Origin of the sequence: Carboxylicivirga sediminis (assembly GCF_018156225.1) — a bacterium.
GTDB lineage: Bacteria > Bacteroidota > Bacteroidia > Bacteroidales > Marinilabiliaceae > Carboxylicivirga > Carboxylicivirga sediminis.
This window is the reverse complement of record NZ_JAGTAR010000026.1, coordinates 1-57,671: the sequence shown is the minus strand read 5'-3', so window position 1 is coordinate 57,671 and position 57,671 is coordinate 1. Positions and strand designations below refer to the sequence as shown.

59 protein-coding genes (1 of these 59 running past the window's edge) are annotated in these 57,671 nt (G+C 41.2%); 21 read left to right on the top strand and 38 right to left on the bottom strand.

Annotated elements, in window-relative coordinates; genetic code table 11:
- Nucleotides 1-380, bottom strand: the beginning of a protein-coding gene (gene dnaG, locus KDU71_RS15950; RefSeq protein ID WP_212192091.1) for a DNA primase. Its footprint begins 1,567 nt before the window's first position; only the first 380 of its 1,947 coding nucleotides appear in the window; it begins with the start codon at nucleotides 378-380; its stop codon lies beyond the left edge, outside the window.
- A 214-nt stretch (nucleotides 381-594) separates the two neighbouring features.
- On the opposite strand from dnaG, the gene KDU71_RS15945 reads away from it, so the two are divergent.
- Entirely contained in the window at nucleotides 595-1,296 is a 702-nt protein-coding gene (locus tag KDU71_RS15945) for an SIR2 family NAD-dependent protein deacylase (RefSeq protein WP_212192090.1), read from the top strand.
- Nucleotides 1,289-1,939 carry a porin family protein gene (locus KDU71_RS15940; protein WP_212192089.1) on the top strand — a complete coding sequence of 217 codons (651 nt, stop codon included), beginning with the start codon at nucleotides 1,289-1,291 and terminating at the stop codon, nucleotides 1,937-1,939. Before KDU71_RS15945 ends, KDU71_RS15940 begins: the two co-directional genes overlap by 8 nt.
- On the opposite strand, the gene KDU71_RS15935 is transcribed toward KDU71_RS15940, so the two are convergent.
- Nucleotides 1,934-2,644, bottom strand: a complete 711-nt coding sequence (locus KDU71_RS15935; protein WP_212192088.1) for a ComF family protein — start codon at nucleotides 2,642-2,644, stop codon at nucleotides 1,934-1,936. The genes KDU71_RS15940 and KDU71_RS15935 overlap by 6 nt on opposite strands.
- Before the next feature lie 147 nt (nucleotides 2,645-2,791).
- Here KDU71_RS15935 and KDU71_RS15930 point away from each other — a divergent pair, with 147 nt between their 5' ends.
- A complete protein-coding gene (locus KDU71_RS15930; RefSeq protein ID WP_212192087.1) occupies nucleotides 2,792-3,142 on the top strand; it encodes a carboxypeptidase-like regulatory domain-containing protein in 351 nt (116 codons plus the stop codon).
- Between the two features lie 72 nt (nucleotides 3,143-3,214).
- Here the strand turns inward: KDU71_RS15930 and KDU71_RS15925 are convergent, their stop codons facing one another.
- Both KDU71_RS15925 and KDU71_RS15920 read right to left on the bottom strand, forming a co-directional pair.
- On the bottom strand, nucleotides 3,215-3,670 hold the full coding sequence (locus KDU71_RS15925) for a toxin-antitoxin system YwqK family antitoxin (RefSeq protein WP_212192086.1): 456 nt from the start codon (nucleotides 3,668-3,670) through the stop codon (nucleotides 3,215-3,217).
- Nucleotides 3,671-3,851: 181 nt separating this feature from the next.
- Nucleotides 3,852-4,709 carry an MBL fold metallo-hydrolase gene (locus KDU71_RS15920; RefSeq protein WP_212192085.1) on the bottom strand — a complete coding sequence of 286 codons (858 nt, stop codon included), beginning with the start codon at nucleotides 4,707-4,709 and terminating at the stop codon, nucleotides 3,852-3,854.
- Between the two features lie 137 nt (nucleotides 4,710-4,846).
- Between KDU71_RS15920 and KDU71_RS15915 the strand changes: the two genes are divergently transcribed.
- Entirely contained in the window at nucleotides 4,847-6,202 is a 1,356-nt protein-coding gene (locus KDU71_RS15915) for a UDP-N-acetylmuramate--L-alanine ligase (RefSeq protein ID WP_212192084.1), read from the top strand.
- 26 nt (nucleotides 6,203-6,228) lie between these two features.
- Here KDU71_RS15915 and KDU71_RS15910 read toward each other — a convergent pair whose 3' ends face one another.
- From KDU71_RS15910 to KDU71_RS15825, 18 genes are all read right to left on the bottom strand, one after another.
- Nucleotides 6,229-8,832, bottom strand: a complete 2,604-nt coding sequence (locus KDU71_RS15910; RefSeq protein WP_212192083.1) for a PAS domain S-box protein — start codon at nucleotides 8,830-8,832, stop codon at nucleotides 6,229-6,231.
- Nucleotides 8,833-8,851: 19 nt separating this feature from the next.
- A complete protein-coding gene (locus KDU71_RS15905) occupies nucleotides 8,852-9,580 on the bottom strand; it encodes a hypothetical protein (RefSeq protein ID WP_212192082.1) in 729 nt (242 codons plus the stop codon).
- 93 nt (nucleotides 9,581-9,673) lie between these two features.
- Nucleotides 9,674-10,246, bottom strand: a complete 573-nt coding sequence (locus tag KDU71_RS15900; RefSeq protein ID WP_212192081.1) for a chemotaxis protein CheB — start codon at nucleotides 10,244-10,246, stop codon at nucleotides 9,674-9,676.
- A complete protein-coding gene (locus KDU71_RS15895; protein WP_212192080.1) occupies nucleotides 10,246-11,067 on the bottom strand; it encodes a CheR family methyltransferase in 822 nt (273 codons plus the stop codon). The genes KDU71_RS15900 and KDU71_RS15895 overlap by 1 nt, the downstream gene beginning before the upstream one ends.
- A gap of 1 nt (nucleotide 11,068) precedes the next feature.
- A complete protein-coding gene (locus tag KDU71_RS15890) occupies nucleotides 11,069-11,911 on the bottom strand; it encodes a CheR family methyltransferase (protein ID WP_212192079.1) in 843 nt (280 codons plus the stop codon).
- Between the two features lie 23 nt (nucleotides 11,912-11,934).
- Nucleotides 11,935-13,812: a PAS domain S-box protein gene (locus tag KDU71_RS15885; RefSeq protein WP_212192078.1), complete on the bottom strand. Its 1,878-nt coding sequence runs from the start codon at nucleotides 13,810-13,812 to the stop codon at nucleotides 11,935-11,937.
- Between the two features lie 51 nt (nucleotides 13,813-13,863).
- The gene (locus tag KDU71_RS15880) at nucleotides 13,864-14,943 is read right to left on the bottom strand and encodes a protein-glutamate methylesterase/protein-glutamine glutaminase (RefSeq protein WP_212192077.1); all 1,080 of its coding nucleotides are present in this window, start codon (nucleotides 14,941-14,943) and stop codon (nucleotides 13,864-13,866) included.
- A gap of 165 nt (nucleotides 14,944-15,108) precedes the next feature.
- The gene (locus KDU71_RS15875) at nucleotides 15,109-15,585 is read right to left on the bottom strand and encodes a chemotaxis protein CheD (RefSeq protein WP_212192076.1); all 477 of its coding nucleotides are present in this window, start codon (nucleotides 15,583-15,585) and stop codon (nucleotides 15,109-15,111) included.
- Between the two features lie 11 nt (nucleotides 15,586-15,596).
- Nucleotides 15,597-16,496 (bottom strand): sensor histidine kinase, encoded by a 900-nt coding sequence (locus tag KDU71_RS15870; RefSeq protein WP_212192075.1) that lies wholly within the window; start codon nucleotides 16,494-16,496, stop codon nucleotides 15,597-15,599.
- 26 nt (nucleotides 16,497-16,522) lie between these two features.
- Nucleotides 16,523-17,386: a CheR family methyltransferase gene (locus KDU71_RS15865; RefSeq protein ID WP_212192074.1), complete on the bottom strand. Its 864-nt coding sequence runs from the start codon at nucleotides 17,384-17,386 to the stop codon at nucleotides 16,523-16,525.
- A 10-nt stretch (nucleotides 17,387-17,396) separates the two neighbouring features.
- Complete coding sequence (locus KDU71_RS15860) at nucleotides 17,397-17,876, bottom strand: chemotaxis protein CheW (protein ID WP_212192073.1); 480 nt, start codon at nucleotides 17,874-17,876, stop codon at nucleotides 17,397-17,399.
- A 6-nt stretch (nucleotides 17,877-17,882) separates the two neighbouring features.
- Nucleotides 17,883-18,317 carry a chemotaxis protein CheW gene (locus KDU71_RS15855; RefSeq protein ID WP_212192072.1) on the bottom strand — a complete coding sequence of 145 codons (435 nt, stop codon included), beginning with the start codon at nucleotides 18,315-18,317 and terminating at the stop codon, nucleotides 17,883-17,885.
- 4 nt (nucleotides 18,318-18,321) lie between these two features.
- A complete protein-coding gene (locus KDU71_RS15850) occupies nucleotides 18,322-20,358 on the bottom strand; it encodes a chemotaxis protein CheA (protein ID WP_212192071.1) in 2,037 nt (678 codons plus the stop codon).
- A gap of 11 nt (nucleotides 20,359-20,369) precedes the next feature.
- Nucleotides 20,370-20,735: an Hpt domain-containing protein gene (locus KDU71_RS15845; RefSeq protein WP_212192070.1), complete on the bottom strand. Its 366-nt coding sequence runs from the start codon at nucleotides 20,733-20,735 to the stop codon at nucleotides 20,370-20,372.
- Nucleotide 20,736: 1 nt separating this feature from the next.
- Nucleotides 20,737-21,102: a response regulator gene (locus KDU71_RS15840; RefSeq protein ID WP_200463503.1), complete on the bottom strand. Its 366-nt coding sequence runs from the start codon at nucleotides 21,100-21,102 to the stop codon at nucleotides 20,737-20,739.
- 24 nt (nucleotides 21,103-21,126) lie between these two features.
- A complete protein-coding gene (locus tag KDU71_RS15835; RefSeq protein WP_212192069.1) occupies nucleotides 21,127-21,438 on the bottom strand; it encodes an STAS domain-containing protein in 312 nt (103 codons plus the stop codon).
- 10 nt (nucleotides 21,439-21,448) lie between these two features.
- The gene (locus KDU71_RS15830) at nucleotides 21,449-23,197 is read right to left on the bottom strand and encodes a methyl-accepting chemotaxis protein (RefSeq protein WP_212192068.1); all 1,749 of its coding nucleotides are present in this window, start codon (nucleotides 23,195-23,197) and stop codon (nucleotides 21,449-21,451) included.
- 9 nt (nucleotides 23,198-23,206) lie between these two features.
- The gene (locus KDU71_RS15825; RefSeq protein WP_212192067.1) at nucleotides 23,207-23,719 is read right to left on the bottom strand and encodes a YfiR family protein; all 513 of its coding nucleotides are present in this window, start codon (nucleotides 23,717-23,719) and stop codon (nucleotides 23,207-23,209) included.
- Between the two features lie 221 nt (nucleotides 23,720-23,940).
- Here KDU71_RS15825 and KDU71_RS15820 point away from each other — a divergent pair, with 221 nt between their 5' ends.
- From KDU71_RS15820 to KDU71_RS15795, 6 genes are all read left to right on the top strand, one after another.
- Nucleotides 23,941-24,987, top strand: coding sequence for a hypothetical protein (locus KDU71_RS15820; protein WP_212192066.1), 1,047 nt, complete (start codon nucleotides 23,941-23,943; stop codon nucleotides 24,985-24,987).
- Nucleotides 24,988-25,052: 65 nt separating this feature from the next.
- Complete coding sequence (locus KDU71_RS15815) at nucleotides 25,053-27,464, top strand: efflux RND transporter permease subunit (protein ID WP_212192065.1); 2,412 nt, start codon at nucleotides 25,053-25,055, stop codon at nucleotides 27,462-27,464.
- A 13-nt stretch (nucleotides 27,465-27,477) separates the two neighbouring features.
- The gene (locus KDU71_RS15810) at nucleotides 27,478-28,452 is read left to right on the top strand and encodes a polyprenyl synthetase family protein (RefSeq protein ID WP_212192064.1); all 975 of its coding nucleotides are present in this window, start codon (nucleotides 27,478-27,480) and stop codon (nucleotides 28,450-28,452) included.
- A 35-nt stretch (nucleotides 28,453-28,487) separates the two neighbouring features.
- Complete coding sequence (gene atpD, locus KDU71_RS15805; protein ID WP_212192063.1) at nucleotides 28,488-30,002, top strand: F0F1 ATP synthase subunit beta; 1,515 nt, start codon at nucleotides 28,488-28,490, stop codon at nucleotides 30,000-30,002.
- Nucleotides 30,002-30,253, top strand: coding sequence for an ATP synthase F1 subunit epsilon (gene atpC / locus KDU71_RS15800; RefSeq protein WP_212192062.1), 252 nt, complete (start codon nucleotides 30,002-30,004; stop codon nucleotides 30,251-30,253). The genes atpD and atpC overlap by 1 nt, the downstream gene beginning before the upstream one ends.
- A gap of 122 nt (nucleotides 30,254-30,375) precedes the next feature.
- Nucleotides 30,376-31,392: a glycosyltransferase family 9 protein gene (locus KDU71_RS15795; RefSeq protein ID WP_212192061.1), complete on the top strand. Its 1,017-nt coding sequence runs from the start codon at nucleotides 30,376-30,378 to the stop codon at nucleotides 31,390-31,392.
- On the opposite strand, the gene KDU71_RS15790 is transcribed toward KDU71_RS15795, so the two are convergent.
- From KDU71_RS15790 to metH, 3 genes are read right to left on the bottom strand one after another with little or no spacing between them, the layout of a single operon-like run.
- Nucleotides 31,393-32,007 carry an ankyrin repeat domain-containing protein gene (locus KDU71_RS15790; protein WP_212192060.1) on the bottom strand — a complete coding sequence of 205 codons (615 nt, stop codon included), beginning with the start codon at nucleotides 32,005-32,007 and terminating at the stop codon, nucleotides 31,393-31,395.
- Nucleotides 32,008-32,053: 46 nt separating this feature from the next.
- Nucleotides 32,054-33,046 carry a methylenetetrahydrofolate reductase [NAD(P)H] gene (metF, locus tag KDU71_RS15785; protein WP_244828523.1) on the bottom strand — a complete coding sequence of 331 codons (993 nt, stop codon included), beginning with the start codon at nucleotides 33,044-33,046 and terminating at the stop codon, nucleotides 32,054-32,056.
- A gap of 59 nt (nucleotides 33,047-33,105) precedes the next feature.
- Nucleotides 33,106-36,843: a methionine synthase gene (gene metH, locus KDU71_RS15780; protein ID WP_212192059.1), complete on the bottom strand. Its 3,738-nt coding sequence runs from the start codon at nucleotides 36,841-36,843 to the stop codon at nucleotides 33,106-33,108.
- A gap of 287 nt (nucleotides 36,844-37,130) precedes the next feature.
- Here metH and KDU71_RS15775 point away from each other — a divergent pair, with 287 nt between their 5' ends.
- The 3 genes from KDU71_RS15775 (at nucleotide 37,131) to arsC (ending at nucleotide 40,304) form a co-directional block, all read left to right on the top strand.
- Complete coding sequence (locus KDU71_RS15775) at nucleotides 37,131-38,588, top strand: S1 family peptidase (RefSeq protein WP_212192058.1); 1,458 nt, start codon at nucleotides 37,131-37,133, stop codon at nucleotides 38,586-38,588.
- A gap of 225 nt (nucleotides 38,589-38,813) precedes the next feature.
- A protein-coding gene (prfB, locus tag KDU71_RS15770) for a peptide chain release factor 2 (protein ID WP_212192057.1) occupies nucleotides 38,814-39,912 on the top strand; the annotation gives its coding sequence in 2 pieces (ribosomal slippage) (nucleotides 38,814-38,876 and nucleotides 38,878-39,912; 1,098 coding nt in all).
- A 50-nt stretch (nucleotides 39,913-39,962) separates the two neighbouring features.
- Nucleotides 39,963-40,304 carry an arsenate reductase (glutaredoxin) gene (gene arsC / locus KDU71_RS15765; RefSeq protein WP_212192056.1) on the top strand — a complete coding sequence of 114 codons (342 nt, stop codon included), beginning with the start codon at nucleotides 39,963-39,965 and terminating at the stop codon, nucleotides 40,302-40,304.
- A 102-nt stretch (nucleotides 40,305-40,406) separates the two neighbouring features.
- On the opposite strand, the gene KDU71_RS15760 is transcribed toward arsC, so the two are convergent.
- On the bottom strand, nucleotides 40,407-41,429 hold the full coding sequence (locus KDU71_RS15760; RefSeq protein ID WP_212192055.1) for a DUF4097 family beta strand repeat-containing protein: 1,023 nt from the start codon (nucleotides 41,427-41,429) through the stop codon (nucleotides 40,407-40,409).
- 251 nt (nucleotides 41,430-41,680) lie between these two features.
- Here KDU71_RS15760 and KDU71_RS15755 point away from each other — a divergent pair, with 251 nt between their 5' ends.
- From KDU71_RS15755 to pheS, 5 genes are all read left to right on the top strand, one after another.
- Entirely contained in the window at nucleotides 41,681-42,034 is a 354-nt protein-coding gene (locus KDU71_RS15755) for a hypothetical protein (protein WP_244828522.1), read from the top strand.
- Between the two features lie 24 nt (nucleotides 42,035-42,058).
- The gene (locus KDU71_RS15750; protein ID WP_212192054.1) at nucleotides 42,059-42,874 is read left to right on the top strand and encodes a peptidylprolyl isomerase; all 816 of its coding nucleotides are present in this window, start codon (nucleotides 42,059-42,061) and stop codon (nucleotides 42,872-42,874) included.
- Nucleotides 42,875-42,976: 102 nt separating this feature from the next.
- Nucleotides 42,977-43,780 carry a peptidylprolyl isomerase gene (locus tag KDU71_RS15745; RefSeq protein ID WP_212192053.1) on the top strand — a complete coding sequence of 268 codons (804 nt, stop codon included), beginning with the start codon at nucleotides 42,977-42,979 and terminating at the stop codon, nucleotides 43,778-43,780.
- 18 nt (nucleotides 43,781-43,798) lie between these two features.
- Entirely contained in the window at nucleotides 43,799-45,112 is a 1,314-nt protein-coding gene (locus tag KDU71_RS15740) for a peptidylprolyl isomerase (protein ID WP_212192052.1), read from the top strand.
- A gap of 160 nt (nucleotides 45,113-45,272) precedes the next feature.
- Complete coding sequence (gene pheS / locus KDU71_RS15735) at nucleotides 45,273-46,292, top strand: phenylalanine--tRNA ligase subunit alpha (RefSeq protein WP_212192051.1); 1,020 nt, start codon at nucleotides 45,273-45,275, stop codon at nucleotides 46,290-46,292.
- Nucleotides 46,293-46,396: 104 nt separating this feature from the next.
- Here the strand turns inward: pheS and KDU71_RS15730 are convergent, their stop codons facing one another.
- A complete protein-coding gene (locus KDU71_RS15730) occupies nucleotides 46,397-46,813 on the bottom strand; it encodes an OsmC family protein (RefSeq protein WP_212192050.1) in 417 nt (138 codons plus the stop codon).
- Between the two features lie 111 nt (nucleotides 46,814-46,924).
- Between KDU71_RS15730 and KDU71_RS15725 the strand changes: the two genes are divergently transcribed.
- Nucleotides 46,925-47,632, top strand: a complete 708-nt coding sequence (locus KDU71_RS15725; RefSeq protein WP_212192049.1) for a Crp/Fnr family transcriptional regulator — start codon at nucleotides 46,925-46,927, stop codon at nucleotides 47,630-47,632.
- Between the two features lie 61 nt (nucleotides 47,633-47,693).
- On the opposite strand, the gene larC is transcribed toward KDU71_RS15725, so the two are convergent.
- The 3 genes from larC to KDU71_RS15710 all read right to left on the bottom strand — a co-directional run bounded on the left by larC (nucleotide 47,694) and on the right by KDU71_RS15710 (nucleotide 49,481).
- Nucleotides 47,694-48,482 carry a nickel insertion protein gene (gene larC / locus KDU71_RS15720; RefSeq protein ID WP_212192048.1) on the bottom strand — a complete coding sequence of 263 codons (789 nt, stop codon included), beginning with the start codon at nucleotides 48,480-48,482 and terminating at the stop codon, nucleotides 47,694-47,696.
- A gap of 75 nt (nucleotides 48,483-48,557) precedes the next feature.
- A complete protein-coding gene (locus KDU71_RS15715; protein ID WP_212192047.1) occupies nucleotides 48,558-49,238 on the bottom strand; it encodes a DUF2461 domain-containing protein in 681 nt (226 codons plus the stop codon).
- A gap of 72 nt (nucleotides 49,239-49,310) precedes the next feature.
- A complete protein-coding gene (locus KDU71_RS15710) occupies nucleotides 49,311-49,481 on the bottom strand; it encodes a hypothetical protein (protein WP_212192046.1) in 171 nt (56 codons plus the stop codon).
- A gap of 551 nt (nucleotides 49,482-50,032) precedes the next feature.
- Here KDU71_RS15710 and KDU71_RS15705 point away from each other — a divergent pair.
- Both KDU71_RS15705 and KDU71_RS15700 read left to right on the top strand, forming a co-directional pair.
- Nucleotides 50,033-50,305: an endonuclease domain-containing protein gene (locus tag KDU71_RS15705; RefSeq protein ID WP_212192045.1), complete on the top strand. Its 273-nt coding sequence runs from the start codon at nucleotides 50,033-50,035 to the stop codon at nucleotides 50,303-50,305.
- A gap of 283 nt (nucleotides 50,306-50,588) precedes the next feature.
- Nucleotides 50,589-51,308, top strand: coding sequence for a 2-C-methyl-D-erythritol 4-phosphate cytidylyltransferase (locus KDU71_RS15700; RefSeq protein ID WP_212192044.1), 720 nt, complete (start codon nucleotides 50,589-50,591; stop codon nucleotides 51,306-51,308).
- Nucleotides 51,309-51,378: 70 nt separating this feature from the next.
- Here KDU71_RS15700 and KDU71_RS15695 read toward each other — a convergent pair whose 3' ends face one another.
- The 8 genes from KDU71_RS15695 to KDU71_RS15660 all read right to left on the bottom strand — a co-directional run bounded on the left by KDU71_RS15695 (nucleotide 51,379) and on the right by KDU71_RS15660 (nucleotide 56,680).
- Complete coding sequence (locus KDU71_RS15695; RefSeq protein WP_212192043.1) at nucleotides 51,379-51,801, bottom strand: hypothetical protein; 423 nt, start codon at nucleotides 51,799-51,801, stop codon at nucleotides 51,379-51,381.
- A gap of 88 nt (nucleotides 51,802-51,889) precedes the next feature.
- Entirely contained in the window at nucleotides 51,890-52,495 is a 606-nt protein-coding gene (locus tag KDU71_RS15690) for a hypothetical protein (protein WP_212192042.1), read from the bottom strand.
- Between the two features lie 164 nt (nucleotides 52,496-52,659).
- A complete protein-coding gene (locus tag KDU71_RS15685; RefSeq protein WP_212192041.1) occupies nucleotides 52,660-53,253 on the bottom strand; it encodes a hypothetical protein in 594 nt (197 codons plus the stop codon).
- Nucleotides 53,254-53,289: 36 nt separating this feature from the next.
- Nucleotides 53,290-53,859 (bottom strand): toll/interleukin-1 receptor domain-containing protein, encoded by a 570-nt coding sequence (locus tag KDU71_RS15680; RefSeq protein WP_212192040.1) that lies wholly within the window; start codon nucleotides 53,857-53,859, stop codon nucleotides 53,290-53,292.
- 6 nt (nucleotides 53,860-53,865) lie between these two features.
- A complete protein-coding gene (locus KDU71_RS15675; RefSeq protein ID WP_212192039.1) occupies nucleotides 53,866-54,363 on the bottom strand; it encodes a TIR domain-containing protein in 498 nt (165 codons plus the stop codon).
- Nucleotides 54,364-54,373: 10 nt separating this feature from the next.
- Nucleotides 54,374-54,997, bottom strand: a complete 624-nt coding sequence (locus tag KDU71_RS15670) for a hypothetical protein (RefSeq protein ID WP_212192038.1) — start codon at nucleotides 54,995-54,997, stop codon at nucleotides 54,374-54,376.
- 32 nt (nucleotides 54,998-55,029) lie between these two features.
- Nucleotides 55,030-55,629 carry a toll/interleukin-1 receptor domain-containing protein gene (locus KDU71_RS15665; protein ID WP_212192037.1) on the bottom strand — a complete coding sequence of 200 codons (600 nt, stop codon included), beginning with the start codon at nucleotides 55,627-55,629 and terminating at the stop codon, nucleotides 55,030-55,032.
- A gap of 673 nt (nucleotides 55,630-56,302) precedes the next feature.
- Nucleotides 56,303-56,680 (bottom strand): HU family DNA-binding protein, encoded by a 378-nt coding sequence (locus tag KDU71_RS15660; protein WP_244825160.1) that lies wholly within the window; start codon nucleotides 56,678-56,680, stop codon nucleotides 56,303-56,305.
- Nucleotides 56,681-57,671: the final 991 nt, after the last annotated feature.

Sequence of the window (57,671 nt, the reverse complement as noted above, 5' to 3'; positions counted from 1 at the left end):
CTGAAGAAATGCCCGGCATATTCACTCAACACCATCATACTCTCCCGCTCATTCTTTTGCTTTAACTGCTCAGGTGAGTACTCTTCTTCCTCAATCTCAATATTGAACTTTTTACCCAGGTACTTAATGGCATCAACAAATGAAAGCTGATCATGCTTCATCACAAAGTTGAGCGCATTACCCCCTTCGCCACACCCAAAGCATTTGAATATCCCCTTATGGGGTGAAACGGTAAACGATGGAGTTTTCTCATTATGAAACGGGCAATTTCCCAAGTAGTTAATTCCTCTTCTCCTTAGGGTAACGTAATCAGAAACAACCTCAACAATTTGGCTATTGGCTGTTTCCAACACTTTATCAACTGTTACCTGATCTATCATCTTCTGGAATTGTCTAATCGTTTTGAGCGGTTCACAAAGATAGAAAAATAACGCATTATTTGGTGTGATCAATGTCCAATGCAGCGACGTGATATTTTTGAATACTCGCCCAATTCTTTTACATTTATCGGTATAAAAACATCGATTGTAAGCATGCTAAAGCTGCAGCTTATTTTCTCTAACATTGTTTTAATACATACAATAACCCACGATTATGTCGAAAAAAAAGTTAGTGGTATTAACTGGTGCCGGGATTAGTGCAGAAAGTGGCCTTAAGACCTTTAGGGATAACAATGGTTTATGGGAAAACCATGATGTTACCCAGGTGGCCAGTCCTGAAGGCTGGGCAAAAGATCCACACCTGGTACTTGAATTTTATAATCAACGACGTAAGCAATTATACGAATGTCAGCCCAATGAAGGACACAACGGTCTTGTTGAATTGGAAAAGCATTTTGATGTAACAATTATTACCCAGAATATTGACGACCTGCATGAGCAGGCAGGTAGTTCAAAAGTATTACACTTACATGGTGAACTGAAGAAAGTGAGAAGTACTATTGACGAATCATTGGTATATGAACTAGATGGCTGGGAGCTTAATTGGGGTGACACTTGTGAGAAGGGATCACAATTACGGCCACATATTGTTTGGTTTGGTGAAGCAGTACCGGCTATTCAACCAGCCATAGATCTGGTTAATGAAGCCGATATATTTGTTGTGGTAGGCACCTCCTTAAACGTATATCCTGCGGCGGGTCTGCTCAACTATGTACCCGGCAAGTCGCCTGTATATATTATTGACCCACATCAGCCAGCATTTACTCCTTCTGAGAAAATTACTTTCATACAGGAAAACGCAACAACCGGTGTACCAAAACTAATAACCCTGTTAACACAAACCATACATGCGTAAACTAAACATACTCTTCTTCATCTTAATCACTAGCATTACCAGTGTTGCACAAGAATTTAGCGCTGGTCCTTTACTTGGCACATCCTTTTCTCAGGTAGATGGCGACAACTTTGGAGGCTACAATAAAGTAGGCATCAACCTGGGTGCATTTGTCAGTCGCACCATAACAGAGCATTGGGATATCCAGCTAGACATTGCCTATATGCAGAAGGGTAGCCGTGAAGCACCAAATCCTGAAAAAGGCAAGTATGACGATTACAAGATACACCTTAGCTACATTCAGTTCCCGCTGGTGGGCAGATACCAATATAAACAATTCTCAGCCGAAGGAGGGCTATCGGTAGGCACACTTTTGAGTAGTAAGGAAGAAATTGACGGAACACCCATTGGCGAACTTCCATCACACAGCGTTGTTCCCTTTCAGGATATTGAATGGGCAACTATATTTGGCTTCAACTATCATTTTACTGACAAGTTATGGGTGAATGCCCGTTGGTTCTATTCCATCAATCGCATCCGCATACCTTACGATGGTGAAATACCGGTTTACAATCCCAAACCACACTGGATTAGTCGAAAACCAGGGCAATACAACAATAACTTTGTCGTGAGTTTGTACTATAAGTTTGATAAGCTATTATAAAGCAGCACAGGCAATAGTGGCTACGCTTACCTTTACGCCTTCAATGGCTGTAAGCTGATTGATGCAGGCTTCCAGGGTTGAACCAGTTGTAATCACATCATCAACAACAAGGAGGTGTTTGTTTTTAAGTTGTTCTGCATTGGCCACATCAAAAATATCTTCCACATTTTGCCAGCGCTCAAAACGCCCTTTTTTGGTTTGTGAAGTGGTGTGTGTTTTACGGTATACATCAGAACTATTAACAGGAATACACAATACCTCAGCAAGGCCATTACAGATAACTTCGGCCTGATTAAAACCTCTTATCCGCTTTTTTCGAGGATGAAGTGGAATAGGTATTAGCTCATCAAACAAATTGGGATTGGCCTGATTAATTAATTTCCCTAATTGCTTGCCAAGTTCAACACCCAGTTTCTGATTACCCCGGTATTTCACATCGTGCAAAAGTTGTTGCACACGCTCACCTTTTCGATAGTAGAACAATGCAAACCCACATTCTACCCTGCATCGCCCCCACATCATGATTGAGACCTGATTTTCATATGGTCGTTTTTCAAAATAAGTGCGTGGCAGTCTCCTTATGCACATTTGACATATTTCTGTTTCGTTTTTAAACAAATGATTGCCGCATGAAGAACAAACTGGTGGGTAGAATAACTCTCCCAAGGCAGATAAAGCATCCTTAAGATAAGCGACAATATGCATGATATGAGGTTTTTATCGAATATATCTATTCCTGACTAAAAGGTCAAGCACATCAAGTTAACAAAGCCTTAATCATCATATAAAATGCATTTAACGATTAGATAACATTACTCCCTTAGATTTGCTAAAAAATAATTCGACACGATTATGAAAACACAAGCTATTATATTATTGACACTTTTGATGGTTGGTATTTCAAACATCACAGCAGAAGAGAAGGAAAACTCAAAAGAAGCTATAACAACATTAACTACCTCTATTTCTGGAACAATTACAGATGCTACAACAGGTGAAAGCCTTGTTGGAGTTAAGGTAGTTTTAGAAGAACTAAATACAGTTGTTTACACCGACTTCGATGGTAACTATGAATTTACAAATATTTCTGTAGGTAAATACACTGTATCAACTGACTATGTATCTTATAAAACATGCGAATCACTTTCAATTGATACTAATAAATCAAATGCACTTAACATTATCCTGAAAGCTGATTTATAGTAAGATTAACCTATAACAAAGCAATAAAGGCGACCGCTTTGGTCGCCTTTATTGCTTTATCGAAGTTTCCTTCTAATACTCTTTCTTTCCAACTACTTTTCCATTTCCATCCCAAATAGTCCAGGTACTGTCTTTTGTACCGTCGTTGTAGGACATTTCATAGCGCTTAACACCATGCTCGTCCCAAATAAACCATTTGCCATGCTTCTTCCCGGCTTTGTAGTTGGCTTCACCTGTTTTTACACCTGTTGGTTCATAAGTCAACCAGGTGCCATCCATTTGGTTATTTAAAAAAGATCGAATTTCTTTTGTTTTACCATTTTCGAAATAAATAGTCGTGAGTCCTTCTTTCACGCCATTCACCACATTCATCTCAAACTTTTTACTGCCAGAATCATAATATTCGACATAGACTCCCGAATAGAGTTTGTTATCCTGATCGTAATATTTACCGTCTTTTTCACTTAGTTGTGCATTGGTTGTCACAACCCCTAAAACCAATAGAATTACTAAAACTAACTTGTTCATAAGGCCTCCTTTTTAAACGTTTATACCAACTCCCAAAAGTCCTGTGTGTTTACTTTTTCGTATTGATATGTCACTACGAAAACCTCATTGTATTAACACAAAGTTAACATTTATATTACATTAAATAAATAATTGACCTGTATTTAAGGTGAAAGTGTTGCACAACACGTTATAGCTGCTGTTAGACACCTGAATTAAGGTTACTCCATTCATTTAGTGTGAAAAGCTTATCTACTCCAAAACCTTTAGAACCCATAGCAACAGTTGCACATTCGTTATAACAGTCATGCTCAAAAAACAGGCATATTCCCTTTTCAACGGCTTCTTTTAAAAACATTTGTTTCTCCTTAATACTTTCAATAGGCATGGTATCATAGGCAGATACCCAAGGCAGACGGATACTTGGTAAAACCGGTATTACATCGCCCATAAAAGCCACAAGGCCTTGTGGCGAATGAATAATTGGCAACATATTACCTTGTGTATGACCATTTAGTATTCGCACTTCTATGTGGTCCATTATCATAGCATCTTTTTGAACCACCTTCAGCAGGCCTGCTTCAAATATGGGCTGCATATTATCAGGAAAATAGACAACGCCTTCACGACTGTTTGGGGCAACATAATTCTGCCATTGCGCTTCTGACACCCAATGATTGGCATTATCGAATCTCACTTTAGGCTCATCTTGCTCATCATAATACACACAGCCACCACAATGATCCCAATGTAAGTGGGTTAATATGACATCTGTTATATCACTGGGTTTATAACCAGCCGAAGTTAATGAATTCAACAGGCTGGCCTCTCCGTTCAAACGATGCCAGGAGAAGAACTTGGCGCTTTGCTTGGCGCCGGCACCTGTATCAATCAGCACCTTTCGCTCACCCGTATCTACCAACAAACATCGCATGGCCAGATTACAATAATTATCCTCATCAGCCGGATACTTTTCCTCCCACATCACTTTAGGAATAACACCAAATAGTGCACCTCCATCCGCCATAAAATTACCAGTCTCTATTTTTACCAGCTTCATTGCACACATCCTCTCTTAATAATAACTACATTTACTTGTCCAAATTACCGAAGCCGCCAAAGATAAGCTTTTGTCAAATGACAAAAGGTTTTTTGCAGGTGCTAAAGGGTAAACAAAAGAGCAAAACAAAGTATTTTATGAGAGTTCATTTTATTGCCATAGGTGGTAGCGCCATGCACAATCTGGCCATCGCATTACATCAAAAAGGTTTTCAGGTATCGGGTTCTGATGATGAAATTTTTGAACCGTCCAAATCAAGACTTAAGCAACATGGCCTATTGCCTGCAAAGGAAGGGTGGTATCCTGAAGCAATTTGTTCTGACCTGGATGCCATTATTCTTGGCATGCATGCACGTAAAGACAATCCCGAATTATTAGAAGCTCAAAAGCTGGGGCTCAAAATTTATTCCTACCCAGAGTATTTGTATGAGCAAACCAATAATAAGCAACGTGTGGTGATTGGTGGCAGTCATGGTAAAACCACTACCACGGCAATGGTTATGCATGTGTTAAAGGAGCTGCAAATGGATTTTGATTACATGGTAGGCGCTCAACTGGATGGTTTTGATACCATGGTTAAATTAACTACGGAAGCCACTATTGCCATATTTGAAGGCGATGAATACTTGTCCTCACCAATTGATTTAACACCGAAATTTCACTGGTATAAACCTCACATTGCCATGCTTACAGGCATAGCATGGGATCATATGAATGTTTTTCCCACCTGGGAGAATTATATCAGTCAATTTGATAAATTTACTGAAAGTATCATTGATGAAGGCTCCCTCATTTATTTCGATGGTGATAACGAGCTGTGTAAACTGGCAACCAATCATTCTAGTAGAATCAAGGCGATTCCATACAACACCATCGCCAACACCAATGATGAAGGGCAGGCCATTGTTGAATGGGAAGGCAAGCGCTATCCTATGGAAATATTTGGCGATCACAATATGCAAAACATGAATGGTGCACGCCTGGTTTGTGAACAGCTTGGCATCGAAAATCATGCCTTTTTACAAGCCATGCAAAGCTTCAAGGGTGCAGCTAAACGTCTTCAACTCTTGGCTAAAAATGATGATACGAGCATTTACCTTGATTTTGCCCACTCACCTAGTAAACTACAGGCCACCACTAATGCCATGAAGCAACAGTTTAAAGATCGTAAACTAATTGCAGTGATGGAGCTACATACGTTTAGCAGTTTGAATAAGGATTTTCTGCCACAGTACAATAAAACAATGAATGAAGCGGATACAGCCATCGTTTATTTTAATCCGGAGGTACTCGAGCATAAAAAACTACCGGCTATCACACCAGATGAGGTGCTAGCTGCTTTTGGACGTATAGATTTATTGGTAATGACTGATTCTGAGAATCTTGTAAAATGGATTAAACAACAGGATTATGCTAACTCTAACCTATTGATAATGACATCAGGTAATTTTTCGGGTGTCGATCTTAAAACTTTGGCAACGGAGTTAATATAAGAACTCAAGAGTTGTAGCTAATCAGGCTACAACTCTATACCTATTAACAGTACATCGTCCACTTGTTTATATTCGCCCATCCAATCATAAAAATCATTGGAAAAATGGCGTTCGAAATGTGCCATTGTTTGATTCGGTTCAGCCTCCAGAGCCTCCCTGATACGTTTAGATTGATATTTACGTCCCTTCGGTCCTCCCACCTGATCAGGTAATCCATCGGAGAAGATAAAGAACTGATCACCTTTCTTGTATTGAATAATATTATTCTCAAAGTCTTTCTCCACCTTTTTCGCCAGCGGTTTTCCTCCAATGCCTTTGCGGGACCCCTTGTATATTGACAATTCACCATCACTCAGGTAATAAAGTGGATTATGCGCACCAGCAAATTGTAATTCATCCGACTCAAGATCAATCTTCACCAAAGCTAAATCCATACCATCACGGCCGTTCGAACCTTCCTGATCCTGACGCAGGGTGCGACGTACGTCGAGATGCAAGCTATCCAATAGTTCGGAAGCCGTTACACTATCACTGGCATTAACAATGTTATTCATCAAAAAGTAACCAATAAACGACAACAAAGCACCAGGCACACCATGACCCGTACAATCCACTGCTGCAATATAAAAGAAGTTATCCTTCTTAAACATCCATGGAAAATCACCACTTACCACATCTTTAGGTCGATAAAAGATAAATGAACGTGGGAAAAACTGCTGCAGCACTTTGGTATCAGGCAAAATAGCTGTCTGAATACGCTGTGCGTAGTTAATACTGTCAGAAATCTTTTTGTTTTTCTCCTTAATCTCTTGCTCAATTTTCTTGAACTCGGTCATGTCATGTGCTACAAACAAAACCGATTCCAAATCTCTGTCCTCATTGAATTCCGGAATAGCCTTTATCTCCATGATTAAGGTTTGCTCACCAGCCTGAACCTCCACCTCGGATATAACTTGCTTTTCTTCGGCTCTAATCTGCTTCAGCGAGTCCAGCATATAATCTCTGAATCGCTCATCAATATCCAATTCATTAACGCGATTTTTTACGAGTTCAGAAGCAGGCAATCCAATAAAATCGGCTACTTTAGGGTTGACATACACCAACTTTCCTCCAGTATTAATCCGGATGATCATATCTGGTGAATTCTCTGAAAGCGACTGCATCCTACTTTTCATTCGCTCTTCCTTCTCCGCACGCTTACGTTCAGTAATATCCTGGGTATTAAAAATAATACCTCTAATAGCCGGATCATGTAACAGGTTTTTACCGGTGGTTTCGAGGAATAATTTCTCCCCGCTCTTTTTTAAATAAGTATACTGCGCAGATTGCTCGCCACCCGGTGTTTCAAGCAGGTATTGAAACAGGTTATTAATGGTTTTGTAACCACGAGGTGTCATCAGTTCAGGATCCATTCCAGATACCTTATCCTCTGGCCCATAACCAAGAATGTGCTTCACCGAAGGACTCTCGAACACCAGCTCCTGTTTCTCATTATATATTGAAATAAATTCGGATGCATTGGTCAGAAGAGCTTCCAGGCGTTGCTGGGCATGCTCTACTTCCTGAATATGCCCTTCAAGTAGTTTGTTGGACTTTTCCAACTCCTCCTGTGCCTCCAGCATTTCAGCAGCATTCAATTGCAACTGCTTTTCGTTTTCCTTCAGCGTCACCGTCATCTCCTGCGATTCTTTCAGAAGTACTTCGGTTTGCTCATTAATCTTTAAGTTATAAAAAGTTCGCCCGATAACACTACTTAGCTCTTCTGCAAACTTTAACACATGTTTGGGCAGGCTTTCATGCAGATAACCAATTTCAAACACTCCCTGCAACTCCTCTTCTTGCAAAAGTGGCACAATCAGAAGGCTCTTGGGCTTTCTATCGCCTAAAAGGCCTGAAGTGATGTAGAAATAATCATCAGGTATTTCGGTACGATACACCATCTGCTTTTCATAAGCCACACTTCCCAACAAGCCTTTACCAATTGGTACCACTTGCTTTTCGAAGCGCTTTCGATTATAGGCATAGGTGGCAATATTTACCAGTTCCTTTCCCTTTAGCAGATATAAGGATCCCTGAATACCTCCTGAATAATCGATGATTCCACGAATTACATCGTCAGCCAGCATATGCACCTTGTTGTGTGTTCGCAGTATATCAGAGATCTTTTCCTTACCTTTTGAAATCCAATTATAGGCCTCCTCTTTATGTTTTGTATTTTTAAGATTGGTGCCTAAATTATAGAGTACTTCTGAAAGATGTCCGTCAACCAATTCAATTTCATCCAGTTCGCCGCGACCAATTTGTTCGGCCAGCTCCACATTTTTATCAAGTTGCTCCTTAAGCAGACGATTCTCATTCTGAAGTTTCCTTTGCTGTCCATTGTTATAATTGACGATTGACAAAATAACCACCGGTATAGAAATAACTAATAAATCAATCGCCCAAACCAATACCGAGCGATGTATGACCGCTATATTACCCATTGAAAAATGAAGGTTATTGAACGATAAAAACCCTGACCAAATGAGTAACAGTATACACAACAGCCCCATGGACAGCAGATACCAGTCGCGTTCACTTAGTACCGACATGGATAATAATTGCTTGATTTTATTGGTTATTTTAGCCATATCTATTTATTCTCTGGGTTTATTGCGCTGATTGAAATTTATTCCACACCTCAATCAGGTCATTCTTCTTAAAGGTAGCCAATTCGAGAACCAATCCTTTTTGTTCATCCTGAATTAAAGGAAGAATATAAAGATACACTGGTTGAGTACTACCTGTAGCTGAACCAACCTCCAGGTAATCAGCTGGTATATCAGCAATCTCCTTAGCTTGTTTGTCGGCGATAGCCTGTGCATGCAGTCCATCATCAGCCATTAAATCAGGTAAAATATATTCATCATCGATTCCAAATCGATTTACGGCAGCGTAACTATCATTATCTTTACAATAAGCAATGGCAGCCATCACTTCATAATGATTGACAAGCACTTTCATTAAAGCGTTGCCAGTTTGGCCATCATACCCCTTAAACACCTTCTTTAACTCTCCTATCAGCTCATTGCTATCAGCATTCACTTGCTGCTCCCTTAAATCATTTGAATTTTCATAGGACTTTAACCGGCGCCTTAACCGCTCGATTTCAGCTTGTTTTTTTACACATTCCTTATCTTCTTCAGATTTACCAACACCGCTTTTACAAGTATCAATATAGTTCTGAACGAAATAGATCATGAACAGAACAACTAAAAAAGAAAGTACTTCAAACACAATAAATGTGGCAGGCATCAGATCCATATTAAAAGCATACTTAGCTAATGAAAATCCAAAAAATAATGCTCCTAACCAGAAAATATACTTACCTCTTTTCATGTGTCTAAAATTATCTTTCAATAGCCTGATGACACTGCCATCCTTGCCATTTATGTGTTTAAAAAAGCCAAACCGGCCTCTTTGTTTATACTCTTATAACGCTAATTGGTTTAAAAATTTTACTATTCCCTCAGGTGTCAATACCTCGTTAGGCTTTATTAATCTTGCAACACTTTTGGGCATGGTATCCATTTCACAGGTTTTTGGATCCTGGATAATGGTATGACCTCGTTTATCTGCAATATCTTTCATGCCTTTCGCTCCATCTTTATTAGCTCCTGTGAGTACAATACCTATCAGCTTATTACGATAGACATAAGCAGCTGACGATAGTGTGTGATCGATGGATGGCCGACTATGATTAAGCGGTTCTTCAGTTGATAATGAAAAGGTACCATCGTATTCAATAAACATATGGTAATTGGATGGTGCTAAGTATACCTTACCACCTTTTATCGGCTCCTTATCATTAGGTTCTATCACCTCTAATTTGGATTTAAGCCTGATGCTCTCCACTAATCCAGAACGCACATGCTTGAGGCGGTGTAAGCAAATAATAACGGGCAACGGAAAGTCTTCGCGTAGTTGCGACAACAATTTTGAAACGACTGAAAAACTACCTGCCGATCCACCAATTACTACTGCTTTATATGCACCTTTTACCATTAGTCTTTTATAAACCTGAATTTTTTATAAATCTTTTCTTTTTCATCGAGGCACTCGAAACGCTCATTATAAGGTGCTGGCAACTGTTCTTTTACCCCCAGACACATTAAGCCGCCACTCACTAATACCTTATCAGCCATATCCTTAATTGTTTCGTGGTAATCACGTATGTAATACAATAAGCTGTTGCGCAGCAAGATGATATCCATTTTTTCGCCAGGAACCTTTTCAATACCACCTTTTTGAAAACTAACATTGTGCATTAAGCTGGTATCGAATAAGAAACCATTATTTCCATCAATAAAGTAGCTTTCCGGATTTTGATGCCCTTCAAAACGTTTATAGTTGTAAGCATTCACATCCATCTTTTTAACGGATAAAAAACCTTTACTTATTTGCTCGATCCTTTTATCAGAGGTACTATTAACCAAAATATGAGCATTATCGAGGCAATCAATTTCTTTGAGCAGAATCAGTAGACTAAACAGCTCCTCACCTGATGCCACGTCGGGCAACCAAATTTTAAATGAAGCGCCACAATAGTTGGCAGAAATCAGCTTCCTCAGATTGCGCCAAAATCCAGCATCCCGAAATAGCTCTGTGGTATTAACCGAGAAGAAATAGCACAACTCATCCGACATATCTCCATTTTCAAGTTGCTCAATAAGCTGAGCAGGCTTGCGAATGCCCTGTTTGTCAAAAAACATACCCAGCCTGCGCTTAAGAAACGAATGCGTCATATACCTGAATGGCAGATTAAGTTTTAGACTCAATTGCTCCGATAGCTCCCTTATTTCACTAATACTGAAATTAACTGCCATATTAATGATATTTAAAATGAAAGGAGTTGCTTTTGGTATATACGGGCCCGTTTTTATTAAACTTGGTATTATAAAAACCAGTCAGACTTTCGTGATTTCCTAGTATCATAGCACCTTTTGGGTATAATTGCTTATGGAACATCTGATATACTTTCGATTGCAGATTGGCATTAAAGTATATCAACACATTTCGGCAAAAAATTATATCAAACTTGTGATAAAAAGGCGGATTACTTTGCACCAGATCATGCTGTCTTACATCCACCTTTTCTCTCAGAAACTCTTTAACAGTAATACGGTCTGATGCCTCATCAATTTCAAAGTACTTTGAAAAGTCAATGGCCGATATACCATTAAGTGGATACTTTCGAAGTACTGCTTTGAAATCAGTCAATTGCATCTTATTAAAACCATAGCGATAACTCCCGTTTTTGCACTGCCGTACCATGTTAGCACTGATATCCGTAGCAAAAATGCGTGCTTTTTCGAGCAACCCGAGCTCATTCAACAGAATCATATTGGAATACACTTCCATACCTGAACTACAGCCTGCATGCCAGATGTTAAAGGTCTTTTTGCCTTTTAGCATTGGCAACAACTTTTCGTAGAAAGCCGGCCATAACTCCGGATCACGAAATAATTCCGTAGTATTAACGGTTATATCCTCTACCAATCGCTCAATAAAACCTTTATCATTCTGGGTTTTTTCGAGCAGTTCGTCAATGGTCAGATCATTATCCGCGATCACCTTCTGCAAACGCCTCTTGATTGAATTATCGGAATAATTACTAAAATCGTAAGGTGTATTCTCCTTCAACACTTGCAGATAATGCTTAAAATCCATTCTAATGGTTCTTTTCAGATTATCTAAAACAACTCAACTTCAACCTGCTGAATAAATGCTGTATAAGAATGATCATCTCCGTATTCAGCCTCCGATAATAGAAACAGCACTGGTTCTTCACTGCCTACCTTATTTTTGATTGGAGCCTCTCGACGTTCACCAATTATCTTGGTTTTGTCATTAGATACAAAAGCGGAGATAAACTCGTCATTGGCCACAGTTGATTCAGAAAATAACATGGCTACATGCTGCCCTAATACCTCACTTCTATCGTATCCCCATAGTTTCTCAGCAGCTGCATTAAAGAACTCTAAGATCCCTTCCTTGTTGGTAGTTATAATGGCATCTAATGCTCCCTCCAGAGTTTTCTCATTTCTAATCTTAACAGCCTCCACTTCTTTAAACTGCTCGGTCACTTCTTTTTTGGCTTCTTCAAGCATGATACCCAGCTCATCTTTACTGCGTTTCAACTCTTCCTCCATGGTTACCTGTTCAGTGATATCATTTTCTAGGCTGAGAATTTTAATAATTTCCCCTTCGTGATCAATAACTGGCGTGTAAGTGGTTAACAGATATATTTCGTCTCCCATCTTGGTACGACGACGCACACGTCCTTTAAAGTTATGACCGTTTCTCAAATCAGTCAGAATCTGATCGAGGCCTTCAGCATCGTCTTTGAAAAAGAAAATCTTGATATTTTGTCCCTCAATTTCTTCAGGATTATATCGGAAGGTTCTCAGAAAGTTCTGATTAACGTTAATCAATGTGCCATCTACTTCAAACTCTGAGCTGATAGCAGCATGATCAATGGCCTCCAAAATACCTTTCATTTCCACCTCGCGACGATCACTCTCTTCCTGTGTGGCCTGCATCTCTTCAAGGTTCTGCCTCAACTCCTCCTCCTGCTGAAGCATTCTTTCAGCCTGATTTTGTGTTTCCTTCAGCAGTTTTGTGGTGCGGATGGTATTTTGTACCGAAGAGATAGTTAGAGCAATACTTTCAGCAATCTTCTCAACAAATTCAATTTCAAACTCTGCAAAATCCTTAAACGAGGCCATCTCAATCACACCATAGATTTCGTCGTTGGTTTTGAGTGGTACAATTAATATGCTTCTTGGGTTGGCATCACCTAATCCGGAGGTAATATTCAGATAGTTATCAGGCACATCGGTCAGGTGTATCGTTTCCTTTTCCAAGGCACAACGACCAATCAGTCCATCCTCCCAATCAATGCGTTTATCGGCAAACTTTTTGCGATCATAGGCTACGCAGGCAGTCAGTTCGAAATATTTGTTGGTTGAATTGATGTTATTCAATAAATAGAATCCAGCCTGATTAATTTTCATATAATCAACCAGGTACCTGATTATATTGTAGCTTAAATCTTCAATATTATCATTTTCCTTACGCAACAACTCCCCAAAATGCGCCAGCCCCTGAGTTACCCATGTCCGTTGTTCTTCTTCAATGCGTCGCTGCTCCTCGTCCTTTTTGCTTTTAATCAGGTAATCGCGTAAGCGAAGTAATGACTGAGCCAGTTTATCTTTTCTGTCATTAAGATTCAGATCTGATTCGAAATTATCTTTACGCAGGTTATCAACAAATTCGAGCACTTTTTCACTTTTGCTGGCCTCTTGCTTGATATGCTTACGTTGCTTACGAATAAAAACAGCAAAGTTACCTGCTATCAGGTAACCGGCTAACGCAGTAATGAAGGGCAGAAACGTAATAACCCACAACCCAGGGAAGAAACTATAGAGATTATAAAAGGTAGGCTGTTGGTTAACGTGATCAAAAATGCTGTTGCTCAGAAAAACTGTAAAAAGGAATATGACCAATCCAAGCATAAAACCTCTTAAAGTATATCTGCTTCTGATATTCTTAATATTGACCTTTGCCATATGTGTAATTCTTATTTTATAGACGAGTGGTAAAAATAGTAATTATTGCTGTTATCCCAGGCGCGACAATAAATAGGCTGCCATCTTATCTAGTGGCAATACCTTGCTGGCGGCACCTAATTTAATAGCCTCTTTGGGCATACCAAACACTACCGATGAAGCCTCATCCTGAGCAATGGTATGTGCACCGGCGTCCTTGAGTTCCAACAAGCCTTTGGCTCCATCGTTACCCATTCCGGTCAATAATATTCCGGTAGCATTATTGCCGGCATAACGTGCTGCTGAGCGAAACAACACATCAACTGATGGCCTGTGACGATTGACTAATGGACCTTCTTTCACTTCTACAGTATATTCTTTGCCTACCCTTTTCAGCAGCATGTGCTTGCTACCAGGTGCAATTAACACGCGTCCCTGGTAGAGTTTATCACCATTTTCGGCTTCCTTCACCTCCAGTCCACAGATATTGTTAAGGCTATTGGCAAATGACTTGGTAAATCCTTCGGGCATATGCTGCACAATAGCAATACCCGGCACCTTAGCAGGTAATGCCTTTAAAAAGTTACGAATCGCTTCTGTACCTCCTGTGGATGCACCCAGCACAACAATCTTTTCGGTATCAATAATCTGCTTAAAACTGGCAGGTTTATCAAGTATGACATCGGCTGAGTACTTGGGCTTCACACTCACTTGTGCCACAGGCGCAGCAATGGTGCGACGCTTCAACTTTACCTGGGCAGCGGCCTTAACGGCATCGCAAAGCATTATTTTCGATTCATTAATAAACTGAGCGGCATTCATCGCCGGCTTGCCAATGATTTCGCTGGCACCATACTCCAGTGCCTTCATGGCCACTTCCGTTCCTTCAGTGGTGAGGCTGGAGATAACCACAACCGGTATAGGGTGTTGCGACATGATTTTTCGCAGGAAGGTTAATCCATCCATACGGGGCATTTCAATGTCAAGTGTTATAACATCCGGAATTTCTTTCATGATTTTTTTAACGGCAATAATTGGATCTGCCGCCGTGCCCATGACTTCAATGCCCGGATCAGATTCAAGGATGGATGACAAGCTCTGCCTGACAACCGCAGAATCATCAACTACTAGTACTCGAATCTTTTTCTTCATGCGCAAAATATTTTATCTGAGAACCCGATTCTAATCTCTTACTATCTTACAATAATCAAGACACTCTTTTGTTATTCCCAATTCATTCAACCAATTAGCTACTCAGCTAATTTGGTTGTTCAGCTTCACCTTTTTTTGTTGGCCCATGGCCTTTACAACACAGGTTTAATATACCTTTTTTTCCAGAAACTTATGCCTTACTTCTCCTGTATCGTTGAAAAAAATAATTTTCCTTCCCCTTCTTCCACCTGTACTTGATGCTACAATCGGGATTTTCTTCTCCTCAAGCATCAAACGCGCAACCCTAATATTACGCTCACCAATCATATTGGAGTTACCGGTTGCAGACTCAAGCAATTCGCCGCCTCCAAATATTTTGGCTTGTATGTTTTTTATATCGCTACCAAGATATAGCATGCGTTCCACCAGCTTATCGATAGCAATATTACCATACTTTGGCGAAGCTAAATCATTACCATTCCAGTTGGGAAGCATGTAGTGGTTCATCCCACCAATTTTCAGCTTTGGATCCCACAGGCAGATAGCAACGCAACTCCCAAGTATGGTTTTTATCACATACGGTTCTTTGCTTGCGAACAGTGAAGAGGGGTATAGAAAATGTTGCAAATATCTATTTTCCATCTAACACTGTCTTAAAAAATCTCATCATCATCATCAAAGAACACATCATTGCCATCGCCACTAAATCCTTCAACGATGTTGCGCGCTTCTGGAAGAGCAATTGAGAAGGTTGAGCCTTCTCCCTTTTGGCTCTTAATGTCAATATCTCCACCCAGCACATCTAATAATGCTTTGGTAATTGACAATCCAAGACCATGCCCGCGGTTGATTGAGTTGATACCTGAGTCAAGACGCTTGAAACGCTCGAATATAATTTTCTGATTCTTTTCTGAAATACCAGTACCAAAATCCTGCACTGAAGCATGTAAAACATCTTCATCCACCCACATTTTCAGAATCACCTGGCTATCCTTATAGCTATATTTCAGGGCATTATTCAATAGATTACTTAAAACAAGCTTCAGCTTCTCTGAATCAGTTTTAAAATAAAAATTCTTTCCAAAACCATGCTCAATATTGAATTCAATTTTAATATCGATACCCATCTTGCGCGAGATGATGTTGAACGAATCAACAACTGTTTGCACCAGGCTGCGGATATTAACTTTGGTAATGTTAGGAGCTATCTCGCCAGCTTCAATTTTGGCTGCCACAAATATATTGCGTAACTGAAAATCCAGGTTAAAAGCTTCGCTATGGATAAGCGCTACCATTGAAACAACTTTTTTCCAGTCGTTTTTTTCTACCGAAAGGATGGCTTTAGATAAACCAAGAATCGATGTAAATGGATTCACTATTTCGTTAGAAATATTTGAGATAAAGTGGCTCTTTAACGCCTCAGACTCTTTCAGCTTTTTAGTTACACTCTGAAAATCCTTTGATAATTCCTTCATCTCATTATCTAACTTTTTCCTTTCTTCAAGTCGTAACCTGAGTTCGCGTAAAAGTTGTTTGTCAGATAAATTGCTCATAATTGTTTTTTTATATTCCGGACTAGTTATATTTTTCTAAAAATTGTTGGCCTTATATGATCTAAAGGCACATTCATTCCCGATAATGACTCCGAGTGACCAATGAAAAAGATCCCTCCGGGTTTCAGGTAATTACATAGTTTCCCTATTACTCTTTCTTGTGTTGCCCTGTCAAAATAAATTAACACATTACGGCAGAAAATAACATCAAAGGTTTCATTCATGTCGTAATGACTGTCCATTAAATTAACATGCTTCAGGGCAATATTTCGTTGCAATTCTGGCTTTACCCTAACTGTTGGATTCAAGCGATCTTTGCTTTTTAAGAAATATCTTTTTTTCAATTCCAATGGAATGATGGCTATCTTATTTTCAGCGTAAACCCCTTTAGCAGCCGAGCTTAATACCTTATTTGAAATATCAGAGCCATGTATTGAAAAGTTAAAAGAAGGAGACTCACGTTTATATTCATTAAGCACTATTGAAATCGTGTATGGCTCTTCACCACTTGAACAGCCCGCGCTCCAAACTTTAAAAAATCCATTTCCACTATGCTTTGGCAGTACCTCATTTCGTAAAAAATCAAAATGAACCGGTTCGCGAAAAAAGTCTGTCTTGTTAGTCGTTACTACATTCAGAAAATTATATATCTCTTTCGCCTGCCCTTCTTTGCTGAAGAAGTATTCTTTGTATTCGGTATATGACTTCATGTTGAGTTCACGAATACGCTTTAACAGCCTTCCCTGCAGCATCACCCGCTTAACGGGCGGCATCTTAATACCATATTCGTTATAGATAAATTCGCTGAATGCCTGAAAATCCTTTTCCGAAAGCTCAGCTTTAAACGCATCCAATTCCTTCTCTTTACCTATATTTCCTACTCCAAACATCCGGTCATCTCTACTTTACAGCTTTCACTACTTCCCCAAGGTTTATTATATCTTTTTCGCTAAATATCTTATCAGCATTTAGTATCATCACCAGGTCATCGCCATTCTGATAAGAAGCTGAAATATATCCTGGCTTATAATCTGTTTCAATGGCCTTAAGTTTCGATTCATCAGTTTCGAACACATCAGACACCGCATCAACCAATACACCAATGCTCATCATCCCACTGCCATCGGCTTTGTCTATTTCTAAAACCACAATACACGACTGAGGTGTAATATTGATTTCTCCGAGGTTGAACTTAGCTGCTGCATCGATAATTGGAATGATTTGCTCACGATGGTCAGCCACTCCTTTGACATAGCTCATGCTTTCCGGAACAGACTTTGGTGCTGCATATTCCTTTATTTCAACAACCTTCTCAACGTGAACTCCAAAAATATTGTTCCCTACAGCAAAGGTTAGATAGGCATTAACTTCCTGACTCATCTATCTTTATTTTTCTATTTCCTGTACAACTTCTGATAAATCAATGATGTGAATAAACTCATCATTTTTAAATATGCTCCCGGTAAATGTATGAACCAAACCAGTATTACCGTTGATAACTGATTCTTTAAGGCTGGCTTCATCGAGGTCAAACACTTCTTTGACACCATCTACCACCAAGCCAATCAGTGAATCTGTTTTATCATCATCTGACACAACAATAATGGCAGTATCTTGTCCTATTTCAGCATTCTCAGTGCCCATCATCATTCTTAAATCGGCAATTGGTATAATGTTACCATGCAGATTAATTACTCCCAGCAGGTATTTTTTGGTATTTGGTACCCATGTTACCTTATCAAATTCAAGAATATTACGAACTTTCAGTGTATCGAACGCAAATACTTCTCCATTGATTAAAAACGAAATAATTGATGTCATTTTTTTAATTTTTGGTTCGATATTTTTTAGTGGCATTATTATGAATCAAACGATTAGTGTCGATAACCATTGCTATTGTTCCGTCGCCCATAATTGATGCACCTGAAATATTTTCCTGTTTTTTCAGGAAGCGTCCCATAGGTTTCACCACGGTTTGGAATTCACCAATCACCTGATCCACCAACAGTCCGACTCTGCGATCTTCATATTTGACCAATATCAGTTGCTCAGTACCTTTATTTACCAGTTCTGTTTCAAACGTTTCGCGCAAATCTATAAACGGATATTGCTCATTATCGATATTAACAACATGATTAAATGTTTTACCGAACGATACCGAATCAATCGCATAAATCTTTTCAATATTGGCAATAGGAATCACATACTGATTATTAAACACCCGCACCAATAAACCGTCAATAATTGATAGTGTCATTGGCAGCTCGAGCGTAAGCGTGGTCCCTTTTCCTATTTCCGAATCTAAGGAAACTTCACCACGGATTTCGCCAATTTTCTTCTTCACTACGTCCATTCCAACGCCACGACCTGACACATCGGTTACTTCGTCCTTAGTTGAAAATCCGCTCAGGAAGACCAACTCAAATATTTCTTTTCTGCTCAGTTCAGTAGAGCTATCAATAAGTCCCTTGGAAATGGCCTTGTTACGGATGAACTCCGGATCAATTCCTTTACCATCGTCCATCACTTTTACAATAACGCTGGCGCCCGAATAGTATGCTTTGAAAAGAATAGTTCCTTTAGGTGACTTTCCATTACTAATCCGCTCATCAGGCAGTTCTATGCCATGATCAACAGCATTACGAATAATATGTAACAGAGGATCGGTAAGGTGCTCAATGATATTCTTGTCAAGCTCAATATCACCACCTTCAATCACAAAGTCAATATCTTTCTGTAGCTCTTTAGACAAATCACGCACTAACCTCTGGAAGCGCATTAATTCACTTTGCAGCGGTATAAGGCTTATTGAAAAAGCATTATCGCGCAATTGACGACTGAGCTTCTGTATATTTTCGGCTAAAGCCAATACGGCTGGGTTACCATCGTTTTCGGCAAATAAGTTGAGCTGTGCCTGTATGGTTACCAATTCACTCACCAGGTTAACCAACTCATCAATCTTTGAAGAATTAACCCTGATACTTGATATTTTATGCTCTTTTAACTGTACCTTTTTCTTGCCATCCTTCTTAGTTTCACTATCACCTGCACTTACGGCCAATCCAGCTAGTTCATCTTTCACCAATGGTTTCTGATGACGAGCTGCCTCATCAATTTTATTGACCAGTTCAGTTGAAGTCAGCAAATTACCTGCACCAATTTCGTTAATAGCTATATCACACTCATCCTCAACAAAAATGAATACATCCTTAATATCATTTACAGATTCAGATGTATTTAAAACTACCTGCCATTGACAATAATTACTTATCGGATTAAAACTGCTTAATACAGGTACCTTTTCATGGTAGGCCACAACTTTGGCAGTACCCATGGCGTGCAAATCATCGAGCAGGTAAAATGGATTGGTTCCATTTCGGAGAATTTCTTCATTTGGTTTGATGTCGATCAGATAAGTCTTGGAACCGTCATCCTTAACAGCCTCTTCTTTGGCAACCGGAGTTTTAGGTACTACTGCACCTTCAAGGTTTGCTACGCGTTGAACTCGCTGAATAAAAGACTGTTGATTTTCCAGTTCTTCTTCATCATCAACATCGCCCACTTCAAGCATGTGCTTAATATGGTCAATTGATTCAAAGGTGAGTGAAATAATATCATCGGTTATCTCGAGCTTATTGTTTCTTACGAGATCAAACACCGTTTCGAGGTGATGCGTAAATTCACTTAACTGATTAAAGCCAAACATTGCTCCCCCACCTTTAAGCGTGTGCATAGCACGAAAGATCCGCTCAACTATCTCTTTGTTGCCCGTATCTTTCTCAAGAAGCAACAGCGCTTCCTCTAAGTCATGAACATTATCGTTTGACTCCTCTACGAATTTTGCTTTAAACTTGTCAATCATTGTTTACGCGTTTAACCTGTGATGGTGTTAAAATAGTCTATCAAAAGCTGTTGCTCTTCTTCTGTTTGTGGCGTGTACGACTCCTCGCTAACAAGCAGTTGCTGAATAACCGATACCGCCGTTTTGGTCTTCTCAACCATATGATTGCTCACCACCAATTTGTTATCAAGAACTTCTTTATAGGCCTGTTCCACCGGTGTTGCAATTTCGGGTAATGCTGTAAAGCCAACCATAGGGGCTGTTCCTTTGATATTGTGCATAGTTCGCACAACCATTTCAATAGCCTCTTTTGACAAGTTAACAGGCTTAGTCAGTTCTTCCTCAAGAACAGCCAGATTATCAGAAGTTTCTTTAATGAAAATATTTTTAACTCTCATCTTATCTTAAGACACGAGAAATTGCACTCAATAGCTTAGCGGGAACAAATGGTTTGATAATCCACCCGGTAGCGCCGGCCTGCTTAGCTTCCATCTTTTTTGAAGCTTGCGATTCGGTCGTTAAAAATAAGATTGGAATGTGCTTATATGCTTCAATCTCTCTTATCTTGCGAATCAGCCCAAGGCCATCGAGGTTTGGCATATGTAGGTCGGTAATTACAATATCAATTGTTCTGCCGTCCAGGAATTTTTGAGCATCTTCACCATCAACGCCCACCAATACCTCATAACCTTCATTTTGCAAGGTAAAGTTGACTACTTCGCGGATACTTTCTGAATCATCAACGATGAGAACTGTTTTAGCCATAATTATTATTCTAGTTATTATAGATTAATTAAGAACATACTGAAAACCTGAGTTCAAGATAAGCTTTTTTATATCTTCACTTAACTCAGCATTTACTTCTACTTTTTTTCCGTTGGCACTTAATGTTGCTTTTAATGCCAATAACAACTGTATAAAGGTTACATCAACACTCTCAGGATTATCTACTTCGATCTGTAAATCCTTATCGGATATTAAACCGTTTTTTACAGTTGCTGTAATTTTTTCGATGTGATTAATGATTAGCTGCCCTGAGAAGCGCATCATAGTTTTCTCAGGCAATTCATCAATTAGTACTGTATATGGTAAATTTTCCATGGTCTACACCTTAAAATTTCTCGTAATTATCCAAGTCAAAATCCTTATCGAAATTAGAGAATGGATTATCGGCCTTTTTCTGTCCATTGCCAGTTGTTGGCTTCGGTGCTGCCTTTGGCTCAGACTTAACAGCTACCTTCTCAGTAGTATTTTCCACAGGCATTTTCGCCTCTTTCTTACCTGTTTTATCGGTCGCCTTAGCAGATTTTTTATCAAGCTTGAAATAGCTAACTGCTTCATTCAGGTTATCGGCTAAATTAGCCAACAAATCAGAACTCTGTGTCAACTCATCAGATGATGATGCATTTTCCTGCGTAATCATATTGAGTTGCTGCATAGCCAGGTTAATTTGTTCAGCCCCTGTTTTTTGCTCCATACTTGCAGCAGAAATTTCTTTAATGAGCTGCGTGGTTTTTTCGATATCCGGCACCAGCGCTTTTGATTTTTCGCCAGCTTCAGTAGACACCTTCAGACCTGTAGAAACAAGCGATACGATCTCGTCAGCTGCCGTTTTACTGCGCTCGGCCAACTTACGCACCTCAGCTGCCACAACAGAGAATCCTCTTCCGTGCTCACCAGCTCTGGCTGCTTCAACAGCCGCATTCAGCGCCAGAATATTTGTTTGGAAGGCAATATCGCTGATGATGGTAATTTTCTCAGAAACATCCTTCATCACTTTGGCAGCCTGTGACGAAAGCTCATCAGCAACACTTACATCTTTAGCTGTTTCAACAGTTATCTTCTCTGTTTGAATCGCATTATCAGTATTCTGATCGATATTAGCTACCATTTCTTCAATAGAAGTTGATACTTCCTCAGCTGAAGCAGCCTGATCAGCTGAACCTTTAGACAATTGTAAAGAGCTCGACTTTAACTGAGTACTTGAAGTCACCAAATCATTGGCATTTGACTTAATGGTATTCACTGTATCTTTAAGGTTTTCAGCCATGCTAACCAAAGCTTTGGCTAAATCACCTATTTCATCATCCTGTTCAACATCAACTGTGGCAGTTAAATCGCCTTGCCCTATTGCCTGTGCAAAAGTAACACCTTTGTTAAGCGGTGTAATAATGGAGTTATATAGCATGTAAGCGGTAATGAGTGCACCAGCAATAACCAGCAAGCTCATAATAATAATAACCCACTGTAACACAGTAAAACTTCTGTTACTGCCAGATAAGGCTACATTAGTTGCCTCATCATATTTAGTTGTTAACTCACGTATTGTAGTATCAATTGACTCGCACAATGAAATAATTTCACCACCCTCCTGCACCATTGGCTCCACTTCGAACAGCACCATGGCATCCTCATAGGCCTCAAATGAGTTCAGGCTGCTCATCACGTACTGCTGCATCTGAAATAAAGAATCAACATCGTGGAAGATAGTGTTTAATGTTTCTACATCTTCCTCATTCCCTTCTTCTTCAATCCAAAGCTTGCTTAAGGCAAGTAATTCTTCTTTCAAAGCCTTGTACTCGGTGGAATGCAATTCACCTAAACGCACTTTATCAGGTGTTCCTGACTGCGTATCGATAAATACCCAGCTACGAATCAGCATCTTCGACTCATTAACAGCATCCGCCAGACTCTCAAGCTCAGTTGTTGAGGGCGAATACAGACCTGTTAATTTTCGATTTAAATTTTTACTACTTGTCAGCGTAGAATAAGTCCAGATTCCGTTAGCTATAATCAACAACAGGATGAGTCCGAACCCGGCTAACAATTTTTGGGCAATATTCAGTTTGATGTTTTTCATGATTACTTGTTATAGGCTAATTGCATTTGACATCCCTTCGAGCTTTGAGCTAATTTGTAAACCAAATTTAGCAGCATTGCCTTTATGGATCTCAAATTTAAGTTTATCATCTCTAACCACAAAGTTAATCATCGATCCCGAATTACACGCACCTTCGGCTTCGGTAATTATTAACGTACTGCCTCCATTAACTTTACTTACAATAGTTGCGGCATGCTTCGAGAAATTAACGTTAGATGAAACGTAAACCACCTGGCAATCTACAACTTCTTCTGGAGATTTAAACTCTTTAATAACAACATTTTGGAATCCGAATTTTTTACCTGCAGATAACTTCGACATCCAATCAGCGATTTCCTTGTCGCGCACCACTCCAATCACAAAGTCCCCTTGTTTGGCTGATTCAGTCCAGCCTATGTGCCTTATGAAACTCAATGTAAATACTGACTTAAATTTAGCTACCTGCGCGTTTCCGGCTAAAGGTAAAACAATTAAAGCCAAAAAGAATAAAACCTTTTTCATAATAAATCTGTCCTACAAAATTCAACATCTTAATGCGCTTTGGTACGCACCAGAACTTATATTGTTTCTTTTTACCTTAATAATTTTGATTTTTAGGACAAAAGAATCCAAAATGACGGGTTAAAAATTAAGCCATTTCACTTAACTTTGCACAACTTTTCTAGTCCAACCACGCTAAATAAATAGGTGTCAAATACCTCCAAAACATCAACACAAAACAAATGAAACATACCTCACTAAAAATAGACTCATCCTTATTATTATTGGGCAAAACAAAGGAAATCAGCAAAGAACTGTCATCATTCATTGGCGATTTAAACCTGAATAAAGCCTGCATAGCCAAACTTGAGTGCTATATTTCGCTGGATAGTTCTGATGATATCATCAGCTGTCAGACCCACCTTACTGAAAGTCTCAAGCAACTGTTTGGGGAACACATACCCGCTTTTACACTAATTAATCAACAACCTGCCGATGTTAACAACAAAGCACTTTTAAAACTGACACTATTCGACCAGCCTGGTTCTTTAGTTAGCTTTAAGGTGTTTCAAAAACATCCCTACACCGTTGTTACGATCAACGATGATAAAATAATATTTTCAGGCGGCATCCATTTTACTGAGGAGAAGGATATCCTCCGTAGCATCCAGTTGAGTTATGATTTTGCAGAGCAGCTGCTCGACCATGAAGAGATGCACCTGGGTCACCTGGCCACCATCTCCAACTACATGGAAGATTTAGAAGGTAAGAATATTGCTTCTACCGGGTGGAGCAACCTGGCAACACTTGAAGAAGTGAGATCTTTATATTTCGATCCCACCCTTTTTAAGCATGGTTACCCACTACCCCTGAATAACAGCATAAAAACAGGAGGTTTCTCCATCGACTTTATAGCAGCTTCAAAAGATGGTTTTCCAACTGCCCAGTACTATATTAACACAAATGGCCTGACACAATCGTGCTATCTGCCATGTCTGCAAAAAGTTTTTATTGGCAACCTAAGCACTCAACAGGCCAATAGCATTAATGAGCAAATAGACTTCTACAAAACAGCAATAGAAGAAGTCATCAGCAACTGTGGCTCATCAGAAATACTTATCGAAGAATTGAAGATTTTGCTTACGAACCCCGATTTGGCACAATTGGTAGAAGATGAACTTACAAATCTTCTGCACCCAAATAAAATAAGCGTATTTCATACCCAATCGAACAGAGCAGAACATTGGTTTGACATTGAAGTTATTACCTCGGTTACCTGCGACAAATAAATCATTGCCCAACAAACCCTTTTTACCTATTTTCGCACAATCACAAAAAAGGAGAAGATTAAGAGATGTGGATTAATATTGCACGCTATATACTGCGTAACCGAATAGCCATTTTAATAGCATTATTTATAGTAACCGTTTTTATGGGCATCATGTCGCGGCAGATTGAAATGTCGTACCAGTATGCCCCCCTGTTACCCGAAGATGACCCAACCTACCTGGAGTATGAAGAATTTCTGAATATCTATGGGAATGAAGGAAACATGGTCATAATAGGCATTAAGAACGAAGATTTTTTTGAGCTTAGTGATTTTAACAATTGGCAGGACCTTTCTAAATCACTCCTTGAGATAAATGGAGTTACCTCCGTTTTTTCAGTGGGTCAATCCTATGACCTGAAAAAGAACAGCAAAGAGAAGCGCTTTGAGATAGCTCCTATTTTTCCAGAAAAGGTCAAGTATCAAACTGAACTCGACTCACTTAAAGATGTATTTTATTCTCTGCCATTTTACAAAGAGCTTTTATACAACGAAAACAAAGATGCCTTTCTGATGGCCATTACGCTTGATGATGAACTCCTGCACAGCAAAAAGCGGGTGAAGTTGATTGAAGATATTCAAGAAGTTGGGCAGCAATTTGTTGAGAACAGCAGGCACGATATACATTATTCAGGACTTCCGTTTATACGAGTGGTAACAGCCGAAATGATTAAGAAGGAACTGAACATGTTCATTTTCCTGGCTTTAGGTATTACTGCGCTTATCATTTTCTTATTCTTCCGTTCGTTTAAGGTGGTCATGTTTTCAATGCTGGTGGTTGGCATTGCTGTTATATGGGCCTTAGGTATTCAAGGGATTTTCGGCTACAAAATCACCATCCTAACCGGTATGATTCCGCCATTGATTATTGTAATTGGTATCCCCAACTCAGTATTTCTTCTCAACAAGTATCACCAGGAATACCGTAAGCACAAAAACAAAATCAAGGCACTGCAGCGTGTTATCCGCAAAATAGGTAATGCTACATTTCTAACCAACCTGACCACAGCTTCGGGATTCGCCACATTTATTTTCACCAGCAGTAAAATTTTGGTAGAATTTGGAGTGATAGCGGCCATTAACATTATGGTAGTATTCGTCCTGTCAATCCTATTAATTCCCATCATCTTCAGTTTTCTGGATGGGCCAAAGGAGCGTCACCTGAATCACCTCGATAACCAACTGGTAGGCAAAGCTGTTAACGGATTGGTGCGCATCTCATTAAATCACCGAACGAAAGTTTACTGGGTGGCCGGATTCATGTTGTTGTTGGGTTTCTTTGGTATCTCAAAGATTAAAACCACGGGCTTTATGCTCGATGACATCCCCCATGATGATCCGCTGTATGTTGATCTCAAATTTTTTGAAGAAAACTTCAATGGCTTAATGCCACTGGAGCTAATGATTGACACAAAGAAAGCCAATGGTGCCATATCGGGCAGTAACCTGAAACGCATGGACAAGCTGCAGGAAGAGCTGAAAGCATTCGACGCTATCTCGCACCCGCTTTCGATGGTTGAAGTGGTGAAATTTGCACGTCAGGCTTTCTATAATGGCAAGGAAAGCCATTACAAAGTACCCAGCAACCAGGAGCGCAATTTTATTCTTTCGTATGTCAATAAAAGCAATACGGAGGCAACAGCCAATAACGGACTGGTCACTACGTTTATTGACTCAACCAAGCAGCGGGCCCGCTTAAGCTTCCGCATGAAGGATATTGGCACCACTGAGATGGCTGTGCTAGATAAAAAAATCCGTGAAACCATCACCAGTGTATTTCCGGCAGACAAATATTACACTTCTCTGACAGGAGCCAGCGTAGTGTTTTTTAAAGGAACCGATTACCTGGTACGCAACCTGTTTACCAGTCTGCTATTGGCCATTGTACTGATCGCCTCCTTCATGGCCTGGATGTTCTCATCCAAAAGAATGGTGTTGGTATCCTTAATACCAAACATCTTTCCGCTTATTATGACGGCAGCACTCATGGGCTTTTTCCACATACCCATTAAACCTTCCACCATCTTGGTTTTCAGTATAGCCTTTGGTATTAGTGTCGATGATACCATCCACTACCTTGCCAAATACCGCCAAGAGCTATCGGAAACCAACTGGAGTATTCGGGCAGCTGTGGTATTGGCTTTAAAGGAAACAGGTGTGAGTATGATTTACACTTCTATCATTCTGTTCTTTGGGTTTGGCATCTTCAGTGTATCGCAGTTTGGTGGCACCGTGGCATTGGGTATATTAGTAGCCGTTACGCTTTTAATCGCTCTGTTTTCAAACCTTATTCTTCTGCCGGCGTTGTTGTTAACGTTAGAGAAGGCTATTACTAATCAGTCCTTCAAAGAGCCTTTATTACATATTTACGATGAAGATGAGGACATTGAACTGGAAGAACTAAGAATAGAAACGAAACACGAGCTTAAATCAGAATAACACACATCAATTTATGTACACAATAACCGACCTTCAAAAACTGGTAGAGCAAGAAATCAGCAAACAGCAATTTGTGGTTGAGCCCAAAGGCCTGTATCAGCCGATTGAATACGTAATGGGAATGGGTGGCAAACGCATCCGGCCAACCATGTGCCTGGCAGGCTGCTATCTGTTTACCGATGATATTCAGCCAGCTCTGAAACCCAGCTTATCACTGGAGATATTTCATAACTTCACACTGCTGCACGATGACATAATGGATAACGCCGATGTGCGACGCAACCAGGCAACTGTGCATAAAAAGTGGGACGAGAATACAGCTATCCTCTCGGGCGATGCCATGCTGATCAAAGCCTACCAATACGCCTCCAAAATTAATGGGCAGCACCTCAAAAAAGTGATTGATTTATTTAGTCAAACAGCCATTGAAGTATGTGAAGGTCAGCAGTACGACATGGAGTTTGAGACCCGCGACGATGTGGAGGTATCGGATTATCTGAATATGATAAGGCTGAAAACAGCCGTATTGCTGGCTGCCAGTTTGAAAACAGGTGCTATCATAGGTGGTGCCAGTGATGATGATGCGAATTTGCTATATGAATTTGGTGAGAATATTGGCCTGGCATTCCAGTTACAGGATGACTTCCTGGATGTGTATGGTGACATCGAAACTTTTGGAAAAGCAATAGGGGGAGATATTGTTGCCAACAAGAAAACATTTTTACTACTTAATGCGTTACAATTGGCGTCGGGTTCATTGCGCAATGACCTCTTGAAATGGATAAACGCTGCCGACTTTGATGCTCAGGAAAAAATAGAAGCTGTTAAAACCATCTACAACACACTTAAGGTAGACGAATTAGCCAGAGAAAAAATGAACTTCTATTTTGAAAAAGCCATTGCCGCCCTCAACAGGGTCAATGGTCGTGAAAGCATGAAAGAGCAATTGCGCCATTTCGCAGTTAAGCTCATTGAGCGTTCCCGATAAAGGAACATTATCAACGCGAGAATAATACGCATAATATGGAAAAATTGGTTGGTACCATCATTCAAATAGTTGGTCCGGTTGTAGATGTAAGCTTCGACCTTAACGATCAGGAGCTACCTAATATTTTAGATGCTTTAGAAATTAAGCGCGAAGGTCATCCTTCAATTATTATTGAGTGCCAACAGCATATTGGCGAAAATACCATACGCTGTATTGCCATGGATTCAACAGATGGCTTGATGCGTGGACTGGAAGTGACCCATTTGGGTAGTCCCATTACCATGCCAGCGGGCGAAAACGTTAAAGGCCGCCTGCTTAATGTGGTGGGTAATGCCATTGATGGCATTGGTAATGTAACCAAAGAAGGCGGCAAACCCATTCACCGCGATCCGCCTTCATTCGAGGAGCTATCTACTCAGGCCGAAATCCTTTTTACAGGTATAAAAGTAGTTGACCTGATTGAACCATATGCCAAAGGTGGTAAGATTGGTTTGTTTGGTGGTGCAGGTGTAGGTAAGACCGTATTAATTCAGGAGCTTATCAACAACATTGCCAAAGGACACGATGGTTTATCAGTATTTGCCGGTGTTGGTGAGCGTACCCGTGAAGGTAATGACCTGCTTCGTGAGATGATTGAATCAGGCATTGTAAATTATGGCGATGCCTTTAAAGAAGATATGGAAAAAGGCGGCTGGGACTTATCGAAAGTAGATAAAGATGCGCTGGACACATCACAGGTAACCATGGTATTCGGTCAGATGAATGAGCCTCCCGGTGCCCGTGCACGTGTGGCCCTGTCAGGCTTAACCATTGCCGAAAGTTTCCGCGATGGCGATGGCACAGGTTCAGGACGCGATGTACTACTTTTCGTGGATAACATCTTCCGATTTACGCAGGCTGGCTCAGAGGTGTCTGCACTATTAGGCCGTATGCCTTCTGCAGTAGGTTACCAGCCAACCTTATCATCTGAGATGGGTGCCTTACAGGAACGTATTGCTTCTACCAAGCACGGTTCAATTACCTCGGTACAGGCTGTTTATGTGCCTGCCGATGACTTGACTGACCCCGCTCCTGCAACAACCTTTGCTCACCTGGATGCCAAAACGGTATTGAGCCGTAAGATTGCCGAGCTGGGTATCTACCCCGCTGTGGATCCATTGGATTCAACTTCACGGATGCTAACGCCTGAAATTGTTGGTGATGACCATTACAATACCGCACAAGCTGTTATTGAGATTTTACAACGCTACAAAGAGTTACAAGATATTATCGCCATCTTAGGTATGGAAGAACTATCGGAGGAAGATAAACTAGTAGTGCACCGTGCACGCCGTGTACAGCGCTTCCTGTCGCAACCATTCCATGTGGCCGAACAGTTTACCGGCCTGAAAGGTGTATTTGTATCTATTGAAGATACCATCAAGGGCTTTAAGATGATACTCAACGGCGAAGTGGATCAATACCCCGAATCAGCCTTTAACCTGGTGGGAACCATTGAAGAAGCTATTGCCAAAGGTGAAGACATGTTGAAACAAGCTAAATCAGCCTAATGGAAGATCTGCATTGCGAAATAGTGACACCCGTAAAGGTCATCTACGATGCACCGGTTGGATTGGTAACCGTCCCTGGTGAAAAAGGGCAATTTACCTTGCTGAAGAATCACGCACCCATCATTTCTGTTCTTATTGAAGGTAAGATAAGGGTGATTAGTAAAACAGGTAGCGAAGAGTATTTTGACTGCAAAAGTGGCGTATTAGAATGCGAAAACAATAAGGTGACCATCCTAATTCATAAGAGCTAATAGCCTGTTTACGATATAACACAAATGAAATCCCGGCAATACACCGGGATTTTGTTATTTTTGCGCTTTATTACATCTCAACGAAGCGGTTTATACACCTCTTTTACTATATTTTATAAAGCATGAAAATCCTTATTATACGATTAAGCTCAATTGGTGATATCATTCAATGCATGTCGGTGGTGACTGGCCTGAAAAACCAATTCCCACAGGCTGAAATTCACTGGGTGGTGCGCGCCGACATGGAGTCACTGGTTAAGATCGATCCCCGCATTGACCGCATTTGGGCCTTTGATAGGAAAGAAGGATTTGGAGGCGTTTTTAAGCTGGGTTCGAAACTCAAAAAGGAGCAGTTTGACCTTATCTATGATGCCCATAGTAATATTCGTTCAAACATCCTTAAACTGATGTTGTGCCCCTTTGGCATTTGTAACATATTTAAAAGAAATAAGCTGGTAACACGACATAAAGATCGCCTCAAGCGCTTATTGCTGTTTAAATTTGGTGTTAATCTGCTTCCAAAACCATTTAAGGCACTGGACTCGTTTCGTCAGCCATTGAAAAAATGGCAGGTCAATGAGTTTAATACGCCTTTTAACGACTGGCGTTTCCCGCGTGAAACAGAAGAAAAGATAGAAAACCTGGTTTTAAAACAGCTACCCCAAGGCCAGAAATTTGTGACGCTTGTCCCCTCTGCTGCCTGGGAACTTAAGCGTTGGCCGGTTAATTACTGGCAAGAGCTGGTTAAAATAAGAGAAGACCTGCACTTTGTGGTATTAGGTGGACCTGGCGATACATTTTGTGAGGAAATTAAAGCAGCTGCACCTGAGCGTGTGATTAACCTGGCAGGTCAAACCTCATTAATGGAAAGCTTCTGTGCTGTGTGGCATTCACCATATGTTATCAGTGGCGATACCGGGTTCTTACATGCAGCTGACCTGTTTCAGAAACCGGGACAGGCGATTATTGGCCCCACCGCTTTCGGCTATCCATCAAACCCAAAGATGAAAATTATGGAGGTGGATTTACCTTGTCGCCCGTGTACCAAAGATGGCAGTACCAAATGCAAGATAAAAGAAGAGAGGAAATGCCTCATGGACATCTCCCCTCAATTAGTTGCTAAGTCGATTGACTTTTAATTATTTCTGCTGCGATTGAATATAGGCTACCACTTCCTGGTGGCCTTTTGATTGGGCAAAATCCAGTGACGATTCACCATCCACATCCACCATGGAAAGGTCGGCTCCGTTAGCTACCAATAGCTTAACAACTTCCAGTTGACCTTCTGAGGCCGCCATCATCACGGGTGTCCACTGCTCTTCATTATCTGTAGCATTCACATTGGCTCCAGCTTGTATCAACACATCTACAGCTTGTGTAAACGGACCGGTTGAGGCAAACATCAGCGCCGTGCGGTTCATGCCATCTACAGCATCAATCTCAGCTCCATTTTCAAGCAATACCGAAACAATGTGGTGATGCCCGTTATAAGCAGCCAGCATTAAAGCACTGTGCTGATTTTCGTCCATCGCATTGATATCAATACCGCTGCCGATCGCTGCCTTTACTTTATCTAAATCGCCCTCCAAAGCAGCCTGAAAATAAGCTGGCATATTGATACTTTCCGTTACTGCCTGCTCTGCTGTTTTATGAACCGACTGGCTTTCCTCTTGTTTATTCTTTTTGCCCGTCGACTGACAAGCCAGTGAGACTATCATTAGCGCCACACTTGTTAATGTTACTAATTTCTTCATCCTGATATTTTGATGTTTAATGGTCAATAAAATAACGGTAATCCCCTTAATAGATAGCCTCCGCCACCTTGCGGGTGCTTGCTGTGGCCATCATGGTGTAAAAATGCAGAATAGGTACATTATGCTGTATCAGCTCTTTTGCCTGATGAATACACCATTCTACACCCACCTGTTTCACCTCATCATTATTTTTACATTTCCTGATTTCTTTGGCAAAATCCTCAGGTATATCCACGTGAAAGATTTTTGGTAGTACCGTAAGCTGGTTCATCAAAGTAACTGGCTTTAAACCTGGAACAATAGGAACCGTTATGCCCATGGCACGAGCTCTATTAACAAACTCAAAGTACTTACTATTATCAAAGAACATTTGGGTAACAATATACTCAGCACCAGCGTCAACTTTCTGTTTTAACCAGTACAGGTCAGATTCCATATTAGGAGCCTCTTCATGCTTCTCAGGATAACCGGCCACCCCATAACTAAAAGGCGTATCAAATGCATCGAGTAATGTGCCATCCAGAAACTGTCCGGCATTTAATTCATTCACCTGATTGACCAAATCAAGCGCATAATTATTACTTTCCTCCGACGTGGAAGCAAATCGCGCTTTATTGGAATTATCACCTCTCAATAATAAGACATCATGAATTCCCAGAAAATTGAGGTCAATCAAAGCGTACTCGGTCTCACTTTTTGTAAAACCACTGCATATGATGTGTGGCACTACCTTAATACCATAACTATGCTGGATAGATGCTGCCACGGCTACAGTACCTGGTCGTTTACGAATCACACGCCGCTCATAAAGCCCATTGGCGGTATCCTTATACTGCATCTCATCCCTGTGCGACGTTATATTAATATAGAGCGGGTTAAACTCTTTTAGTTGTTCAATGGTATTAAAGACTTTATCAATGCTATTGCCTTTGAGTGGTGGTAGTAATTCAAAGGAAAAGCCGGTTTTAGTGGTTGATTTTATTTGTTCTGCTACAGTCATTCTATCAATGGTGATTAGTTGAATCGTTGATTTGGACATTTGTTGATTTGAAGACATTGGTTTGCAAATCAACAAATATCCGATTCAACACCTATTTGTTACTTATATTCCAGATTTAACGGAATCCACTTCTCAACTTCTTCATCAGTGCAGCCTTTTCGACGGGCCACATCCTGCACCTGATCTTTACCAATCTTACCCAAACCAAAATAGATGGCATCGGGATGCGCCAGGTAAATACCACTCACCGATGCATTAGGGTACATGCTGTAATGTTCAGTTAAGGTGATGCCGGCATTCTCTTCGGCCTGCAGCAGGTCAAAAAGCGTGCGTTTCTCGCTGTGATCGGGACACGCAGGATAGCCAAGTGCAGGACGAATACCCCTGTAACGCTCACGAATCAAGTTCTCATGATCGATGACTTCCTCAGGCGCATAACCCCAAAACTCTGTTCTGATGCGATAATGCAACAACTCGGCAAAAGCTTCGGCTAATCGGTCGGCCAATGATTTTAACAGGATACTGCTGTAATCATCATGATCAGCTTCAAACTGCTCAAGCCATTTTTCGATACCAACACCAGCCGTTACTGCAAACCCACCAATATGGTCGAAGCGCTTGCTTTCTTTAGGTGCCACGTAATCGCTCAAACAGTGGAATATTTTTTTGCCGGGTTTATCCTGCTGTTCTCTCAAATGATGGAAAGTGGCCATAACTTCCTGACGCGACTCATCCGTATAAACTTCTATATCGTCGCCTACACTATTAGCCGGAAATATACCAAACACCGCATTCGCCTGCAGCATATGCTCTTGCTCAATCCGATCGAGCATGGCTTGTGAATCACGATACAGCTTTAATGCTTCTTCTGCTTTAGCTTTAGCATCAGCGGTACGATAACGCTCCAGCCATTTGGCTTTTGAAGTCTCATCAACCACCGATTCCATGTGGTCGTAGTTACCGGTTAAACGCCAGGCCTGGTAGAAGAATGTCCAATCAATAAATTTACGAATCTCACTTATCGGATAGTCTTCCAATACACGCACGCCAGCCTCTGCCGGTAGTGGCGTTATTGTATTAGCCCAGTCGATGTGGTGCTTTCGGGCACGTGCCTCTTCTATTGGCAACAGGTTAATTGTTTTCTTTTTGGCATTTCGCTCACGAAGCCCTTCATATTCATGCTTCACCTGCTGCACAAAGTTATCCTTCTCTTTGGCAGATAATAAGGCACTCACCACCTGTGCACTTTTTGAGGCATCTTTGACATGCACAACAGGATTATCATACTCAGGCTCAATTTTAACAGCGGTATGTATTTTTGACGTGGTAGCACCACCTATCAGCAATGGGATATTGAAACTATTACGTTTCATTTCTTTGGCGACCGTCACCATCTCTTCCAGTGAAGGTGTAATCAAACCACTCAGTCCTATGATATCAACACCATGCTCAATGGCATTTTTAAGAATCTCTTCGGTGGGTACCATCACCCCTAAATCGATCACCTCATAGTTGTTACAACCTAAAATAACGCCAACAATGTTTTTACCAATATCATGTACATCACCTTTAACGGTGGCCATCAATATTTTTCCATTGGTTTTAGCACCTCCGGTTGCGGCTTTTTCCTCTTCAATAATTGGTTGAAGAATGGCAACAGCCTTTTTCATCACGCGTGCTGTTTTTACCACCTGAGGCAAAAACATCTTACCACTTCCAAAGAGCTCGCCCACCACATTCATGCCGTCCATGAGGGGCTGCTCAATAATATCGAGTGCTGTTGGATACTTTTCCAGGGCCTCTGCAATATCTACGTCCAGATAATCGCTGATACCTTTAACCAGGCAATGGCTCAGACGTTCTTCCAATGTTCCTTCACGCCAGGCAGCTTGTTGGATTTCGCCTTCAGTCTGTTGCGTATTTTTAATTTGTTCGGCATACTCTACCAGGCGATCAGTTGCATCACTGCGTTTATTTAACACCACATCTTCAACATAGTCAAGCAGTTCTTTGGGTATATCATCATAAACCTGCAGCATGGCAGGGTTCACAATTCCCATATCCAAGCCTTCCTGGATGGCATAGTATAAAAATACCGAGTGGATGGCTTCACGTACCACATTATTCCCTCTGAACGAAAATGACAGGTTGCTGATACCTCCACTAATATGCGCATGTGGCAAGTTCTCTTTTATCCACTTACAGGTTTTGATGAAATCAACTGCATAATTGTTGTGTTCCTCTATTCCTGTGGCAATGGCCAGCACATTCGGGTCAAAAATAATATCCTGTGGCGGAAAGTCGAGCTTTTCTGTTAATAGCCTGTATGCTCTTCCACATATTTCTTTCCGGCGTTCAAAGGTATCGGCCTGACCTTTTTCATCAAAAGCCATGACCACCACTGCTGCTCCGTACTTTTTGATGATACGGGCATGTTCAAGAAACAACTCTTCCCCTTCTTTAAGGCTGATGCTATTCACCACCGACTTACCCTGCAGGCATTTTAGTCCGGCTTCTATCACCTCAAATTTAGATGAGTCCACCATCACCGGTACTTTGGACACATCCGGATCAGACATGAGCATATTGAGGAAAGTTACCATCTCCTCTTTGGCATCCAACATGGCATCATCCATGTTCACATCCACAATCTGTGCACCATTCTCTACCTGATGACGAGCAATATCAACAGCCTCTTCGTATTTCTTTTCTTTGATTAACCGCAAAAACTTGCGCGATCCTGCCACGTTACAGCGCTCACCAATATTTACAAAATTGGCATCTTTACGCATCTGCAACGATTCCAAACCACTTAAATGAGTGATAGTTGAAGGCTGTACTTTCTGGTGTCCGTCATACTTGGCAGCCACCTTAGCCATAGCCGCAATGTGTTCGGGTGTTGTACCGCAGCAGCCACCAATAATATTGACTTTACCATCGGCCATCCAGTGCTCTACCAACGCAGACATCTGATTGGGTGTCTGGTCATATTCACCAAACTGATTGGGCAAGCCTGCATTGGGGTGTGTACTTATATAAAAAGGGGCATTCTTTGACAGTTCAGTTACATAAGGTTCCAGCTCCTCAGCTCCCAATGAACAGTTAAGACCAATACTGAGGATATCCATATGCGAAATGGAATCGATAAAGGCCTGCAAGGTTTGACCCGATAAGGTACGCCCACTGGCATCGGTAATAGTACCTGACACCATAATTGGCAACTTACAAGCTTCCTCTTCAAATACCTCATCAATGGCAAACAGGGCTGCTTTAGCATTTAGAGTGTCAAAAACGGTTTCAATCATCAACAGGTCGGATCCTCCCTGAATCAGTGCTCTCACCTGCTCTTTATAGGCTTCCTTTACTTCATCAAAGCTGGTCGAGCGGTAGCCCGGATTATTCACATCGGGTGATAACGACAGTGCTTTATTCAGCGGACCAATGGAACCACAAACAAAACGAGGTTTATCCGGATTTTTGGCAGTGTATTTATCCGCTACTTCACGGGCAATACGTGCCGATTCGAAATTAATATCCCACACGGCCTCCTGCATGTCATAGTCGGCCTGTGAAATAGATGTCGCATTAAATGTATTGGTTTCAATGATATCGGATCCAGCCTCCAGGTATTTGGCATGAATTTCTTTAATTATATCAGGTCTGGACAATGAAAGAATATCATTATTTCCTTTGATGGGCATGTGGTGATGCTTAAAGCGTTCGCCCCTGTAATCTTCTTCCTCCAGTTTATAGGTCTGAATAAGGCTTCCCATGGCGCCATCAAGAAGCAATACACGTTCTTTAATGACCTTATACAACAATTCTGTTCGCGTCATATTGATCTTATCAATTTGAAAAATGTGGTTAATGTTTTATGGTATATGGTTTTTACTTCAACTCTCAAGAGCAGTCAATTGTTATCAGATTACCTAACAATCCAATATCTTAAATAGTTAGACCTGAACAAGCAAAATTACGATAATTTTTTTCCAATAAGACAATAAACAGCCATGAAGTAGCATGCACGGGCAGATAAGCGCAATAGATGTTCATCTTCTCAATTTGAGAATCAACCAATAAACGTCAATTTTGTTACTTTTGAAGAGACTAATCAGAATCATCAATGACCACGACCAGACTCAAAATACTATTGCTATCGCTGATATGGCCATTTGTGTTGAATGCCCAATCTATTGTAGACATTATCAACAGTACCGAAAAGGCTGTATTTGAAGCACGGGCGTATAACAGTGCCAGACTACAAACGGGTACAGTATCGGGTTTTCTCCTAAGCAGCGATGGACTGGCTATTACCATGGGCTATATTTTTGAGAAGGCCGACTCAGCCGTAGTAACCTTACGCAGTGGAAAAACATTTGAGGTGGAGCGCATTGTATCCATTCATCCGCCAACCAATATGGCATTGATTAAGATTGAACAGAACCGTCAAAAAACCTTCAATTTTCTGCTTCCTGCCAAACAATCTTTTAAGCAAAATGAGGAACTACTGTTCTTCACCCACCCGCTTGAATCGGAAGATGGCATGACCCTGGCCCCTGTTAACGATTTGGCTTTTTTCCCATATCTATCCAGGGCAGGCATTATTAGCGGTGAATATAATACCCGCTCAGCCGGAGCACCTGCCATCAACAACAAAGGCCAATTATGCGGTATTATTAACATGTCGCGCAATGGCATGCATAAATTACTTTACAACACCTATCTGCTCAATGATTCCAACTGGGTGAATATTAATCAGCCGGTTAAAAACAATACATTTTACAAGGAAAAACGTGATATTCTCAATCCTCTGCTCAGTCAGTCTTTGCTCAACATCACCTGCCAACAGTATATTGAGGCGGCTAAAAACCTGAGTAAATACATCCGTCTTTACCCTGAGGATGATCAGGCGTTTTGCTTAAGAGCTTATGCCCGCTATCATTATCAAAACCTGGTGGGTAGTAGGGAAGATATGGACATCTGCCAGGAGCTTAATCCCCATGGCTTCCTGCAATACTATTTTAAGAGCTTGTTTGATTTGGCTGTTGAGAAAGACAATGAAGCACGCATCAATCTGGAGCTGTGCCTTGATAATAAGGTAGATTTCGGGCCTGCCATCTGCCAGTTGGCTAAACTCAACCTTGAGAATAACAACGATGTACGAACAGCCTTCGACTGGTTTACGGCTGCCATTGATGCGGACTCACTGCTGGCCGAAGCCTATTACGAAAGAGCCCGCCTGCGTCTCCGGCATTCGTCTGATGAAGAAGCCACACTGGAGGATATTGACAAAACCATCTATCTGGAACCCGATTTGCCGGGCATCTATTCAATAAGAGGCACCATCTTCTTTTCTAAGCAGGATTACCTGCCGGCCATCAGAGACTTTGACCTGGCCATTGAACGGGATGTAAAAGATGTGCACGCCTGGTTTAACCGCGGGGTGGCCCACTATAACATTGGTCTGCATCAAAAAGCATGTTACGACTGGGACAAAGCCGGTAAACTGGGCAACTACGAAGCGTTTAAATACATTTCGCGCTATTGCAAAAATGTGAAGCGAAACGTTTACGGCCGATGAAGGGTTACTAGCAACCTGAGGTTAGAAATTAACTTTATCCTTTGCGAAAAGATTTAATATCAATTAACAATACCTCAGCTTTCAACACCAAACATAAAACCAGAAACAGGAAACTTCTGCTTTCACTACACTATATTTCGGACCCGTGTCTTCTAGCTACAAACTACTGACCACTGAATGGAAACTAAAGAACTATTAGTACCTTTGTGTCTTTAATTTTTGAACATGATAACACAAGAAATACTTAAAGATTTAGCAGGACGCGAGTTAGCGTTAAGGAGGTATCTTTGACATCGATCGTAAGAAGGTTGAAATAGAAGAAGAAGAGCTGCGCTCGCAGGCTCCTGATTTTTGGGACGATGCCCAAAAGGCAGAGCTTCAGATGAAAAAACTGCGCGAACTTAAAAGCTGGGTAAACGACTACGAAGAAGTAGCCTCAGCTGTTGAAGATTTACAGGTACTATTTGATTTTCATAAAGCAGGCGAAGCTGATGCGGATGACGTAGACCAGCAGTACGAGCTGAGCAAAGAGCTCCTGGAAAAGCTGGAACTGAAAAACATGCTGCGCCGCGAGGAAGATAAAATGGGTGCCGTACTAAAAATCAATGCTGGTGCAGGTGGTACCGAAAGCCAGGACTGGGCGGAGATGCTTATGCGCATGTACATCCGTTGGGGTGAATCTCACAATTACAAAATTAAGGAGGTGAACTACCAACCAGGCGATGAGGCTGGTGTTAAAACTGTGACCCTTCAGTTTGAGGGCGATTTTGCCTATGGTTACCTGAAGAGTGAAAATGGGGTTCACCGCTTGGTGCGCTTATCACCATTTAATGCGGCCAATAAGCGCATGACCTCATTCACATCTGTATTTGTTATTCCTCTCATAGATGATACCATTGACATTGACATCAATCCCAGCGACATCACCTGGGAAACCTTCCGCTCTGGCGGTGCAGGTGGTCAGAATGTGAACAAGGTGGAAACAGGCGTGCGTTTGCGACATGCGCCATCGGGTATTGTGATTGAAAACACCGAGTCGCGCTCACAGCTGGGCAACAAAGAAAATGCCATGCGCTTGCTGAAATCGCAGTTGTACGAGATTGAGTTACGTAAGAAACTGGAAGAGCAAAATAAGGTGGAATCACAAAAGAAGAAGATTGAGTGGGGCTCACAAATACGCTCGTATGTGATGCAGCCATACAAGCTGGTGAAAGATGTGCGTACCAATCATGAGACATCAAATGTACAAGCCGTAATGGATGGCGATATCGATGGTTTTATCAAGGCCTACCTGATGGAGTTTGGTGCCGAAGAGGTTTTTTAAACAATTGCTGATACCTAACAGTTAAATAGTTGCATTAAAATTCAAAAAGTATGATTACGATATTACATAATCCAAGATGCTCAAAAAGCCGTGCAGGTGTTGCATTGCTTGAAGAAAAAGGTGTTGAATTTGAAATTCTTAAATACCTCGACGATCCATTAACGCCGGATGAACTGGAAAGTATCATTGAAAAGCTGGGCATCAGTGCACATGATTTGATTCGCAAAAACGAAGAAGTGTACAAGAATGAATTTGCCGATAAGGAGCTAACCGACGAGGAGTGGGTTCTGGCCATGCTGGAGCACCCGCGTTTAATCGAGCGTCCTATTGTAGTCAATGGCGACAAAGCGGTTATTGGCCGCCCAACAGAAGTGATTGAAACCATCCTGTAAACCAGGATATTGTTTGATAATATAAAAGCCGATTAGTGATGCGCTCACTAATCGGCTTTATTTTGAATACAGCCGGTCAAAACCGGCCTCTGAACCGTTTCCTTATCTGTATGATTGACTGCCTGAACTACTGGTACCTGTTATCTTAATAGGCCCGCGGTCAATAATCAGTTTCTTACGTCCGCTACTGCCCTTGGCACTCAGGCTACCCGATGAAGCTGTTAAGGCAAAACTTAATTCCTCGGTGTCGTTGGTCAGATCCATGGATACACTGCCCGATGATGACTTAAAGGTGGAGTTACCAGTCAGTTTAATATTACTGCCGCGCTGACTGCCGCTGGTAGATGACAAGTTAACCGCACCGGTTACATTGCTCAGGCTTAAGCCGCCTGATGAAGTACCAGCTTTTACATTGCCTCTTACATCACTGATTTTAACACTTCCCGATGAAGCTTGTGCATACAGGTTACTGCCAATAGAACTAACCGACTGACTACCCGATGAGGTCGTTACATCGGCTTCACCTTCTACACCTTCTACTTTTATGCTGCCACTGGAAGCTTTGGCTTTCAGGCTTCCACCAATAGCCATGTGCTTTTGACCACCCGAAGAAGTAGTGGCACGCACATCACCTGCTATATCAGCAGTTGAAATACTTCCCGATGAAGCGGATATAGTCAGGTTAGAATCGATGTTTTCGGCTTTTACACTTCCACTTGATGCCTCTAGCTTCACCATTACCTGGCCAATGTTTGAGACGTAAACACTACCACTTGAGTTCTCTACATCGATATTGGTATTGGTCGGCACACTCAGTTCCAGTTTACCTTTTACATTACGTAATGAATTCGGACGGTCAATCCAAACGCGTAAGGTACCACCACTCACATTGTGGCGTATCTTCACATCATATTGTTTCGAACCATTTACTTCTCCAGTCAGGTGCACATCATTGCCACTGCCACCGTTTATGCGAACACCACAAAACGAGCCTTCTACTTCCACAGAGGTAATATTACTATAGGTTTCATCCACCTTATCAATGACATCCTGTGCCTGTACAACCGGTAACAGCATCAAGGCGGCTGCAAACGCTAAAAAACTTCTTCTAATTACTTTCATCATAGTATATTTTGGGTAAAACATTTACTTATGTATAGGGCGCAACATTCCCTACAAAAAATAGGACGCTCACTTATTCGAAGAAGTTACAACTAAACCAACATTTTATCGAGTTTTATTCTGATTCTATTAGTTTAAACGATACAACACTTAAACATCTGCGCTGCAAACTCAACTTTTTACAGCAGGTGTTGTTAGCTTTCAACAGGTCGAAAAGCACTTGTGCATTACGAGCGATTGATTAATTTTGAAACATGGCAGAGATGACAACTGAAGAATTTGAGCAAGAATGGGATAAACTGATCCTGAAAGTCAGTAAGCACTTTAAAGTGAGTGCCGAATACGAATTTATACTGTTTGTATTGGGCATACAGGAAATGGGCTGGGGCTTCCGCGAATTTTCAAAAACCGAAAAGATGGACCTCATCAACGTAGCCCGCTGTCGCACATTGGTGCGTCAGGGCATTATTAAGGAAACAGGTATAGATGCCGATGGATTCCCGATATTTGAAAGCAGCCCCAAACTGAAGTCCATGATGCCTTCTTACCAAAACCAACTCATTAAAAAGGGACTCATTGAGTACTTTAAAAATGTGGAATTTGCATAAACAAATTGAACTAACAATATTAATATGAAACATCTACTATCAATCGCTCTGGCTATCATCGTCTTGTCTGCCTGCAGCACTCAGCCCAAAGAGGGTGTTATGTTGCTGATGGAAACATCAAAAGGCAATATGAAAATAAAGCTCTATGATGAAACGCCTCAGCACCGTGATAACTTTGTGAAACTGGCCGAAGAAGGCTTCTACGATTCTCTGCTGTTCCATCGTGTTATCAATGAGTTTATGATTCAGGGTGGTGACCCCGAATCGAAAGGCGCTGCAACTGGTGCTATGCTGGGCAATGGCGGACCTGGTTATCAGGTACCTGCTGAAATCAACTACCCCGCCCTTTTCCATAAGAAAGGTGCATTGGCAGCAGCACGCACCGGCGATAATGTGAATCCTGAACGTAAATCATCGGGCTCACAATTTTACATTGTTCAAGGCAAAACCTATAACGACGAAGGATTTACTGCCATTGAGAAGAGTTACGAAGACATGAAACGTCAGCAGCTTTTTTATCAAACTTTGGAGGATTATAAAGATACGCTTCAGGTATTACAGCAGGCCGGTAACCAGCAAGGTTTTATGGATATGCGTGTATTGATTGAGGAAGAAGTAGAGAAAAAACTGGCCAATGAACCCAAGCAAACCATCCCGGAAGAAGTAAAAGAAGTGTATCGCACGGTTGGTGGTGTGCCTCACCTCGATGATAATTACACGGTGTTTGGTGAAGTGGTTGAAGGACTGGATGTGATTGATTCCATTGCAACAGTGAATACTAACCAGATGGATCGTCCACTGGAAGATGTTTACATTGTAAAAGTTAAGGTATTGAAGTAAATCCTGAATTAATCAGATGATAAGACCTATCCGGTAGCTGAACGCATTGTTTCGGCTACCGGATTCTTTTTTTATATCTTGCAGGTTCAAACAGTTTTAGCAATGCACAGACTACTTTTTGTTACTATAAGCGTATTATATTTCTCACTGATGAATGCCCAGGAGCCGGTGTACTATGTTAATATCTCCACCAACATGGGCAACATGAAGGTGAAACTCTATAACGAAACACCTAATCATCGCGATAACTTTCTGAAGCTGGTGGGTGATCAGCATTTTAACGGCACCTTGTTTTATCGGGTAGTAAAAGGCTTTGTTATCCAGGGCGGCTCATCCGATTCGCGCAATGCCGCACCAGGCAGGGCCATTGGCTATGGCAAAGCCATTAACATAGATGCCGAATACCACGAAAATTGTTTCCACAAACGCGGAGCCATTTGTGCCCCACGCCAACCCGAAGAAGTGAACCATTTCAAGATGTCGGATGTATCGCAGTTTTATATTGTGCAGGGCCGCAAATACACCAATGAGGAATTGGACATGATTGAAAAGGCAACTAATAACCCGATTAAAATTGAGCTAAAAAGGCAATACTATCTGCCTCACAAAGAAGAACTGGCGCGACTCAAAAAAGAAGACCCCAAGGCATTTAACAAGCTGCTGCGCGAAATAAAGGATAACATCAACTTTCATTACAGCATTTCCGATAAAATTGAGTTTTCGGAACAGCAACGCCAGCAATACTCAAGCATTGGCGGAACACCTGAGCTGGATGGTGACTATACGGTATTTGGCGAAGTGGTAGAAGGCCTGAGTGTGATTAATAAAATTGCCTCATTGCCGGTTGATAAAAATAACCGTCCGCAAACCGACGTGACTATTAAAGTAAGCATTGTAACCCAGTAAAAAGAAACCAGTCAACACATGCAAGACCTAAGATCTATCAATCCAATACGTCTTAAGCAAATATATAAACTGCTACTATGCCTGATGGTAGCCAGCCTGATGGCTTGTAATACCAATTCACGAAAAGAGAAAGCCATTGATACATTCAAGGGTTCGTACCAGGATAATGTGAAGGGCATTGTCAGCCTGCGCACCTTCGACCACTATACACGCCGCCTCAAAGATGGCTATGGCTTTTATGTAGCTCCTAACCTGGTGGTGACCAACCTGAGTTTTGTTCAAGGCGCCTATAAAGCAAAAGCCTCCCCTATGGATCTGGAAGATTTCTCCTCGGTACAAGGCTATGTGGCCTACGATGTGGATTTGGACCTTGTGCTTCTTAAGGTGACCCGTCGTAACCTCAACTACCTGAGCCTTAAAGATGCTACGTTCAAAGCTGATTCGGTTTACCAGCTCTACAGGAATAACCGTAAACTCTATTTCAACGAAGATGCATTGGGCACAGGCATTGTTAGTGATACCATCACCTATAAACCATATGATGGTGAGTTTAAACCAGGTAACCCGGTATTTGCCAAAAGCCATCGCCTGGCAGGAATGGTGCAGGAAACAGACGATAGTAAACGGGTATTGGAGGCCAAATGGATCAACCAGCTTATAGAGCAAAAGTCATCCAGCCCCGAATCGATATACGAGCTCCGTAACAAATCCAATAAGGTGTACATCTCGCACACCAAAGTGAAAGGCTTTCGCATCATCACCAACATGGGCAATATTGAACTGGCCCTATCGGACCAAACACCTGTTTACCGCGATAACTTCATTAAGCTGGTGAGTGACCATTTTTACGACAGTCTGCTGGTGCACCGCGTCATCAAAGATTTTCTGGTACAAACGGGTGCGGCCGACTCCAAATATGCTAAAAAGGACGATGTAGTAGGCTGGCAAGGCCCGGGCTACACCTTAAAGATGAACATTGTACCAGAACTCTTTCACAAAAGAGGAATGATAGCCGCCTCCAAACTTCCGGAAGATCGCAACCGGCATAACCGCAGCGATGGCTCACAGTTTTACATTGTAGCCGGCCGCCGCTTTAGCGATGCCGAGTTGGATGATTTAGAAGCTGAGAAAGGCATTAAGTACACAACTGCACAACGAAAATCCTACACAACAGTTGGCGGTGCCCCCTACCTCGATGGTGACTACACCGTGTTTGGCTGGGTAACCAAAGGCATGGATGTGGTAGATAAGATGGCAGGTGTTAAAACCTATGCCATTGACCGGCCGGTAAATGAAATACGTATCAAAACCATTGAGATAATCAGGAAATAGCTATCATGGAAGACCATTTGACAGACTGTTTCTATTATTGCTGATTATCGGTCATGAGCTTATCCGAACTACCAGGCGAAAAAAGAAACACAATATACATCCGTCATCCCAATCGTTTTATTAATTTTGCAAGTCGCTATACTAAAGTAATTAAACAATCATGTTAGATAGAATCAATCAATTAGCTGAAGAGATTAAGAGCCTGGCTGCATCAACAGCAGAGGAGGCTGAGCAACTAAGAATTAAGTATTTAAGTAAAAAAGGGTTGGTTTCTCAGCTGTTTGATGAGTTTAAGACGATTCCGAACGAGCAAAAGCGCGAAGTTGGTAAAGTACTGAATGTACTGAAGACACAAGCATTGGATAAAATCAATGAGCTGAAGGAAGGCTTTGCGTCCAACGGACAGGGAGAGTCAGGTGCTGACCTTACATTGCCTGGTACCTCTTTTGAACTGGGAAGCCGTCATCCGCTTTCAATTGTTAAGAACGAGATTGTTGATATTTTCGCCCGCTTAGGCTTTACTGTTGCCGATGGACCGGAGATTGAAGATGATCACCACGTGTTTGAAGCGCTTAATTTCCCGCCAGAACACCCGGCACGCGATATGCAGGATACCTTCTTTATCGCCACCAACCCGGATGTACTGTTACGTACGCATACCTCATCGGTGCAGGTGCGTGTGATGGAAAAGCAACAGCCGCCCATCCGTGCTATCTTCCCCGGACGTGTATTCCGTAACGAAGCTATCTCGGCCCGTGCTCACTGTATATTCCACCAGGTAGAAGGCCTGTACATTGATAAGAATGTATCGTTTGCCGACCTGAAACAGACCCTACTGTATTTCTCTAAGGAGCTGTTTGGAGCAGACACCAAGATTCGCCTGCGTCCGTCGTACTTCCCGTTTACTGAGCCTTCGGCTGAAATGGACATTTCATGTTCATTATGTGGTGGCAAAGGCTGTAACGTATGTAAATATACAGGCTGGGTAGAGATTCTAGGATGTGGTATGGTGGATCCGGCCGTACTTGAAGCCAGTGGCATTGACAGCAACGAATACACTGGTTTTGCCTTTGGTATGGGTATCGAGCGTATTACCATGCTGAAGTATCAGATTAAGGATATCCGACTATTCTTCGAAAACGATAAACGCTTCCTCGACCAGTTTAAATCGGCCGAGTAAGTAATCAATAAAATAGCAAAAACCCCTGTTCTTTTTGAGCAGGGGTTTCTTGTTTTGTTAGCCTTCTAAGGCGCAGAAATTGATGTTTAATAACATTTTTTAAACTATTCAACCACTCTAATTTCGGTTGTAACCGGTATGGCTTTTTTATAAAGGGCCGATACACCACAATACCTTTCTTCCGACAAGTTGACCGCTTTTTCCAATTTGTCCATTGGTAAGTCCTTGCCTTTGAACTCATAAATCACGTGCATCTTTTCGTAATACTTAGGGTGTTCCTCAGTCATATCACCCTCTACAATTATCTGTAAATCTTCAACTTCCACACGCATCTTCTTAAGTATCGACACCACATCCATACCCGTGCAACCAGCCAAAGCCGTTAACATAAGTATCTTCGGGCGAGGTCCCTTATCCTCTCCCCCGTTCTCTTTTCCGGCATCTAAAACTAATTTATGACCGAATAATTCTGTTTCCCAAGACATGTTACCTGTCCACTTAATGCTCGTTGATGTTTTCATGTATTTAACTATTTAGATATTTCAAATATAGTAATTATCTGACCTTTTTATATCTTTGCCATCAAATGATGACATTTATCACTTTTTTATTCATTCAGTTGTAGTCAAGTTATGAAAAATATTCAAAGTGTCCCTTTCAGCGACGAGGTAGATTTGCTGTCATATGAAATATTCAGCGGTTTAACGGAAGAGGAATTAGACTCTTTGACGCAGTCGATGAGCTGCACCCTGCACAAACGCGGTAATATTCTTTACCACGAGGGTAGTCGTATCAATGGTGCCTATGTAGTAATCAAAGGGATCTTGAAGATTTACAAGACCGGTTTTGACGGGAAAGAGCAGATCATACGATTTGCAAAAGATGGCGATTTAATTGGCTTTAGATCGGTTGTGAGTGATGAATTGGCGTGTACAACGTCCAAAGTAGTAAATGATGCTGTGCTGTGTTATTTACCATCAGAAGTACTTACCAGCCTGATTAAGGTCAACCCTGAGTTTGCCATGTCGTTGATGAAGCTGACTTGTCGTGAGTTGGGCGAGTCGAACAAGTTCTTAACCGACATTGCCCAAAAGACAGTGCGTGAGCGCTTAGCCGAAGTGTTATTGCTGCTTATGGATACCTTCGATTTGGACGAGGACAGCACACTGCAGATCTCATTAACACGCGAAGAACTGGCCAATATGGTGGGTACCGCCACCGAATCGGTGATTCGTTTGCTATCGGAGTTTAAATCAGATAAGCTGATTGAGCTGAACGGTCGTAAGATTAAGCTGATTAATATACCGAAGCTGATTAAGATTGGTAACGTGTATATTTAATCAGTAGAGACTAGCATAAAATATAACGCCTGAGTTCGGATGAGCTCAGGCGTTTCTTTATCTATGCCAATTGTATTTTTAACGGGGGTATCGGAAAATCCTTGCCGCCCCTTGAGGTCCCTTCCTTAATAATAGGCGCTCCATTGTGGGCACTTAACTGCGCATCCAGGGCCGCCAGTAAGGCCGAGCCCGTTGGTGTGCACAATTCCTTTTCGATGGGTCCCATTGAACCCGGCATTTTATAGGTATCAAAAATTATTTTTGTAGCCGGGGCCGGTACCGGCAGATGCCCATGCGAGAAGGTAATATGTCCGCCACCAAAACTCACCGGGTTGAGCAGACTCGCACTGGTAGGTGCACTAAGCAGCTGCAGTCCCATGACCGCACCGGTGATGTCAATCAATATATCCTGGGCCTCGTGCAGGTAGGCATCTTCGTGATGCTCATGATGATGATCGGTGTCGTTATGATGATGGTGATGATGCGCATGGATATGGTCGGTGAGGAAAGAGTTCTCTTTATGAGCTTTTATCTCGGCCTTAACCAGCACATCCAGGGCCTTGAACCCAAACTGCCGGTATGTTTCAGTGATTCCGAGCTCCTCAAAAATATCCTCAAGTAAATGATAGGCTTTATGGCCCGACAAATGCCCGTGATTATGGGAAATATCTATATGCAGACGATGGGCTCCATCGTGTGTGAGTGAAGTAGAAATGCTGGCTTTCCCTATTTTCTCAGCCGCCAGCCGCATAGCGTGCAGCATCTGTTCCTCATTAGCGCCAGCCGAAATAAGAGCGGCTGCAAACATATCTCCGGCAATACCGCCTGTTGCGTCAATTAATAGTTGCATATCGTTTTAAGCTTTAGCTATCAGCCACAATTGTTAGCTGTATTATGTTTTAATCTGTTTAGCACATTTACCGGCTTAGATGATGATTTCATCTTCTTCGGCCTCAATACCCCGGTTGATAAACGTATTGTGCGGTTCCAGCACCTGAATAATATGGCGCACGTGATCAGCTGCACCCGCACCGGTCAGTTCCTCATCAGCAGCGGCATGCAAGGGTGCAAATGACTTGTATTTAAGCAGCTCAATATCTTCAAAATCCTTCGGAAAACCTTTGGGTGCCATCTTCAGCTTATCCTCAAACATCTCGGGAAACACCTTTGTAAAAGTCTTATGGTGGATGATGGCCTTGTACTCATCGGCAAAGTTGTATATCTCACGTCGGATGGCCTTAAGCACATCGGCCGGCGGACAGTAGCTGCCACCCGCCACCATACTGGCACCCGGCTCTACATGCAGGTAATAGCCTGCCAGGGTACTCTTACGGCCACCCTTTGCCACAAAGCCTCCCATATTGGTTTTATAAGGAGTTTTATCCTTTGAGAAACGGGTATCGCGATAAATACGAAACACGCATTCCTTGGGTGATAATTCTCCTACGCTGGGATCGATGGTGTGCACGATTTCAATAAACTGCTGCATCGACTGCTCAAAAGACGCTTTAGCCTCGTTAAAAAAAGCCTTATTGTCGTTAAACCAATCGCGGTTGTTATTGGCCTTAAGCTGCGTCAGGAAATCAAATACTAAAGGGTCTACCATATCTCGGGTTTTAGTTGATGAAGATGCAAAATACAAAATTAGTTTAGAGTAGTTAAGGGAGAAGTCACGCTTTTATTCGAAAAGGACTTCTAAACTGATTTCCCCCTTGGAGAAGGGGGAGAAGTCGTTCAGATTGATGGTAAGAAGGTAGCCGGGGATTGACGCATCAACAATACAAAAGATTACATAAACAACTATCTCAAAATCATCCTGAAGTATATGGTCATAGCCATGAATATCCATTTCATTTTCTTCTTGATAAGAAAACGAAACAAAAGAATCAAGTCAGACAAACACCTGCCCTCTCTGTTCCTGTTGGGTACTTCTAATAAAAGTACGGTCATCTATCGAAGACAAAAGCAAGCTCCTTTTAAGAAGTACATCCAACAGAAACATTCACTCCACCGCCGGCCCCATTGTCTGACAGGCCCACGCACTGTCGAAACCGTGATTTGTGATAAGGTTGGTTAAACGAATGACCTCCGCAATAGGACTTATAATTCCCCCATCGGCTTGCAGCCACTTCCCCCAGGGGAAGATATTTATTAGCAGCTTTTATTTTACGTCATGTTCATCCATGCTCCCCTTGGGGAGCTGTCCGCAGGACTGAGGGGGCGTTGCACAAAATGCATTTGTTTTATTAAACAATATTGTAGATCTTTTTTTTTATGGAAAAGGCATCGAAACAAAATGACTGGCATTATAACCCATATTTGACTGAAAGAGCAAAGCATTTACGACGCAATTTTACAAAGTCAGAAGCATACCTATAGAAGTTTGCCTTAAGAAATAGCATGATGGGCGCTAAGTTTCTCAGACAACGCCCTGTACTGAATTATATAGCTGATTTCATGAGTCGCGAATTGCTTTTAATCATCGAATGTGACGGTGCATCTCATATGTTGGAAGGGGCAGATGGACGGGACGAGCTTCGGGATAAAGCACTTGAGAACGTTGGTTTTAAAATTCTTCGTTTTGCTGATGATATGGTGATTGATAATTTATCGCTTACGCAGAGTATAATTGAGCAAACAGTCAAGGAGCGAAAGGCAGAGTTGGGTTTATGATGTTTTCCCCCATCGGCTTACAGCCACTTCCCCCAGGGGAAGATTTTATTCGCTGCCTGGCTAATGTTGTTTAACAGATTTCCCCCTTGGAGAAGGGGGATGAGTTGTTCAGATTGATGGTAAGAAAGTAGCCGGGGGATTGACACCTCTTTAGACACGCCACCCAACAGTAACCTCAACACAAGCTAATTCAATCAAAGCCATAAAAAACCCTTGTGTTATTAACAAAGGCACATTAAATTTGACGCAGGGAGAAAATTAAAAACTTTGACCCCATGGACGAATGACAAACTATGCTATTATTGTTGCCGGTGGCAGCGGCACACGTATGGGAAGCGCCATTCCCAAACAGTTTCTTGAGATTAACGGTCTGCCGGTTTTAATGCACACCATTAACACCTTTCACAATTTCGATGCTTCGCTACAACTAGTACTGGTACTGCCCGAGGACCAGATTGCTTATTGGCAAGACTTGTGTCAAAAGCACAGGTTCAGCGTGGCGCATGCCATCACACCTGGGGGTGCTACACGCTTCGAGAGTGTGAAGAACGGCTTGCAACTGGTGAAAGAGCCGGCCCTGGTGGGTATACACGATGGGGTACGGCCATTTGTGTCGCCCGATACCCTGAAACGCTGCTACCACCATGCCAAAGCCTTGGGCAATGCCATACCGGTGCTGGATGCCTTTGAGTCCATCCGGCAGATAGAAGAAGACTGCAGCAAGGCCCTCGATCGCTCAACCATTAAGCTGGTGCAAACGCCGCAGGTGTTTCATACCGACTGTCTGCTTCCGGCCTATAATCAACCTTATACGCCCCTATTTACCGACGATGCCTCGGTGGTGGAGGCCTATGGCCGAACCATTCACCTGGTAGCCGGCAACCGCGAAAATATAAAGATTACTACCCCCTTTGACCTGGTGCTGGCCGAAGCCTTTATTAAAGCCGGCTTTGAAGAAAGCAAGGAAGAGGAGGAAGATGAAGTGCCTATGAATAATGCCTGACAGACACGTGTCAGATTAATTAACCATACAACTTAAAAGGCGATTAGCTTGCTGTTCGCCTTTCTTCTGTTTACAGTAAGGACTTGATGGCTATCGTGATCAGGAAAACAATGAATAATAGAAAGTAAATAATAATACCGCCAACGCTGTATTCCATTATTTCCCTTCGTTCTCTGATGTTATTACCCGAGTACACCATTTGCAAATCGCGCTCATTGAGGTGCTTATGATTACCATTGATAAGGGTATAAGCCGAGAAAGGCACCACAATACAAGCCACTTTAAAAAACCAATGCAGGGGTTTATTCTCCTGCTCTTCTTTCATCCGCTTGTAGTATGCATACTGCTTTTTTGCCCTGTTAAGCTCTTCATCGCTCAGCTTACGCCGTTGTATTTCGGCCAGTAAATGTTCTTTTTCATGAGCATCGGCTTTCTCAAGCCGAATTAGCAACTGCGTTAGGTTGATTTGCTCTATGTTTTTTTCAACAATCATATTTTTACAGTATTTAGCCTCTACCCCTGTTAGGGTTAAGCTTTAATAAGCACTTCATACGGGCACATACAATAAAGGTAAATGCTTGTTACTGCTCCAACACCTCTATGGCCTCTTTATACAGCCCCGACAAGCTTATTTCCTGACCGGTTAACTCACGTAGACGCAATTGCAGCTGCACCAGGGTGCGATCGAGCTTGGTAATGTCATTGGACTCGGCAGCGAATAGGTAATCTAATAGCTGGATGGTAGTGCGATCGAGTAGAATGGTCTGTAAATCGTATACCAGGGTGAGCTGCTGGATGGTTTCAAAATCAAACTCGGTGATGATGCCGGTGGCCCTGGCCGATTCCCAGGCGGTATTGGTGAGAAAGGCATCAATCAGCACTTCATTGTTGGTGAGCACCCCCAGGTTAAGGTAATCGTATTGCTGCAGCTCGGCCTTCAGGCTGTCGGCCTGGCCCTCAATAACGCTGGTGAGGCGCTGCTTTATGGCAGTATGCTTCACCTGCCAGTTGGCCAGTATGGCCTGGTTAGCGCGCAGCTCCTTAAGGATGCTTTCCTGTGCAATGGTTTTCTTTTGATGCGTGCGGTAGTCGTCAAACGACTGATTTATAAACAGGGCAAAGAGCACACTAAAAACAATGAGCAGTCCTTCGCCAATGTATTTTTTAAGATTTGAGTTTATTTTCATAGATGTGTTGTGTGAGGGTGTTGGGGGTTAATTAATGGTGGAAACGGTAAATTATATGGGCAGTGGTAGATTACGCGCCACTATACTGTCAAATGGCATCGTAGCTTCAGTGGGCTACAATCCGTGATATTCATCACTTTACCTGCCATTGCTTGTGCAAAATGCTATGAACTGGGCTTATTCTTTTTTAATTCATCAAGCATTGGGAAATTATCAGTCTCGGCATTTCTAACATATTTTCTTATTTTTTCAGCTTCTATGAAATAATTCTCTATTTGCTTTTCCTCAGTTTCACCAAAACTTTGAGGTCTATCTAACAGTCTTCTATATAAATCATAAAACTCAGATTCTCCATGTCTAAATGCTTTAAAATTGTTTTCAATTTTCAAAGCTCTGTGAAACCCAACAAGAATAGCCGTATGGCTCGATATAATTGTTAAGAATAGTTTTGAGCTATCACTTTCTATAGTTTGCGTGATAATCGGGATTAAAATAGAAATTGGGAGTGACCATATTAAAGTATAATAGTGAAACCTTTTATTCCACTCTGATTTATTTTTCCAAAATAATAAAGTCCCTTGAATTCTGGAATAATGAGCTTCAAGCAATGCTTTATTTCTATCAGAAAAATGATTACATGATGAAAATGAATCACCTCCTGGTTTAAGGTTGATTTTCTTTAGTATGGCAGTTAAGACTGGAAGAAAAGAAAGAATTGCAATCGAAACATAAACCCATATAATAAGTTCCCAATTCATAAAGTTTTCGTTAATCGTTTAATTGACTCCTTAAGGTTAATTTCCAATCCATTCGGAGAAGGATATTGTTTGTCCATTAGGTTTTCTAATACCAATTTGGTTAATCGAAAGTTCTTCAAGATTATCTGTTTCAAGTACCATTTCTGGATATAATTGCAGATATTCATTTCCTTTCCAATTTCCTGATTTACTTTCGATCGGCAATATAGCAAGTTGATTTGCTTTTAAGGAATCCGCAATTCCAAGTTCCCAATTACACCACTTTGAGCGCAAACCATGATATGTTGCTAGAAATAAAAAGTTATTGCACTCAGAAATTTTGGTTTTTATTTGAGCTGCAGTTTCAATATTTGTTGATTCAGGAAGTGTCTTATCCATCCAATCGACATATAGTTCAGTATTAATCTTTTCAAATAATAAGCCCATCTTCATTACGATTGTTTTATCTAAATGGCTATGGGATAGAAAAATTGAATGCTTTGATAAATCACTTTGTTTCTCGAAACGCTTACGCTCAAGTATCTCACCAAGATGTTGCTTACCAATTGACTTTACCTCCTTTCGATAAAAATCAGATAGGTTGTTTTGGGTGATATTCCTTTTCATAAATCCCTAATTATCTTTTCTTATTTGAATTGCTTCTTCTATCCAATCGTCAATATTGGCAGCTATATATGAATAAACGCCTTTGCTTGATTCTCTCGGTGGGTCATAAGCTTTAGCTATTGATGATAGTCTTTTGCCTGTTGGTCCATGAGTTACATAATATAAAGGATTAGAACCTTTGGAAGATTGCCTACATAGAACATCTGTAATTTTATGGATAAAAATAACTAAAACTCCCATACCTTTATTCCAAGATTCAACGATTTCATGGTTTATCCATTTCCGATTTGCAGTATTAGAACCTGTTAGAATAATGGTACAGGTTCTACCTATCATCTGAGAAGATATCCACTCCTTAATTTTTTTATCGCCACCTCCTGTTATTGTTTCCCAATCATTATCTTTTGCCGGTTTGTTACCCTCTACTGTACCTATATTTCTAATCTTCGAAACTCTCCAATTGTCAGGTTTATAGTGAAAACTATAAAAACATTTTCTTGCCATAGTTTGTGGGTTATTTACTTCTAGTTAATGAGTCTGTGGAATTTTTCGATGGATAGATGTTGTTTATTATTGTTGGAGGCTCAGCGTTTAAATTCACATCAAATTCTTTCGGATTAATTGTAGTTTCAACCTTAATAATTTCAGATTTATTCTGATTGAAGTGATTAAATACAACTGATATAATAATAGTAATTGCTAATAATGTAATATAAAAGCTCAGGATTGTTTTTGAAAAAAGTACATTAACCCAAGTGTTGTCCTTCCATATTTTGAACTTTTTAAAATTCATGTCAAATTCATCAATTACACCATTTTGCACGTTTGAAGAATTTGCGTTAAACTTCTCTTTTAAAGTTTTTCCTGTAGGTAACTGAAAAGCTCCTTTTGAGACTGAACTATATAAATCAACGAAGCATCTTTCATTCGATAAATAAAAGGCATCTAATCCCCAAAACATTAGAATTGGCACTAATGCTAATAATACTAAGTAGGTTTCTTTAATTGTTCCTGATAGTGCGTATAGTGCGGCAGATATTGTTATTGTCCACCCTTTTATAAGGAATGAATTGGAATTATGTCTATTTATTATCCCTTGAATGAATTCCAGATGTTTTATTTTATTATCATTTGCCATCTTTATAAATTTTAACGATTCCTATAACAAATTTACGATGTTTCTTTTAACCAATCTCGTAATGGTGTAATCCATTTTATACCCTCCTTGTCACGAGGTTTACAATAGTAATATCCTCTTGGGATTACACCACCATTGTTACGATAATGAGTAGTTCCATCTCTATATTCAATTACTGGATATATTTGTAAATATTCATTTCCTTTGAAATTATGGTCATAAGTGCCTTTTTCTTTAATCGGAAGTATAGCTATGTTTTGAATGTATTTATGAGTATCTCCTATTCCTAATTCCCAATTACACCAATATGATTCAATAGCTTTATCTGTTGCTAAAAGAATAAATTTATCACAGAATTTAATTACTTCTTTTATTCTTTTTGCAGTGTCCCCAGAAGTTTGATTAGGCATTCTGTTATCCATACTGTCAATATACACTTTAGCACCATGTTTTTGCAAAGTTCCCATGAAACCTCTCATGTCTTTAAGGTCGTCATGTTTGTGGGATAAAAAAACGGTCGGTTTTGAAGTATATTCTGAGCTAGCACTAAATGTTCTAATGTTTTTTAGTGATTCATTTACAGTTGATTCCTGTATTATACTACTATCAAAATGTCCTCTTTCAAAAAGCATATTCCTCTTTTATTAGATTTTTAATTTGTGAATGGGTTTCAACCTTCTCATAACTATACGTTAGACAACATTAATACTCCATACCATACCAATACAGCACCATCACGCACTTCCGCACGTCTCCCTAAAATTATCCTTTACTATTTACCGCCCCTGTTATCGATTCTCATACTCACCAGGCAGTGAGGGGCAGCTGTTTTCCGATTAGCAAATGCTAAAATAGCCTTTTCGCTTAGAAATACATTATTATGTTGATAGAATAATTGAATATGGTAAGCAATGGGGGAAAAATGGGGTTTAGAGTTGAGGGTTGAAAATTGATGAGTTTATGGGTTGAGGGTTGAAAAGTTGATAATGGGGCTGGTTGCTTATGCGTTTGTTAGTGCATTGCCTTAACATTTGATTATCTGCCTCTTACCAACTTGCAAGCTGAAAAAGTAACTCTATACAAATCGTTTCATCTAAAAAGGTTAAACCTTTTGGTCGCTTCCCTTAAACCTTTTCACCTAAAAGGTTTAAGCTTTTGGGGCAAAAGGTTTAACCTTTCCAGCGTAAAGGCTTAACCTTTTTACTGCTTTCCTTAAGGGCTTTTTACCAAAGGGTTAAAAGCAAAAGCATCCTGCCAGCCATAGACTGCAACAGGATGCCATTTTTGTACAGTTTGCGAACCTAATTATTCCTTTTCAAATTTGGTTTGCGTCATTTTCTCTTTGAGCTCAACAGCCGGACGAAATCCAACGCTAACAGCCGAAATGTTATTAACAGTGGCGTCGGCTTCGTTTTCAACGCCTTCGCTTTTAACACGAATGCTCAAAGTACCAATTTCGTTGAGAGCCACATTATAACCTTCGGTAAGGTAGTCGCCAATCATATCGCTTAAGATGGTTAATGCTGAGCGCACATCGGCTTTACTCAGCGATGTTTCACGCACTATCCTTTCCTCTATCTTAGCACGGCTAATGGTGCCTTTGCGGATAGGTTGCATGTAAAACTTCGACTCAGTTCGGTTTTGTGGGTTGATTTTCGACACCACTTTACACTTAATACTCATTGTAAGTAATCATTAAAATTCTATCTTGCAAAAGCTCCGCCGGCTTCCTCTCCCCATCCGCGTGTGCAAACCTGGTAGGTTGATGACCAGCCGGCGGTTTACTTTCGAAGACTTATGATAAAAGTAGTTGTCTTTAGCCATTTGTGATTAAACCGGCTCCCATAAAATCCAATAAATTTGTTTAACTGCACATCATTACTGATAAACGTATTGTTTTACAGGATAAACCAACTACCTGCGTGCGTATACTAGCTTGAATAAATGCACGTTAAAGAGATATTCAATTTAGTTGATGCTGGTATTTACTTTGTTTGATTGAGGTGCAAATGGTGATATGGATGGATATAATGTTTAATAAGCGTCCTTAAGCCGGACGGGCTGCTTCTTTTTGCTTGATAAAAAAGAAGCCAAAAAATCAAGACTGCGTTACCGAGGTATAAGACTACCTTTCTCGTGGGTATCTCTCAACAGAGAATCTTCGTCAATCAATCCCCCTGTTTCTTATATAGAAAATACCTCTATAACTCATCCCCCTTCGCCAAGGGGGAAATCCATTTGTGCTAGTGAAAACCTGGTTAATGGCTTTTATTGCATAAATCAAAACCGTGTTTTGACTGTGCGGGTCTGCTGGAAGAGCGGCATTCCCCCTCTCCCTGCGGGTGTCTCCCCAAGGGGAGAATTGGTTTGCATCCAGGAACAATTCACATTAACCAGGCTGCCACTAAAAATCTTCCCCTGGGGGAAGTGGCTGTAAGCCGATGGGGGAATCCATTTGCACTAGTGAAAACCTGTTTAATGGCTTTTATTGCATAAATCAAAACCGTGTTTTGACTGTGCGGGTCTGCTGAAAAGTGGGGCATTCCCCCCTCTCCCTACGAGTTGACGTATTGTCCTCAAGCCGGACCAATGTCATTAAGTTAAGGGTTTTTCGTACCGTTAAACACCTCCAGATACTACCCCAAACCCCTAAAGGGGCTTACCCTGCGCGCTG

Bases quoted from the DNA above. Each gene is read 5' to 3' on its own strand.
- KDU71_RS15945 (WP_212192090.1), top strand. From the start codon at position 595: ATGTCGAAAAAAAAGTTAGTGGTATTAACTGGTGCCGGGATTAGTGCA.
- KDU71_RS15940 (WP_212192089.1), top strand. From the start codon at position 1,289: ATGCGTAAACTAAACATACTCTTCTTCATCTTAATCACTAGCATTACC.
- KDU71_RS15935 (WP_212192088.1), bottom strand. From the start codon at position 2,644: ATGCATATTGTCGCTTATCTTAAGGATGCTTTATCTGCCTTGGGAGAG.
- KDU71_RS15930 (WP_212192087.1), top strand. From the start codon at position 2,792: ATGAAAACACAAGCTATTATATTATTGACACTTTTGATGGTTGGTATT.
- KDU71_RS15925 (WP_212192086.1), bottom strand. From the start codon at position 3,670: ATGAACAAGTTAGTTTTAGTAATTCTATTGGTTTTAGGGGTTGTGACA.
- KDU71_RS15920 (WP_212192085.1), bottom strand. From the start codon at position 4,709: ATGAAGCTGGTAAAAATAGAGACTGGTAATTTTATGGCGGATGGAGGT.
- KDU71_RS15915 (WP_212192084.1), top strand. From the start codon at position 4,847: ATGAGAGTTCATTTTATTGCCATAGGTGGTAGCGCCATGCACAATCTG.
- KDU71_RS15910 (WP_212192083.1), bottom strand. From the start codon at position 8,832: ATGGCTAAAATAACCAATAAAATCAAGCAATTATTATCCATGTCGGTA.
- KDU71_RS15905 (WP_212192082.1), bottom strand. From the start codon at position 9,580: ATGAAAAGAGGTAAGTATATTTTCTGGTTAGGAGCATTATTTTTTGGA.
- KDU71_RS15900 (WP_212192081.1), bottom strand. From the start codon at position 10,246: ATGGTAAAAGGTGCATATAAAGCAGTAGTAATTGGTGGATCGGCAGGT.
- KDU71_RS15895 (WP_212192080.1), bottom strand. From the start codon at position 11,067: ATGGCAGTTAATTTCAGTATTAGTGAAATAAGGGAGCTATCGGAGCAA.
- KDU71_RS15890 (WP_212192079.1), bottom strand. From the start codon at position 11,911: ATGGATTTTAAGCATTATCTGCAAGTGTTGAAGGAGAATACACCTTAC.
- KDU71_RS15885 (WP_212192078.1), bottom strand. From the start codon at position 13,812: ATGGCAAAGGTCAATATTAAGAATATCAGAAGCAGATATACTTTAAGA.
- KDU71_RS15880 (WP_212192077.1), bottom strand. From the start codon at position 14,943: ATGAAGAAAAAGATTCGAGTACTAGTAGTTGATGATTCTGCGGTTGTC.
- KDU71_RS15875 (WP_212192076.1), bottom strand. From the start codon at position 15,585: ATGGAAAATAGATATTTGCAACATTTTCTATACCCCTCTTCACTGTTC.
- KDU71_RS15870 (WP_212192075.1), bottom strand. From the start codon at position 16,496: ATGAGCAATTTATCTGACAAACAACTTTTACGCGAACTCAGGTTACGA.
- KDU71_RS15865 (WP_212192074.1), bottom strand. From the start codon at position 17,386: ATGTTTGGAGTAGGAAATATAGGTAAAGAGAAGGAATTGGATGCGTTT.
- KDU71_RS15860 (WP_212192073.1), bottom strand. From the start codon at position 17,876: ATGAGTCAGGAAGTTAATGCCTATCTAACCTTTGCTGTAGGGAACAAT.
- KDU71_RS15855 (WP_212192072.1), bottom strand. From the start codon at position 18,317: ATGACATCAATTATTTCGTTTTTAATCAATGGAGAAGTATTTGCGTTC.
- KDU71_RS15850 (WP_212192071.1), bottom strand. From the start codon at position 20,358: ATGATTGACAAGTTTAAAGCAAAATTCGTAGAGGAGTCAAACGATAAT.
- KDU71_RS15845 (WP_212192070.1), bottom strand. From the start codon at position 20,735: ATGAGAGTTAAAAATATTTTCATTAAAGAAACTTCTGATAATCTGGCT.
- KDU71_RS15840 (WP_200463503.1), bottom strand. From the start codon at position 21,102: ATGGCTAAAACAGTTCTCATCGTTGATGATTCAGAAAGTATCCGCGAA.
- KDU71_RS15835 (WP_212192069.1), bottom strand. From the start codon at position 21,438: ATGGAAAATTTACCATATACAGTACTAATTGATGAATTGCCTGAGAAA.
- KDU71_RS15830 (WP_212192068.1), bottom strand. From the start codon at position 23,197: ATGAAAAACATCAAACTGAATATTGCCCAAAAATTGTTAGCCGGGTTC.
- KDU71_RS15825 (WP_212192067.1), bottom strand. From the start codon at position 23,719: ATGAAAAAGGTTTTATTCTTTTTGGCTTTAATTGTTTTACCTTTAGCC.
- KDU71_RS15820 (WP_212192066.1), top strand. From the start codon at position 23,941: ATGAAACATACCTCACTAAAAATAGACTCATCCTTATTATTATTGGGC.
- KDU71_RS15815 (WP_212192065.1), top strand. From the start codon at position 25,053: ATGTGGATTAATATTGCACGCTATATACTGCGTAACCGAATAGCCATT.
- KDU71_RS15810 (WP_212192064.1), top strand. From the start codon at position 27,478: ATGTACACAATAACCGACCTTCAAAAACTGGTAGAGCAAGAAATCAGC.
- atpD (WP_212192063.1), top strand. From the start codon at position 28,488: ATGGAAAAATTGGTTGGTACCATCATTCAAATAGTTGGTCCGGTTGTA.
- atpC (WP_212192062.1), top strand. From the start codon at position 30,002: ATGGAAGATCTGCATTGCGAAATAGTGACACCCGTAAAGGTCATCTAC.
- KDU71_RS15795 (WP_212192061.1), top strand. From the start codon at position 30,376: ATGAAAATCCTTATTATACGATTAAGCTCAATTGGTGATATCATTCAA.
- KDU71_RS15790 (WP_212192060.1), bottom strand. From the start codon at position 32,007: ATGAAGAAATTAGTAACATTAACAAGTGTGGCGCTAATGATAGTCTCA.
- metF (WP_244828523.1), bottom strand. From the start codon at position 33,046: ATGTCCAAATCAACGATTCAACTAATCACCATTGATAGAATGACTGTA.
- metH (WP_212192059.1), bottom strand. From the start codon at position 36,843: ATGACGCGAACAGAATTGTTGTATAAGGTCATTAAAGAACGTGTATTG.
- KDU71_RS15775 (WP_212192058.1), top strand. From the start codon at position 37,131: ATGACCACGACCAGACTCAAAATACTATTGCTATCGCTGATATGGCCA.
- arsC (WP_212192056.1), top strand. From the start codon at position 39,963: ATGATTACGATATTACATAATCCAAGATGCTCAAAAAGCCGTGCAGGT.
- KDU71_RS15760 (WP_212192055.1), bottom strand. From the start codon at position 41,429: ATGATGAAAGTAATTAGAAGAAGTTTTTTAGCGTTTGCAGCCGCCTTG.
- KDU71_RS15755 (WP_244828522.1), top strand. From the start codon at position 41,681: ATGGCAGAGATGACAACTGAAGAATTTGAGCAAGAATGGGATAAACTG.
- KDU71_RS15750 (WP_212192054.1), top strand. From the start codon at position 42,059: ATGAAACATCTACTATCAATCGCTCTGGCTATCATCGTCTTGTCTGCC.
- KDU71_RS15745 (WP_212192053.1), top strand. From the start codon at position 42,977: ATGCACAGACTACTTTTTGTTACTATAAGCGTATTATATTTCTCACTG.
- KDU71_RS15740 (WP_212192052.1), top strand. From the start codon at position 43,799: ATGCAAGACCTAAGATCTATCAATCCAATACGTCTTAAGCAAATATAT.
- pheS (WP_212192051.1), top strand. From the start codon at position 45,273: ATGTTAGATAGAATCAATCAATTAGCTGAAGAGATTAAGAGCCTGGCT.
- KDU71_RS15730 (WP_212192050.1), bottom strand. From the start codon at position 46,813: ATGAAAACATCAACGAGCATTAAGTGGACAGGTAACATGTCTTGGGAA.
- KDU71_RS15725 (WP_212192049.1), top strand. From the start codon at position 46,925: ATGAAAAATATTCAAAGTGTCCCTTTCAGCGACGAGGTAGATTTGCTG.
- larC (WP_212192048.1), bottom strand. From the start codon at position 48,482: ATGCAACTATTAATTGACGCAACAGGCGGTATTGCCGGAGATATGTTT.
- KDU71_RS15715 (WP_212192047.1), bottom strand. From the start codon at position 49,238: ATGGTAGACCCTTTAGTATTTGATTTCCTGACGCAGCTTAAGGCCAAT.
- KDU71_RS15710 (WP_212192046.1), bottom strand. From the start codon at position 49,481: ATGGATATTCATGGCTATGACCATATACTTCAGGATGATTTTGAGATA.
- KDU71_RS15705 (WP_212192045.1), top strand. From the start codon at position 50,033: ATGATGGGCGCTAAGTTTCTCAGACAACGCCCTGTACTGAATTATATA.
- KDU71_RS15700 (WP_212192044.1), top strand. From the start codon at position 50,589: ATGACAAACTATGCTATTATTGTTGCCGGTGGCAGCGGCACACGTATG.
- KDU71_RS15695 (WP_212192043.1), bottom strand. From the start codon at position 51,801: ATGATTGTTGAAAAAAACATAGAGCAAATCAACCTAACGCAGTTGCTA.
- KDU71_RS15690 (WP_212192042.1), bottom strand. From the start codon at position 52,495: ATGAAAATAAACTCAAATCTTAAAAAATACATTGGCGAAGGACTGCTC.
- KDU71_RS15685 (WP_212192041.1), bottom strand. From the start codon at position 53,253: ATGAATTGGGAACTTATTATATGGGTTTATGTTTCGATTGCAATTCTT.
- KDU71_RS15680 (WP_212192040.1), bottom strand. From the start codon at position 53,859: ATGAAAAGGAATATCACCCAAAACAACCTATCTGATTTTTATCGAAAG.
- KDU71_RS15675 (WP_212192039.1), bottom strand. From the start codon at position 54,363: ATGGCAAGAAAATGTTTTTATAGTTTTCACTATAAACCTGACAATTGG.
- KDU71_RS15670 (WP_212192038.1), bottom strand. From the start codon at position 54,997: ATGGCAAATGATAATAAAATAAAACATCTGGAATTCATTCAAGGGATA.
- KDU71_RS15665 (WP_212192037.1), bottom strand. From the start codon at position 55,629: ATGCTTTTTGAAAGAGGACATTTTGATAGTAGTATAATACAGGAATCA.
- KDU71_RS15660 (WP_244825160.1), bottom strand. From the start codon at position 56,680: ATGAGTATTAAGTGTAAAGTGGTGTCGAAAATCAACCCACAAAACCGA.